General features: G+C 37.5%; 48 protein-coding genes and 1 pseudogene (1 of these 49 only partly in view). 31 read left to right on the top strand and 18 right to left on the bottom strand.

What is annotated here, in order from left to right:
* The 11 genes from proB to ACFIJZ_RS03860 all read left to right on the top strand — a co-directional run.
* Nucleotides 1-310, top strand: the end of a protein-coding gene (gene proB, locus ACFIJZ_RS03910) for a glutamate 5-kinase (protein WP_375631102.1). Its footprint begins 830 nt before the window's first position; 310 of the gene's 1140 nt are visible here — the last part of the coding sequence; the start codon falls outside the window, past its left edge; it ends in the stop codon at nucleotides 308-310.
* A 45-nt stretch (nucleotides 311-355) separates the two neighbouring features.
* Nucleotides 356-1612, top strand: a complete 1257-nt coding sequence (locus ACFIJZ_RS03905) for a glutamate-5-semialdehyde dehydrogenase (protein WP_375631101.1) — start codon at nucleotides 356-358, stop codon at nucleotides 1610-1612.
* A gap of 29 nt (nucleotides 1613-1641) precedes the next feature.
* Nucleotides 1642-2235, top strand: coding sequence for a nicotinate-nucleotide adenylyltransferase (locus ACFIJZ_RS03900; RefSeq protein WP_273790637.1), 594 nt, complete (start codon nucleotides 1642-1644; stop codon nucleotides 2233-2235).
* Nucleotides 2236-2346: 111 nt separating this feature from the next.
* Entirely contained in the window at nucleotides 2347-2733 is a 387-nt protein-coding gene (gene rsfS, locus ACFIJZ_RS03895) for a ribosome silencing factor (RefSeq protein WP_273790636.1), read from the top strand.
* A gap of 1 nt (nucleotide 2734) precedes the next feature.
* Entirely contained in the window at nucleotides 2735-3217 is a 483-nt protein-coding gene (rlmH, locus tag ACFIJZ_RS03890) for a 23S rRNA (pseudouridine(1915)-N(3))-methyltransferase RlmH (RefSeq protein ID WP_375631100.1), read from the top strand.
* Nucleotides 3218-3350: 133 nt separating this feature from the next.
* On the top strand, nucleotides 3351-4595 hold the full coding sequence (locus ACFIJZ_RS03885; RefSeq protein ID WP_273790650.1) for a murein hydrolase activator EnvC: 1245 nt from the start codon (nucleotides 3351-3353) through the stop codon (nucleotides 4593-4595).
* A complete protein-coding gene (locus ACFIJZ_RS03880; RefSeq protein WP_273790634.1) occupies nucleotides 4585-5895 on the top strand; it encodes a S41 family peptidase in 1311 nt (436 codons plus the stop codon). The genes ACFIJZ_RS03885 and ACFIJZ_RS03880 overlap by 11 nt, the downstream gene beginning before the upstream one ends.
* Nucleotides 5896-5934: 39 nt before the next feature.
* The gene (locus tag ACFIJZ_RS03875) at nucleotides 5935-6456 is read left to right on the top strand and encodes an RNA pyrophosphohydrolase (RefSeq protein WP_273790633.1); all 522 of its coding nucleotides are present in this window, start codon (nucleotides 5935-5937) and stop codon (nucleotides 6454-6456) included.
* Nucleotides 6457-6555: 99 nt separating this feature from the next.
* Nucleotides 6556-7116 carry an invasion associated locus B family protein gene (locus ACFIJZ_RS03870; protein WP_273790632.1) on the top strand — a complete coding sequence of 187 codons (561 nt, stop codon included), beginning with the start codon at nucleotides 6556-6558 and terminating at the stop codon, nucleotides 7114-7116.
* A 327-nt stretch (nucleotides 7117-7443) separates the two neighbouring features.
* Nucleotides 7444-7737 carry a YggT family protein gene (locus tag ACFIJZ_RS03865; protein ID WP_273790631.1) on the top strand — a complete coding sequence of 98 codons (294 nt, stop codon included), beginning with the start codon at nucleotides 7444-7446 and terminating at the stop codon, nucleotides 7735-7737.
* A 22-nt stretch (nucleotides 7738-7759) separates the two neighbouring features.
* Nucleotides 7760-8074 carry a DUF167 domain-containing protein gene (locus ACFIJZ_RS03860; RefSeq protein ID WP_273790630.1) on the top strand — a complete coding sequence of 105 codons (315 nt, stop codon included), beginning with the start codon at nucleotides 7760-7762 and terminating at the stop codon, nucleotides 8072-8074.
* Nucleotides 8075-8127: 53 nt separating this feature from the next.
* Here ACFIJZ_RS03860 and ppa read toward each other — a convergent pair whose 3' ends face one another.
* The 3 genes from ppa to mgtE all read right to left on the bottom strand — a co-directional run bounded on the left by ppa (nucleotide 8128) and on the right by mgtE (nucleotide 13192).
* The gene (ppa, locus tag ACFIJZ_RS03855; protein WP_273790629.1) at nucleotides 8128-8658 is read right to left on the bottom strand and encodes an inorganic diphosphatase; all 531 of its coding nucleotides are present in this window, start codon (nucleotides 8656-8658) and stop codon (nucleotides 8128-8130) included.
* Nucleotides 8659-8726: 68 nt separating this feature from the next.
* Nucleotides 8727-10553, bottom strand: a complete 1827-nt coding sequence (typA, locus tag ACFIJZ_RS03850; protein ID WP_273790628.1) for a translational GTPase TypA — start codon at nucleotides 10551-10553, stop codon at nucleotides 8727-8729.
* Nucleotides 10554-11815: 1262 nt separating this feature from the next.
* On the bottom strand, nucleotides 11816-13192 hold the full coding sequence (gene mgtE, locus ACFIJZ_RS03845) for a magnesium transporter (protein ID WP_375622953.1): 1377 nt from the start codon (nucleotides 13190-13192) through the stop codon (nucleotides 11816-11818).
* Nucleotides 13193-13744: 552 nt separating this feature from the next.
* On the opposite strand from mgtE, the gene ACFIJZ_RS03840 reads away from it, so the two are divergent.
* Nucleotides 13745-15769, top strand: a complete 2025-nt coding sequence (locus tag ACFIJZ_RS03840) for a M3 family metallopeptidase (RefSeq protein ID WP_375631099.1) — start codon at nucleotides 13745-13747, stop codon at nucleotides 15767-15769.
* 162 nt (nucleotides 15770-15931) lie between these two features.
* Here the strand turns inward: ACFIJZ_RS03840 and ACFIJZ_RS03835 are convergent, their stop codons facing one another.
* Nucleotides 15932-17008, bottom strand: a complete 1077-nt coding sequence (locus ACFIJZ_RS03835) for an SGNH family hydrolase (protein ID WP_375631098.1) — start codon at nucleotides 17006-17008, stop codon at nucleotides 15932-15934.
* A gap of 14 nt (nucleotides 17009-17022) precedes the next feature.
* Entirely contained in the window at nucleotides 17023-18276 is a 1254-nt protein-coding gene (locus tag ACFIJZ_RS03830) for a lytic murein transglycosylase (RefSeq protein ID WP_375631097.1), read from the bottom strand.
* A gap of 264 nt (nucleotides 18277-18540) precedes the next feature.
* Between ACFIJZ_RS03830 and ACFIJZ_RS03825 the strand changes: the two genes are divergently transcribed.
* Together ACFIJZ_RS03825 and ACFIJZ_RS03820 are read left to right on the top strand one after the other, a co-directional pair.
* Nucleotides 18541-19431 carry a UTP--glucose-1-phosphate uridylyltransferase gene (locus tag ACFIJZ_RS03825; protein WP_375631096.1) on the top strand — a complete coding sequence of 297 codons (891 nt, stop codon included), beginning with the start codon at nucleotides 18541-18543 and terminating at the stop codon, nucleotides 19429-19431.
* A 39-nt stretch (nucleotides 19432-19470) separates the two neighbouring features.
* Complete coding sequence (locus ACFIJZ_RS03820; RefSeq protein ID WP_273790622.1) at nucleotides 19471-20463, top strand: SIS domain-containing protein; 993 nt, start codon at nucleotides 19471-19473, stop codon at nucleotides 20461-20463.
* 274 nt (nucleotides 20464-20737) lie between these two features.
* Here ACFIJZ_RS03820 and ACFIJZ_RS03815 read toward each other — a convergent pair whose 3' ends face one another.
* On the bottom strand, nucleotides 20738-21097 hold the full coding sequence (locus tag ACFIJZ_RS03815) for a hypothetical protein (protein WP_375631095.1): 360 nt from the start codon (nucleotides 21095-21097) through the stop codon (nucleotides 20738-20740).
* A gap of 252 nt (nucleotides 21098-21349) precedes the next feature.
* Between ACFIJZ_RS03815 and ACFIJZ_RS03810 the strand changes: the two genes are divergently transcribed.
* The 3 genes from ACFIJZ_RS03810 (at nucleotide 21350) to guaB (ending at nucleotide 26360) form a co-directional block, all read left to right on the top strand.
* Entirely contained in the window at nucleotides 21350-22735 is a 1386-nt protein-coding gene (locus ACFIJZ_RS03810) for a sigma-54-dependent transcriptional regulator (RefSeq protein ID WP_375631094.1), read from the top strand.
* A 403-nt stretch (nucleotides 22736-23138) separates the two neighbouring features.
* Nucleotides 23139-24710: a phospholipase D family protein gene (locus tag ACFIJZ_RS03805; protein ID WP_375631093.1), complete on the top strand. Its 1572-nt coding sequence runs from the start codon at nucleotides 23139-23141 to the stop codon at nucleotides 24708-24710.
* 150 nt (nucleotides 24711-24860) lie between these two features.
* Complete coding sequence (gene guaB, locus ACFIJZ_RS03800) at nucleotides 24861-26360, top strand: IMP dehydrogenase (protein WP_273790618.1); 1500 nt, start codon at nucleotides 24861-24863, stop codon at nucleotides 26358-26360.
* Nucleotides 26361-26539: 179 nt separating this feature from the next.
* Here the strand turns inward: guaB and ACFIJZ_RS03795 are convergent, their stop codons facing one another.
* Entirely contained in the window at nucleotides 26540-26686 is a 147-nt protein-coding gene (locus ACFIJZ_RS03795; RefSeq protein ID WP_375631092.1) for a hypothetical protein, read from the bottom strand.
* A gap of 454 nt (nucleotides 26687-27140) precedes the next feature.
* Between ACFIJZ_RS03795 and ACFIJZ_RS03790 the strand changes: the two genes are divergently transcribed.
* The 7 genes from ACFIJZ_RS03790 (at nucleotide 27141) to ACFIJZ_RS03760 (ending at nucleotide 35898) form a co-directional block, all read left to right on the top strand.
* Entirely contained in the window at nucleotides 27141-28427 is a 1287-nt protein-coding gene (locus ACFIJZ_RS03790) for an RsmB/NOP family class I SAM-dependent RNA methyltransferase (RefSeq protein WP_273790617.1), read from the top strand.
* 132 nt (nucleotides 28428-28559) lie between these two features.
* On the top strand, nucleotides 28560-30116 hold the full coding sequence (gene guaA, locus ACFIJZ_RS03785; RefSeq protein WP_375631106.1) for a glutamine-hydrolyzing GMP synthase: 1557 nt from the start codon (nucleotides 28560-28562) through the stop codon (nucleotides 30114-30116).
* 76 nt (nucleotides 30117-30192) lie between these two features.
* Nucleotides 30193-30915, top strand: coding sequence for a glycerophosphodiester phosphodiesterase family protein (locus ACFIJZ_RS03780; protein ID WP_273790616.1), 723 nt, complete (start codon nucleotides 30193-30195; stop codon nucleotides 30913-30915).
* Nucleotides 30916-31672: 757 nt separating this feature from the next.
* The gene (gene ugpB / locus ACFIJZ_RS03775; protein ID WP_375631091.1) at nucleotides 31673-33007 is read left to right on the top strand and encodes a sn-glycerol-3-phosphate ABC transporter substrate-binding protein UgpB; all 1335 of its coding nucleotides are present in this window, start codon (nucleotides 31673-31675) and stop codon (nucleotides 33005-33007) included.
* A 95-nt stretch (nucleotides 33008-33102) separates the two neighbouring features.
* Nucleotides 33103-33987 (top strand): sn-glycerol-3-phosphate ABC transporter permease UgpA, encoded by an 885-nt coding sequence (ugpA, locus tag ACFIJZ_RS03770; RefSeq protein ID WP_375631090.1) that lies wholly within the window; start codon nucleotides 33103-33105, stop codon nucleotides 33985-33987.
* A gap of 10 nt (nucleotides 33988-33997) precedes the next feature.
* A complete protein-coding gene (gene ugpE, locus ACFIJZ_RS03765) occupies nucleotides 33998-34849 on the top strand; it encodes a sn-glycerol-3-phosphate ABC transporter permease UgpE (protein WP_375631089.1) in 852 nt (283 codons plus the stop codon).
* Between the two features lie 2 nt (nucleotides 34850-34851).
* Entirely contained in the window at nucleotides 34852-35898 is a 1047-nt protein-coding gene (locus ACFIJZ_RS03760; RefSeq protein WP_375631088.1) for a sn-glycerol-3-phosphate import ATP-binding protein UgpC, read from the top strand.
* Between the two features lie 28 nt (nucleotides 35899-35926).
* On the opposite strand, the pseudogene ACFIJZ_RS03755 reads toward ACFIJZ_RS03760, so the two are convergent.
* From ACFIJZ_RS03755 to ACFIJZ_RS03740, 4 genes and pseudogenes are all read right to left on the bottom strand, one after another.
* A pseudogene (locus ACFIJZ_RS03755) lies at nucleotides 35927-36127 on the bottom strand (DNA-binding protein).
* 1643 nt (nucleotides 36128-37770) lie between these two features.
* The gene (locus ACFIJZ_RS03750; RefSeq protein WP_375631087.1) at nucleotides 37771-38688 is read right to left on the bottom strand and encodes a metal ABC transporter solute-binding protein, Zn/Mn family; all 918 of its coding nucleotides are present in this window, start codon (nucleotides 38686-38688) and stop codon (nucleotides 37771-37773) included.
* A 10-nt stretch (nucleotides 38689-38698) separates the two neighbouring features.
* A complete protein-coding gene (locus ACFIJZ_RS03745; protein ID WP_375631086.1) occupies nucleotides 38699-39568 on the bottom strand; it encodes a metal ABC transporter permease in 870 nt (289 codons plus the stop codon).
* Nucleotides 39569-39571: 3 nt separating this feature from the next.
* Nucleotides 39572-40324: an ABC transporter ATP-binding protein gene (locus ACFIJZ_RS03740; protein ID WP_273790609.1), complete on the bottom strand. Its 753-nt coding sequence runs from the start codon at nucleotides 40322-40324 to the stop codon at nucleotides 39572-39574.
* 682 nt (nucleotides 40325-41006) lie between these two features.
* Between ACFIJZ_RS03740 and nrdH the strand changes: the two genes are divergently transcribed.
* From nrdH to nrdF, 4 genes are read left to right on the top strand one after another with little or no spacing between them, the layout of a single operon-like run.
* Nucleotides 41007-41231: a glutaredoxin-like protein NrdH gene (gene nrdH / locus ACFIJZ_RS03735; RefSeq protein ID WP_273790608.1), complete on the top strand. Its 225-nt coding sequence runs from the start codon at nucleotides 41007-41009 to the stop codon at nucleotides 41229-41231.
* A complete protein-coding gene (gene nrdI / locus ACFIJZ_RS03730; RefSeq protein ID WP_273790607.1) occupies nucleotides 41231-41629 on the top strand; it encodes a class Ib ribonucleoside-diphosphate reductase assembly flavoprotein NrdI in 399 nt (132 codons plus the stop codon). The genes nrdH and nrdI overlap by 1 nt, the downstream gene beginning before the upstream one ends.
* Nucleotides 41611-43761, top strand: coding sequence for a class 1b ribonucleoside-diphosphate reductase subunit alpha (gene nrdE, locus ACFIJZ_RS03725; protein ID WP_273790606.1), 2151 nt, complete (start codon nucleotides 41611-41613; stop codon nucleotides 43759-43761). Before nrdI ends, nrdE begins: the two co-directional genes overlap by 19 nt.
* 11 nt (nucleotides 43762-43772) lie before the next feature.
* Nucleotides 43773-44747: a class 1b ribonucleoside-diphosphate reductase subunit beta gene (gene nrdF, locus ACFIJZ_RS03720; protein WP_273722534.1), complete on the top strand. Its 975-nt coding sequence runs from the start codon at nucleotides 43773-43775 to the stop codon at nucleotides 44745-44747.
* On the opposite strand, the gene prmC is transcribed toward nrdF, so the two are convergent.
* The 4 genes from prmC to secA form a co-directional block, all read right to left on the bottom strand.
* Complete coding sequence (gene prmC / locus ACFIJZ_RS03715) at nucleotides 44744-45610, bottom strand: peptide chain release factor N(5)-glutamine methyltransferase (RefSeq protein ID WP_273790605.1); 867 nt, start codon at nucleotides 45608-45610, stop codon at nucleotides 44744-44746. The genes nrdF and prmC overlap by 4 nt on opposite strands.
* Nucleotides 45607-46683, bottom strand: a complete 1077-nt coding sequence (prfA, locus tag ACFIJZ_RS03710; RefSeq protein WP_375631085.1) for a peptide chain release factor 1 — start codon at nucleotides 46681-46683, stop codon at nucleotides 45607-45609. The genes prmC and prfA overlap by 4 nt, the downstream gene beginning before the upstream one ends.
* Nucleotides 46684-46906: 223 nt before the next feature.
* On the bottom strand, nucleotides 46907-47398 hold the full coding sequence (locus ACFIJZ_RS03705; RefSeq protein ID WP_273790603.1) for a Fur family transcriptional regulator: 492 nt from the start codon (nucleotides 47396-47398) through the stop codon (nucleotides 46907-46909).
* On the bottom strand, nucleotides 47337-50054 hold the full coding sequence (gene secA / locus ACFIJZ_RS03700; protein WP_375631084.1) for a preprotein translocase subunit SecA: 2718 nt from the start codon (nucleotides 50052-50054) through the stop codon (nucleotides 47337-47339). The genes ACFIJZ_RS03705 and secA overlap by 62 nt, the downstream gene beginning before the upstream one ends.
* 435 nt (nucleotides 50055-50489) lie before the next feature.
* On the opposite strand from secA, the gene ACFIJZ_RS03695 reads away from it, so the two are divergent.
* The 3 genes from ACFIJZ_RS03695 (at nucleotide 50490) to mutT (ending at nucleotide 53340) form a co-directional block, all read left to right on the top strand.
* Nucleotides 50490-51443, top strand: a complete 954-nt coding sequence (locus tag ACFIJZ_RS03695; RefSeq protein ID WP_273790601.1) for a peptidylprolyl isomerase — start codon at nucleotides 50490-50492, stop codon at nucleotides 51441-51443.
* Between the two features lie 125 nt (nucleotides 51444-51568).
* A complete protein-coding gene (gene argJ / locus ACFIJZ_RS03690; RefSeq protein ID WP_375631083.1) occupies nucleotides 51569-52801 on the top strand; it encodes a bifunctional glutamate N-acetyltransferase/amino-acid acetyltransferase ArgJ in 1233 nt (410 codons plus the stop codon).
* A 125-nt stretch (nucleotides 52802-52926) separates the two neighbouring features.
* Nucleotides 52927-53340 carry an 8-oxo-dGTP diphosphatase MutT gene (mutT, locus tag ACFIJZ_RS03685; protein WP_375631082.1) on the top strand — a complete coding sequence of 138 codons (414 nt, stop codon included), beginning with the start codon at nucleotides 52927-52929 and terminating at the stop codon, nucleotides 53338-53340.
* A gap of 877 nt (nucleotides 53341-54217) precedes the next feature.
* On the opposite strand, the gene ACFIJZ_RS03680 is transcribed toward mutT, so the two are convergent.
* The 3 genes from ACFIJZ_RS03680 to coaA form a co-directional block, all read right to left on the bottom strand.
* A complete protein-coding gene (locus ACFIJZ_RS03680; RefSeq protein ID WP_375631105.1) occupies nucleotides 54218-55105 on the bottom strand; it encodes an NlpC/P60 family protein in 888 nt (295 codons plus the stop codon).
* 153 nt (nucleotides 55106-55258) lie between these two features.
* Nucleotides 55259-56632, bottom strand: coding sequence for a M17 family metallopeptidase (locus tag ACFIJZ_RS03675; RefSeq protein ID WP_375631081.1), 1374 nt, complete (start codon nucleotides 56630-56632; stop codon nucleotides 55259-55261).
* A gap of 13 nt (nucleotides 56633-56645) precedes the next feature.
* Entirely contained in the window at nucleotides 56646-57644 is a 999-nt protein-coding gene (coaA, locus tag ACFIJZ_RS03670; protein WP_273790598.1) for a type I pantothenate kinase, read from the bottom strand.
* Nucleotides 57645-57671: the final 27 nt, after the last annotated feature.

Below are 57671 nucleotides of genomic sequence, written 5' to 3'. Positions count from 1 at the left end.
TCATTTAGATCCATCTGGTGTTTTGACGATTGATCAAGGAGCCATTAGGGCTCTTGAATCAGGAAAATCATTATTAGCTGCAGGGGTTATTGGCGTTGAGGGAAATTTCCAGCGTGGGGATACGGTTGCAATTGTTGGTACAGATGGAGTTGAGATTGCGCGTGGACTTGTAAGCTATGACAAAGATGAGGCTGTACGCATTATAGGACATAAAAGTGAAGAAATCGAAGCTATTCTTGGGTATGAGGCGCGCTCTGCTATGGTGCATCGTAATGATATGATTGTACGTTGCTTGACCAATACTGTTTAAAAAAGTTACTTTTGTTTTTATTGTTTTGGCAGAGTGGATGTTACGATGACTTTAGAAGAACAAATGAAAGATATGGGACAAAAAGCACGCTATGCCGCTGCAGCGTTAGCTGTTGCTTCTTCTGAGCAAAAGAACAATGCATTAGAAATGATCGCTTTAAGTCTAGAGGCTCAGTCAGATGAAATTTTACGGGCGAATTGTCAAGATTTAGAGAATGCTGCTCAGAATAATTTGAAAGCTGCAATGATTGATCGGCTAAAATTAGATGATTTGCGTTTACGTGCAATGATAGACAGTGTTCGCCAAGTTGCTCGTTTATCTGATCCTGTTGGACAAGTGATGGATGAATGGACGCGTCCAAATGGGCTTCATATAAGTCGTGTACGAACACCTCTTGGTGTGATTGGCATTATTTATGAAAGTCGTCCCAATGTTACAGTTGATGCGAGTTCTTTGTGCTTAAAAGCAGGTAATGCTGCGATTTTGCGCGGTGGTTCGGATAGCTTTCATTCTTCTCATGCTCTTCATTTAGCTTTGGTACAAGGTTTAGAGCGCTCTGGTTTACCCAAAGATGCTATCCAAATGGTTGGAACGACAGATCGTGCTGCCGTTGGGGAAATGCTCAAAGGATTGGATGGAGCGATTGATGTGATCGTACCACGTGGTGGAAAGAGCCTTGTTGCCCGCGTTCAGTCTGATGCACGTGTTCCAATTTTTGCTCATTTGGAGGGACTTTGTCATATTTATATTGATAAATCTGCAGATTTAGATATGGCACGCAATATTGTTTTAAATGCAAAGCTGCGGCGGACAGGGATATGCGGTGCTGTTGAGACAGTTCTCATTGACGGCCAAGCATTAAAAAAATTTCTTCCTGTTTTAACTGCTTTACAGGAAAAGGGGTGTGAAATTCGTGCCACAGAAGATATTGTTTTTCTTATGCCAGATGTCAAATTAGCTTCTGAAGAAGATTGGTCGCATGAATATCTTGATGCTATTCTTTCTGTTAAAACGGTTGAGGGTGTTGAGGGAGCCATTTCTCATATCAAGCGTTATTCATCAGGACATACGGAATCGATTATTGCTGAGGATTTGGAAGTGGTGAAGAATTTTTTTAATCATTTAGATTCAGCTATTTTATTACACAATGCATCTACACAATTTGCTGATGGAGGTGAATTTGGTTTTGGAATGGAAATTGGTATCGCAACAGGAAAAATGCATGCACGTGGTCCCATAGGTGTTGGACAGCTAACATCATTTCAATATCACGTTAAAGGAAATGGTCAGGTTAGAGCTTGAGAACACCATTTTTTCCATGGAAAAATTGTATGCCACATGTTGAAAGATCTAATGTTGTGGGTCTTTTTGGTGGTTCCTTTAATCCACCGCATGCGGGGCATCTTCTTGTTGCAAAAATTGCCATTCGGCGTTTGCATCTTGATCAGTTATGGTGGATGATCACTCCAGGAAATCCTTTAAAGGATTGTACACAGTTGCCCTCTTTAGAGGAGAGAATGCAATTAAGTTTTAAACTTATTGACCATCCAAAAATTCGCTTAACAGGTTTTGAACAGGCTATAGGGAGCAAAGTATCAGTAGATACGATTTTTCATATTCTTACCCATTACAGTGGCGTAAATTTTGTATGGATTATGGGGGCAGATAGTTTTGCGACGATACATCAATGGTATCGATGGCATGATATCGTCTCTATGCTTCCTATTGCGATTATTGATCGTCCTTTAGGCAATCGGTCAGCACTTTCTTCTCCTATGGCACATATTTATCGCCGTTTTCGTTTGGATGAGAGAGAAAGTAAGCGATTACCTTTTATCAAGCCACCAGTTTGGACTTATTTGCATGGACCTTTATCTTTTCAATCTTCAACAAACCTTCGTTTGAAGAAGAATGATTTTTCTTGAACATTTCATAAGATTCTGCTTCTCTTTAGAGAAGTCTCTTTTTTAGATTCCACAACGATAAGAAAGGATATTGATCTGAAAAACGTTGCACACAAACACTCTTACGATATTATGCCTTCAAAAGAAAAAAAAGTTTTTTCTGTTAGTGAGAGTCTTGAAGTTATTCTCAAGAGTTTAGAAGATACAAAAGCAGAAGATATTGTTGCTATTGATATTCGAGGGAAGTCATCTTTGGCTGATTATATGGTCATAGCTTCAGCAAATTCGCAGCGTCATGTATCGTCTGTTGCTGATCATTTATTACATACTTGGAAAGATAGTGGGCAGGGGCTTGCGCGTGTAGAAGGGCTTGCTGGAGGTGACTGGGTATTGATTGATACAGGTGATATTATCACTCATCTTTTTCGTCCAGAAATTCGTCTTTTTTATAATTTAGAAAAAATATGGATGACGCCGGATTTAAACGATACAGCTTTGCTTCTCTTCGGAGATCATTAAAATGCAAATTTCTATTTTTGCGGTTGGTCGTATGAAAAGTGGGGCGGAGCAAAAATTAGTTCAGCATTATTTGGATCGTTTTTCTAAAATTTCTGGAGATGTAGGCTTTCATTTAAAAAAGTTACAAGAGATACCAGAAAGTCGTGCTCACACAGTTTGTCAACGTATGGAGGAAGAGGGGAGAAAACTTATTGAATTTTTACCTGAAAAATGTCGATTAATTGTGTTAGATGAGCGTGGAGAATCGATTTCGTCAATTTCTTTTTCTGAAAAATTGAGGTGTTATCGTGATGAGGGCATTCGAGATGTCGTCATTGCTTTGGGAGGACCTGATGGGCATAATGAACAAATAAAGAAGCGTGCTGATTTTCTTTTATCTTTTGGTTTGATGACGTGGCCACATCAAATTGCACGTATTCTTCTTACAGAACAACTTTACCGCGCTGTAACAATTGAAAATAACCATCCGTATCATCGTTTTTAATATTTTTGTGCAATTTTTAGCACTTATTTATATGTTTATTAATATTGTTTTAGCTGACACCATTTAAAGCATCTCTAATGTATACGATGAGGTGTCATGGTTTTTGCAAATGAAAAAGCTTCTTCATAGAAAGATGCTATATTTATATGAGGAGTGCGTCATATTTGTCATTCTGCTCTTGAGTATGTTTTTTTGCTTTTCTGTATCGCGTGCGGAAGATACAATGAGGAGTACGGAAGTACATAAAGAATTAGGAGAAATTCGCCAAAATATTTCACTTTCGCGTGAGCGTGTTGCTTTTCTTATGCATCAAGTTGAGCATTTAAAAAAAGATCAACGTGTTTTGAGTGATGCACTCATAAAAGCGGCTAAAGAAGAACGTATAGTAGCAGATGATATTGCTAAAAGGGAAGAAAAGCTTAAAAAAATGATAGAAAAGCGGGTACAAGTCTATCAAAGTTTAAAAAATCGTCGTGCTGAATTTGCGGAAGTTCTTGCAATTTTGGAGCGTATGGGATTGAATCCGCCTCCTGCTCTTATGATACAGCCAGAGGACGCGTTGGCTTCTATACGTAGTTCTGTTTTATTAGGTACTGTTATTCCTCAGATGCAGGAGAAAACACGAGATTTAACAGAAAAACTCAAGGAGTTGACCAATTTGAGTAATTCCATTACTACGGAATATAAGGCATTAAAGACAAAACTGCAAAATCAAGCAGAGCAGCGAAAACGTCTAGAGCTTTTATTAGACCAAAAAAACAAACTACAAAAAAAATCAGAAAAAGAACTTACAGAACAGCAACAAAAAAATATTGCTCTTGCTAAAAAAGCGCAGTCTTTGGAAGAATTGATTTTAGAGCTCGATCGTCAGTCAAAACTTAACTCTGATGCATCAGTACAGGTACGGAAAAGTTTGCAATTGTTAGAACAGTCCAATTTTGAAAGCCGAAAAGGTTCTTTACTTTTTCCTGTTTCAGGAAAAAGAATACATCACTCTAACAAAAGTTCGCAGATTACGCGCTTTGGTGAAACGATAGAAACAGAGGCAGGAGCTGTTGTTATATCACCTGTGGATGCTTTTGTTGCTTTTGCAGGGCCATTTCGTTCTTATGGACAGTTAATCATTCTCAATGTTGGAAATGGTTATCATATCATTCTTACTGGAATGTCGAGAATTAATGTAAAACAGGGGCAATTTGTTCTTTCAGGTGAGCCTCTGGGTATAATGGAGATGCAATTTATTTCAAACAGTGTTGCATTGGATATAGGAAAAACTTCTCCAATGCTTTACATTGAGTTTAGAAAGCAGGGAAAACCTGTAAATCCAACTCCTTGGTGGCAGACTGAAAAAATAAGAAGGAGCCAAAATGATTCGTAAAGTTATTCTTTTGGTCGCTGGGGTATTGCTCGGCGCCTGTTCAATGATTATGGTGCAGTCTGTTGCTGCGAATAATGAAGATAATGCATATAAAAAGCTAGCTATATTTGGCGATGTTTTTGAGCGTGTGCGTATGCAATACGTTACAGTTCCAGATGATAAAAAGCTTATTGAAAATGCTATCAATGGCATGCTCACATCACTGGACCCTCATTCATCTTATTTGAATGCTGAAGAAGCCAAGGATATGCGGGATTCTACGAAAGGAGAGTTCGGAGGTCTTGGTATTGAGGTCACTATGGAAAAAAACTTAATTAAAGTTGTTTCACCAATGGATGATACTCCCGCTTCAAAAGCAGGTATTCTAGCAGGAGACCTTATTTCAAAAATTGATGATGTACAAACGAATGGTCAAACATTGAATGAAGCTGTTAATAAGATGCGAGGTGCTCCTGGAACACCAATTACCTTAACAATTATTCGTTCTGGTGTTGATAAGCCATTTGAAGTGAAGATTGTTCGTGATATTATCAAAGTAAAAGCGGTGAAATATCGGGTTGAGGGTGATATTGGATATTTAAGAGTTATCCAGTTTTCTGAGCAGACATTGAATAATCTTCTGGCGGCAATTAAAGATATCCAATCTAAAATTCCTGAAGATAAGCTAAAAGGTTACGTCCTTGATTTGCGGCTTAATCCGGGTGGGCTTTTAGATCAAGCTGTTAATGTTTCGAGTGCTTTTCTCAATAAAGGTGAAATTGTGTCGACTCGTGGGCGCAAAAAGAGTGATGTGACAAGATTTGATGCGAAGCCAGGTGATGTCATCAATGGAAAACCGCTCATTGTCCTTATTAATGGTGGTTCGGCAAGTGCTTCTGAAATTGTTGCGGGTGCATTACAAGATCATCGTCGTGCAACAATTTTAGGGACGCAGTCTTTTGGTAAAGGATCTGTTCAAACAATTATTCCTTTGGGTGAAAATGGGGCTTTACGCTTAACAACAGCACTTTATTACACGCCATCTGGCACTTCTATTCAAGGAACAGGGATCACGCCTGATATTATTGTAGAGCAACCACTCCCTGAAAAATATAAGGGTTATGATGTAAAAGTTGGTGAGTCTGCATTAAAAGGACATATCAAAGGAAAACGAGAGAGTAATAAAGGATCTGGTTCAGCTGCTTTTGTTCCCAAAGACCCTAAAGATGATATCCAGTTGAATGAGGCTTATAAATTGTTACGAGGTGAAATGGCAAATGCAGCATTTCCGCCAGATCCCAATAAGGATGTGTTAAAGTGAGAATTGATATCTATAGCTTGCGATTTTGAGGAATATTAAATGGATGCAGGTATTAATTTGAAGGTTCTTCCATATCGCAAATGTGTTGGGATTGTTATCTTTAATCATGACGGTAAAGTGTGGGTTGGGCGTCGTTTAATGATGCCCATTCATGCAGATATTGAAATATCTCATCGTTGGCAGCTTCCTCAAGGAGGGATTGATGAAGATGAAAAACCATTAGATGCAGCATATCGTGAACTTTATGAAGAAACGGGTATTCGATCTGTGAAGTTGATTAAAGAAGCACAAAATTGGTTCCATTATGATTTTCCACAAGAACTTATTGGGTGCACATTAACAAATAAATATCGTGGGCAAATACAAAAATGGTTTGCTTTCCAGTTTACAGGAAAGCTTTCTGAAATTGCGATTAATCCGCCACCAGATGGCAATAAAGCGGAATTCGATCAATGGAAATGGATTGATCTAGAAACCCTTCCGTTGATTGCTGTTTCTTTTAAAAAGCACGTTTATACGAAAGTTGTCAGCGAATTTCGAGGTAGCCTTAGACCATTATAAAAGCTATATGATTACGAGAAAGCTTTTTTTATTAAGATGCTTTATATTATAATAAATAATAAACATGTTTCTCTTTTATGTAAAGAACAGGAATATAAAATGAAAAAGTTATTTAATTTACTTATAGTTTTTACTCTCTTGAGTATTTCATCTGTTGCATTTGCAACAAGTTCAAAACCTCCTGCATCAAAAGATGCGGCAGCGACATTGCCAAATGGAGCTTCTTCTTTGACTGAAACCTACGGTTTGTGGACTATTAACTGTGGTATACAAGAAGGGAAAAGAATTTGTTTTATGCACCGTCAAGAAGTGAATGAGCAGGGGCGTGTTGTTGTGGCTATGGGCCTTACTCTCGATGCTGAGGGTGTTGTATCTGGTAATTTAACAGTTCCTTTTGGCATTTTGGTTTCTAAGCCTGTTCGTTTACAAGTTGATGAGGGAAAAGCTGTTATCGAAACCGGTATCCGGACTTGTGTACCAGCAGGTTGTGTGGTTCCTGTCGTTTTTGACAAAAATCACGTAGCAGCTTTACGTTCTGGAAAACAGTTAAAGTTGGCGATGACAATTGCTGCTGCAGGTGAACCAGCTTTGAATGATTTATTTGTTCAGCTAGATGGTTTTAGCAGTGCTCTTAATCGTTTGACTGCTTTGCAGAAATAATTTTAAAACTAAAAGCGGCCTTTAAAAGGCCGTTTTTAGTTTGTTTGTTTTTTATATATTAATAATTAAGACGATGAGATTTAAGATTAATCCTATAAGGGATATTCAGATTTTTTGCCGTTTCTTCTATTGTATGTTCTATTTTTAATTTTGATATTTGTTTTCTAACTGCATCGTCATTAAATAGAGAGATGAAGAATTTAGATATCTGGTTTTTATTCAAGAAAAAAGAGTATTGAAATATAAAACCATTTTTTGATACACAGACCTGCTTTAATGAAGGTTTTCTATACGCTCTTCTGTTTCCTTGATTGAAAGGGATGACGCATGATTTATGCATTGCTTCGAACGATTGATTTGATTTTTGAGATTTATATTGATATTTTAATCGCTAGTGTCATTTTTTCTTGGCTTTATGTCTTTAATATCATAAATTCACGCAATCGCTTTGTTGTTTTGATAGGAAGCTTTCTAGATCGTCTTACAAATCCCGTTCTAAGCCGTATCCGGAAAATTTTACCAAATTTGGGAACGATTGATATTTCACCTATTGTAGTGTTCATTATTATATATTTTATTCGTACTTTTATGTGGCGCGTTTACGCAAACATGTATGTATAGAAATATTACTTGAGGCGAATACATGTTTTATCAAGTTGATAAAAATAACTTGATTTTGTTTGTATATCTCATTCCAAAATCGTCTGTTGACAAAATAATAGGGATTGAATGTAGGGATGGTGAGAAACAATATCTGGTTATACGCCTTCGTGCTGTTCCTGAAGATGGAAAAGCGAATAAAGCTCTCATTAAATTTCTTGCCAAGCAATGGAGAATACCATCTTCTTCTATTTCTCTGAAAAACGGTGCAATATCTCGCTACAAACAACTTTACTTTTCAACACATTTAGAAGAGCTAAAGCAGATATGGCAATCCTTTAGAGATTGCATCTCGTAGAAAAAATAAAGAATAAAGCCTATTTTTAAATAGGCTTTATTTTATTAAAATCGTTATATTTTTTTATTGCGCTCAACAGCTTGCTTAATTAATTCATGCGCAAAGTTTTTATCACGCCATCCTTCAATTTTAGCCCATTTTCCAGGTTCCAGATCTTTGTAATGCTTGAAGAAATGTTCAATTTGTTTGAGTGTAATCTCGGGTAGATCTGTATAGTCATGAATATTGATATAGCGTTTTGTTAATTTTGTAGTGGGAATGGCAATAATTTTTTCATCTTTACCACCATCATCTTCCATCATTAGAGCTCCGATGGGGCGAACATTGATAACACAACCAGGCATAAGTGGACGGGTATTACAGATAAGGACATCAATAGGATCACCATCATCTGAAAGCGTATGAGGGACAAAACCGTAATTTCCAGGATAAACCATTGATGTATGAAGAAAACGGTCAACAAATAATGCACCAGACTTTTTATCCATCTCATATTTTATTGGTTGCCCACCAAGGGAGACTTCCACAATAACGTTAATATCTTCTGGTGGATTTTTGCCTACGGGTATTTCCTTAATATTCATAGAGACATCCTTTCTGGAATATAGTGAGGCTCAATACAATTAAATATTTTACCAAAGAGATTATGAAATTAACTTGAAATTGATGCACGTGTTTTTTCAAAACGTTTACGTTCATTAGGATCAAGATAGAGTTTGCGGAGACGAATATTTTTAGGGGTTACCTCCACAAGTTCATCATCTTGTATCCACGATAAGGCACGTTCTAATGTCATTTTAATGGGAGGCGTTAACTTTACGGCCTCATCTTTTCCAGAAGCGCGCATATTGGTGAGTTTTTTCCCTTTTAAGACATTGACTTCTAAGTCATTATCTCGTGAGTGGATGCCAATAATCATACCTTGATAGACTTTCACACCCGCATCGATGATCATAGGACCACGATCTTCAAGATTAAAAAGAGCATAAGCGACAGATTCACCGTTGTCATTTGAAATCATAACACCATTAACACGACCAGCAATGTCTCCTTTATAAGGTTCATAAGCATGGAAAAGGCGATTCATAATTGCTGTACCACGTGTGTCCGTTAAAAGTTCAGATTGATAACCAATGAGTCCTCGGGTTGGTGCATAAAAGACAAGGCGGACACGATTACCTCCAGAAGGACGTAATTCCACCATTTCGCCTTTACGTTCAGACATTTTTTGTACAACAGTACCGGAATATTCTTCATCAACATCGATAACAACTTCTTCGATTGGCTCAAGAGTTATTCCATTTTCATCTTTTTGCATAACAACACGTGGGCGTGAAACACTAAGTTCAAATCCTTCACGGCGCATATTTTCAATGAGAACTGCAAGCTGTAATTCTCCTCGTCCTGAAACGTAGAAAGAATCTTTATCGGCTGATTCTTCAATTTTAAGAGCGACATTGCCTTCTGCTTCTTTTAACAATCGGTCACGAATGACACGGCTTGTTACTTTATCGCCTTCAGTTCCAGCAAGGGGACTATCGTTGACGAGAAAACTCATAGTAACAGTAGGAGGATCAATTGGTTGGGCAGTAAGGGGTTCATTGACAGTAGGATCACAGAAAGTATCAGCTACGGTACCTTTTTGTAGACCTGCAATCGCAACAATATCACCAGCACTTCCTTCTTCAATAGGTTGCCGTTCTAAGCCACGAAACGCTAAAATTTTTGAAATACGCCCAGTTTCTAAAAGTTTTCCATCTTGTCCAAGAACTTTGACATTTTGATTGGGTTTTAGACAGCCAGAATGAATCCGCCCTGTAATAATTCGTCCCAAAAACGGATCCGCTTCAAGAATAGTTCCAATCATGCGAAACGGTCCTTCTGCTACACTAGGAGAAGGGACATGCTGCGTCACAAGATCAAATAAAGGACCTAATCCATGATCTTTTGGTCCTTCAGGGGCTTCAGCCATCCATCCATCGCGTCCAGATCCATAAAGAATAGGAAAATCAAGCTGTTCATCGGTTGCATCAAGAGCAGCGAAAAGGTCAAAAACCTCATTAATGACTTCATCAACGCGTGCATCCGGTCGGTCAATTTTATTAATAGCAACAATAGGGCGCAATCCTACTTTCAATGCTTTGCCAACGACAAATTTTGTTTGTGGCATTGGTCCTTCAGCAGCATCAACAAGTACAATGGCTCCATCAACCATATTGAGAATGCGTTCAACTTCTCCACCAAAGTCGGCGTGTCCTGGTGTATCAACAATATTAATTCGAGTATCTTTCCAAACAACAGATGTCACTTTCGCTAGGATTGTAATTCCGCGTTCTTTCTCAATATCGTTTGAATCCATCATACGTTCGCTTGTACGCTGATTATCACGGAAGTTTCCTGATTGCTTGAGAAGTCCGTCTACAAGCGTTGTTTTCCCATGGTCAACGTGGGCAATGATGGCAATGTTACGCAATTGCATAAATTTTCTTCTTTTCGTTTAATGAAATTTCATTTGAGGCAAAGTCTTTACATTCTTTGCCTGACTATTAAAAAACCTTTTACATGTTTTTTTATAGTTTTGGAAGATGGAGGCAATATTTTTATGACAAAACTATTTATCCAAGTCTTTAAGGCTCTATTAAGCTTCAATTGCTGGAGCTTCGTAAAAGGATTTTTATAGTGCGTATGTTCTATTCTCGAGCTAAGAATTATCCAAAAAATCACCGTCAACTTGATTTCTATCAATATGACACAAGGAGTTTATATGAGCTCTTGTAAGAGTAAGTAAGTATAAAGGTAGCCATATTATTGTTGTTGTTTTGCAAAGAGATTAATAAAAATCCGGAATATCTCTCAATCCATAGCCAATTTATTGACAACTGTACAACATTCTTATTCTAAATAAAGCTTTTTCTTATTCTATAACTTGTCAATCAAAATCCAGATCTAATGCAACCGTGTATTTGAGGTAAATATTGAGATGATTAAGAATTTTATAAGAAGTTCTAGCTTTTGTATGCCAGATTGGGGCAAGAGTTATATCTGTTTGATTTATTTATGAACCCGGAATACAGTCTTATTTAGAAAGAATATGAAGGCATCCAAAGAAAATTTCCATCTTTGCCGTTAATCCAATTTATGCTTTCAAAGGCATCTAAAGTAATATCTTTTAAACCATGGAGATAGTGCTTTGCCCCTCACACTTTTGTTAATCGTATTCTCTAATAGGAGCATGCTTTTCATGCCAAACAGAACACTTTAAACAGAATATACTTGTTGTTGTATATTCATGTACTTAAGAGAGATTGCTTAACGTATACTACATCCATTCCATGATAGGCTCATAAATGATATAATATACGCGAATAGTATACTATTAACGCCTTTGTGAAAAAATATAAAACTGTTGAGCATTATCATTCTTTCTCAGCTGTCAATATTGCGCCGGTTTTTGCTACGAGAAAGAAGATATAAGAAGTATTTTATTTTTTTCTTGAATAGTTTTTAGCCATACACCGATCTCGTTTGTGACTGGCAAGAAGATGACTTTAATCGATTTAATATGAGAAGCTTTATGATGAGGTAAATTTACGTTATTCGGAGCTGTTATTCAAAAAAAATAATAAATTATCTATGGAGCGGTGCGCTAGAAAATAAATAATAAAGCTTATTTTCTTATGGAAAGAATCTTAGGTTACATGACAAGATCTTTCCATAAGTAAGAGTTTTTACTTTACATGTTTAAAGAAGAGTTCCTGACAAAATGAGGGAAGCTACAGAAAAATAGATTATAATGCCCATGACATCTACTAAAGTTGCCACAAAAGGAGCAGAAGCACTTGCTGGATCAAATTTTAAACCTTTAAGAATAAAAGGCAACATAGATCCAGAAAGAGAACCAAAGGTAACGATTCCAACTAAAGCTGTACCCACTGTTGTCGAAATAGCAATCCAATGTTGTCCATAGTCGTAGATACCCAGTTTTTGCCAAAGAGCAATGCGCGTAACACCAATAATTCCTAGTAAGAGACCAAGGGATAGTCCTGTTGGAATTTCACGAATGATCACTTTCCACCAGTCTTTCAACGTGAGTTCACGTAAAGCCAATGCACGGATAATAAGGGATGTAGCTTGTGAGCCGGAATTTCCTCCTGAGCTCATAATGAGAGGTATGAACAGTGTAAGAATAATCGCTTTTTCGAGTTCTGTTTCGAAATGTTGCATAGCGCTTGCTGTCAGCATTTCACCGATAAAGAGTAAAGCGAGCCATCCGCCACGTTTTTTCATCATTTCAGGAAACTTAATTTGCATATAGGGCTTATTAAGCGCTTCCATACCCCCAAATTTATAGGCATCTTCATTCATCTCATCGACCATAGTATCAAGCACGTCATCAACGGTTACAATGCCAATGACATGGTTACTTTCATCAACTACAGGCACAGAGAGAAGATCATGGCGCTGGAAAAGGCGTGCGATATCTTCATGATGTGTGAAGGGCGATATTGTAATGGGCGAGTCATGGGTAGGGACATTAAGAATTAGTTCATCAGGTGAGGCAAGAATAAGGTTACGCAGGGAAACAGCTTTGAGAAGAGTACCTGTTTTAGGGTCAATTACATAGCTGGTATAAACTGTTTCACGTGTTCGCTCGACCTCACGGATGTGATCCAAAGTTTTTTGTATGGTCCAGTTTGAAGGAACGGCTATAAATTCTGTTGTCATCAGTGCCCCTGCTGTATGGTCAGGATAACTGGTGAGTTTTTTAAGTTCAGCGCGCGTTAAGGGGTTAAGCAAGGCATAAAGTCGTGTGCGGGTTTCTTTATCCATTTCTTGAAAGACGTCTGCAGCAGCATCGGCAGACATGCCATCAAGAATTTCAACAGCACGATTTATAGGGAGAAGTTCTAGGATGGCAGCAGGTTGCTCAAGCTCTGGTTTATCAAAAAGTTCGATAACATAATCAAGAGGCAGAAGACTAAGAATAGTTACACGTTCCATGATATCGAGGTCATTTATGATATCAATAGAGTCTGCAAAATGCTGGTTCTTTAACTTTTCAGCAAGAGCTTCAGGAGAAAAATTTTTGAAGTCGAAGGCCGTTTTGATTTCAGTCATGATAAAGTACCTCCTGAAGAGTTGGAGAGTTATAAATCTAGATAATAGATGAGATAAAAACAAAAGTTTATGGAAGATTTAAAAAAAACTCCCCAGCTATATTCCCAATTGTTAATATTTGAAGTAAAGTCAAGGGTGAATTATAAGTTATAAACAAGTTTCTGAATCACTAAAACGAGAATACAGCTTAATTTGAGGATAATATAAAAGCGTAAATGTAAAAATCAGTTCTGATTTTTACCATCATTTCTTTAATGCAGTTTTGTGATTTTCAAAAGAATCTACAGCAATATTTTGTAAAGAGTGGAGATTATGCCTTTCTCCAAGTGTTTTTGTTAATATGCAATTCTATTGTGATGTGTGAGCGAATAATCTTTATTGCTTCAATATAATATGGTTTAAAATGAAAGAACTTTGCGATTTTCAGGTTTTTTATTCAATAGCGTTTTGAAAGGTAGTTTTGAAACTCACGAGATAGTTTTAGTATGTTATCAATTTGTGTCGTAAAGATAATTGTTACAGTTTAAATTTATAATGGAGACATAAAGTATTATGGCAAAAGAAGCAGTGCTGGAGTGGAAGGGATTTTCATGTCTTCCTGATTTTTCTTCTATAAGTGATGAAGATTTTAAACCCGCTTTTGAACAGGCTCTTCAAGAAGCCGAAGAAGAACTAGAGGCGATTGCGATGGTGCAAGAACCACCAACGCTTGAGAATTTTTTACAGCCTTTTGAGCTTTGCGGCAAAGCGCTTGATCGTGTCTGTTCAATATTTTTCTTACGCACCAGTGCTCATACGAATGTATTAATTCAACAGCTAGAGCAAGAGTTCGTTGTAAAACTTTCTCGTTATTCTTCAAAAATGATGATGGATGCGCGGATATTTGCGAAAATAGATATGCTTTATAAACAGTCGCAGCTGGGCACATTTGAGAGTGAAACAACACGTGTTCTTGAATTATGGTGGAAAAAGTTTGTTTGTCATGGGGCAAAACTCGATGAAAAAGCTAAGAAACGGCTTTTGGAAATTAATGAAAGACTTGCTTTTTTAAATGCTACTTTTGGACAAAATGTCTTAAATGATGAAGCTGAATGGATTCTATTTTTAAAACAAACAGACTTATCTGGTTTACCGCAAGATCTCATTGCTTCAATGAAGGAAATTGCGTGTGAAAGAGGCAATGAAGAAGCGTATGCATTAACACTAGCACGTTCGATTGTTGAACCTTTTTTAAAATTCTCTGATCGTCGTGATTTGCGTGAGGTTGCATTCCAAGCTTGGGCTAAACGTGGTGAAAATAATAACAAGAATGATAATAAAACAATTATTGTAGAGATTGTTGCGCTTCGAGATGAGCAGGCTAAATTATTGGGATATAAATCTTTCGCAGATTTGAAGCTCGATAATACTATGGCTAAAAGTGTTGATTCCGTTATGGATTTGCTTATGCCTGTATGGGAGCGCGCAAGAGCGAAAGCTTCTACTGAGCAAATTGACTTACAAAATTTTGCCAACAATCAGGGCTGCAATGAATCTTTAGCTGCTTGGGATTGGCGTTATTATGCTGAAAAACTTCGTACTGAAAAACTTTCTTTCGATAGCGCGGAGATTAAATATTATTTTCAGCTTGATCGTATGATTAAAGCGGCTTTTAGGGTAGCAGAAAAACTCTTTGGCATTACATTTGAAGAAAAAAACGCTGTTACACTTTGGCATCCTGATGCACGTTTGTGGGAAGTAAAAAAGTCTGATGGAAGTCTACTTGGGCATTTTATTGGTGATTATTTTGCGCGTTCTTCAAAACGCTCCGGTGCGTGGATGAGTAGTTTGCAATCACAACATAAATTGGATGGCGGACAAAAGCCTATTATCTACAATGTTTGTAATTTTGCTAAACCGCCCAAAGGAGAAGTTGCTCTTTTATCACTTGATGATGCACGTACGCTTTTCCACGAATTTGGACATGCATTGCATGGTTTGCTTTCTGATGTCACATGGCCATCTGTGTCGGGAACATCTGTTGCACGTGATTTTGTTGAGCTACCTTCTCAACTTTACGAACATTGGTTAACCGTGCCAGAGATATTAAAATCTTATGCTATACATACAAAAACAGGCCATCCTATGCCACAAGAGTTGATAGATAAAGTTTTAGTAGCACAGACATTTAATGCAGGATTTTCTGCCGTTGAATTTATCTCATCAGCTTTAGTGGATATGGCTTTTCATCAAGGCGAAACAGTCACTGATCCAACAGTGTTTGAACGCCAAGAATTAGAAAAGCTGCAAATGCCTGACACAATTATTATGCGTCATCGTCCCCCACATTTTATGCATGTGTTTGCAGGGGATGGTTATGCATCTGGTTACTATTCTTATATGTGGTCGGAAGTTCTTGATGCAGATGCTTTTCAGGCTTTTGAAGAAACGGGAAATGTTTTTAATTCAGAGCTCGCTGATCTTTTAAAGCGTTGTATTTACTCCGCTGGAGGAAGTCGTGATCCAGAGGAGCTTTATAAAGCTTTTCGGGGACGGATGCCTTTACCAGAGGCAATGATTAACAAACGTGGACTATAAGATATAACGGTATGGTTAACACCATGCCGTTTTCATATTATTCGAAAGGTGCAGTTGCGAGTTATGCAAATTTCCTCTTCATTATAGCTCTGTAAACAGAGTTTTTTATCTTATTCGCTTTTTGTTTATAGAGGAAAACAGATTTTGTATTTTAAATAGACATTATGGGAAAGAAAAATCATCAGCTCGATCTTTTTGATGCCCATTTGGTGGAAACCATGATTTTTTTATAAAACTTGACTTTCTTTTGCCTAAAAGGTGAGTGTTTTGTTGTGCCATATCATCGAGGCTCATTGGAAGCTGACGCATAATTTTACTCCGCTCTTGATTCTCTGATTCTTGTATAAGTTTTTGAATAGCTTGATCGGTTGAGTAAGGATTTCCATGAGAAAAGGCATAAAAATTTAAAATATTTTTCAATGGCTTTTCTAAATAAGAGGCAAGTTTTTTCTTTCCTTCAGGGGTGAAATGCATGCCATTATTGGTGCGTAATTTGGTTATTTTCCCATTAATATCATAGCCTGAAAAAGAAAAATTTCCTTCTTCATCACTAAAGCCGCTCCAGATATCGAGAAAATACCCTCCTGCTGTTTCTGTTTCTTGTTTATAGAGCGCATTAAAAATTTTTATTTTTTGTGTCAAAAGATCATTTTCAAAAGAAGGTTGACCTATCCATATCCATGGTTTTCCAGAGGCATGAAGACTTTCAGCAATTTCGATAATTCTTTGTTTGTAGATGCGCATCCATTCTGACTGATCTGTGTTAATCATGTTATGAGAGTCTGTGATGGGTTGATTATCATTTGCACCGATCATCATGATAATAACATCGGGATTATTTTGATCAATGAGTTTAGAAATATTGCCTTGCCAAGAATAATAATCCGTTCGAACTAAGCCGGAAGCTGGTATTGTGTTGTTCATGATAACGATATCGCTATTATTTATAAAAGACTTCTTAAGTGCATCGGCAACAGCAGAAGCTGCAAAATCCCCTATGACAAGAATGCGCTTTGCATTCTCATTTTTTAGCTTTTGTATGTTTTTTTGTGTTACGATCTTTTTTTGCGGCTTGTCTATTTTTTGTTCTATAATTTGCGGTGGCTGCTGTGTCTGTTTGTTTTGTTGTGACAACCATTTGAAGAAGTTCGTTGCTTTACTTGGGGATGGCTGTAAGATCCCCACAATAGAAAGTGAAAACAGCAATAATGTCAAGTATATCAGGCGAAAAGAAGACAAAAATTTAGTCTCCCTTATTGTTTGCGAAGGAGAAAAAGCACTTGAGATGATGGATATCCATTTGCTTTTAGACCGTGACGCAGTTGAAAAGCTTTAATTGCTTTGCGAGAAGCTGTTCCGATTTTTCCATCAACATTCCCTTTATAATAGCCCAGTGCACTTAAGCGAGATTGTAGTTCTTTACATTCCTGGAAAGTAAGAGGTTGAAAAGGTCTTTGCCAATCATTTACCAATCCAGGATGTCCAGCAATGCGATCAGCAAGAAGGCCAACAGCAAACGCATAACGATCTGCATTATTATAATGTTTCAGAACAAAGAAATTTTTTGTGACTAAAAATATAGGTCCTTTTGCTCCATCTGGATATTTTAATATTGCTTGTTCAGCTGATGTAGGAAGAGGGTGCCCATTTGCGTGTTTTACACCTAATTTTTTCCATTGTTCAAAGGAATACCAGCCTTCAGGAAGGTTTTTCCCCTGCGGCACTTTTACCTCTACTCCCCAAATAAGATTAGGTTGCCAGCCATTTTTGTGGAGAAGGTTAGCAGCAGTAGCCAGAGCATCTGGAACAGAGTTCCAGATATCACGCCGTCCATCTTGGTCCATATCAACTGCATAGGCGAGATAACTGCTTGGAATAAATTGTGTATGCCCCAATGCACCGGCCCAAGATCCAGTGAGTTGAGAGCGTTTAATTTCGCCACTTTGTAGAATTTTCATAGCAGCAATCAGCTGTGTATATGCATATTTTGCACGTTTTTTATCAGCATAGGCTAAAGTTGCAAGAGAGCGAATGGTATCACGCATTACACTTTTATTGGCTAAAACCTTCCCATAGTTGCTTTCCATTGACCAAATAGCAAGCAGAATATTGCGATCAACACCAAAACGTTTTTCAATTTGAAGAAGCCATTTGTTCCATTTTTGAGTTTGGCGCCGTCCTTCCTCAATTGCAATATCATGGACACGATTATCGAAATAGTTCCATGAAGGAGCAACAAATTCCGGTTGGTATGCGGCGCTTTTTAGAACTTCTGGATCAATGGCATTAACACCTTTAAACGCCATATGAAACGTAGAGGGGCTAATATTGTGAGCAATAGCTATTTTTTTAAATTCTTTAATCCAGTGTTTAAATCCGCTATCAGCATATGAAAGGGATATAAAAAACATAAAAAAAGCAGAAAAAATAACGGCAGAGACAGTGAAAAGAGTTCTCCAAGTTATTGACTTCTCTAAAAAGAGAGTCTTCAATTCTGTTTTTTGCATTTTGAAATCCCCATTAATATTCAATTCATTAGATGTGCAATAACTTTATTTTGTATTTAGTTTAATCGATAATATGATCAAGAAGAGGAAAAAACTGAATAAATAATACGTTTTAATCCTTTCAATAAATTCTCAGACTCTTTTTACATTTTTATTATCCATTATAATGATAATCAAAACAATAAGATATCTTTTTTACCATTTCGTAAAAACATATGATAAATAAAACAAAAAAGTTATATGAATTCATTGAGGAGGGTGAGTGTGCGTAAAATCCGGAAAGCAGTATTCCCAGTAGCAGGTCTTGGGACGCGTTTCCTTCCTGCGACAAAAACGATTCCTAAAGAAATGCTAACAGTTGTTGATAAACCTGTTATTCAATATGTTGTGGATGAGGCGAGGGAAGCTGGTATTGAGCATTTTATTTTTGTGACTGGACGTAACAAAGCAGTCATTGAGGATTATTTTGATGCGCAAGTTGAATTATACACGACACTTGCTGAATGTGGAAAGAAAGAAGATCTCGCACACTTATACCGTTTACAGCCATTACCAGGGTCAACTTCTTTCACTCGGCAACAGCAACCTTTGGGATTAGGGCATGCTCTTTGGTGTGCGCGTGAATTAGTTGCAGGGGAACCTTTTGCTTTATTATTACCCGATATGTTGATACAGGCGAAAAAGGGCTGTCTTTCTGAAATGATGAGCCTTTATGAAAAGGTGGGTGGGGGAAATATTATAGCAGTTCAGGAATGCGATCCTAGAGAAACACATAAATATGGTATTGTTGGGAAAGGCAAACAGATTGCAAATGGTTTTGAAATCACAAAAATGGTAGAGAAACCAGTACAAGGAACGGCACCATCAAATTTGTACATCAATGGACGTTATATTTTGCAGCCAGAAATTTTTAATATTCTTTCTACTCAAGAACGGGGAACAGGAAATGAAATTCAATTAACAGATGCTATGATACGGCTTTCAAATGAGCAAGATTTTTGGGGTTTGCAAGTAAAAGGGCGCACTTTTGATTGCGGTTCTAAAGCTGGTTTTATTGAAGCCAACGTTGCATTTTCTTTGGCACGCGCTGATATGCACAGCCACGTTTCTGCCTCATTGAAAAATTTACTGGAAACCATTAATGTTGAAAAATAATATAGATCTCTCACTTAATTTTATTGATCGAATTTGATTATGATAATACCGTCTCCTCATATGGCTTTGCAGGGTGCTGTTGTATCAGCGCTTAAAACACTTGCCAGTGAAAAGCAGGGGCTTGAAGCCCTTGAAAAAGCTCTTCTGGAAAGTCTTTCTTCTTCTTTTGAAGCGGCTGTTCAAACTATTAGAAATGCTCGTGGACATGTGGTCATTACTGGTCTTGGAAAAAGTGGTCATATAGGGACAAAAATTGCAGCAACCTTAGCCTCAACTGGAACACCTGCCTTTTTTGTTCACGCTGCAGAAGCCAATCATGGTGATCTTGGTATGATTGGATCTGATGATGTTATTCTTGCTTTATCATGGTCTGGTGAAACTCAAGAGTTAAGTGGTATTATGAGTTATGCGGCGCGTTTTCGTATTCCCCTTATTGCGATGACATCAAGTAAGCACTCTGTGTTAGGACGACAAGCTGATATTGTGCTATTATTACCAAAGATAGAAGAGGCTTGCCCCCATGGTTTAGCCCCTACAACTTCAACAATTATGCAATTGGCAATGGGAGATGCATTAGCGGTTTCTCTTTTAGAAATGCGTGGTTTTACCGCAACGGATTTCAAAATATATCATCCTGGTGGTTCTCTTGGTGCAAGCCTTAAATACGTGTGTGATATTATGCATGAGGGTGATAATATTCCTTTGGTAATGCAGGGAACATCTATGACTGAAGCGATGAATGTTTTGGTGGAAAAACATTTTGGTTGTGTTGGTGTTGTGAATCAAGAAGGTGAACTAATCGGAATTGTAACTGATGGCGACCTTGCACGTAACATTCATTTTAATTTATCAAAATTTAATGTTGACGAGGTGATGACCAAAGCTCCTAAAGTTGTAAAGCCAAATACACTTGTTGGTGCAGCAACAGCTTTTATTAATGATCATCAGATTGGTGCATTTTTCGTGGTTGAAGATAAAAAACCGATAGGAATTGTCCATTTTCATGATCTTTTGCGCATTGGCGCTGCTTAGATTAAGCTTCCTTATCAAATAAAATGTTATTTTAGGTTGAAATAGATTGCAGGATACAAAGTTACAATTTTATTGTAGGTGGCTTTACTGATATTTTGTGGAAGAAAATGATTATTTTACGCATTTCATAATGTTTAGAAAATTCTCAGGGTAAAGATTATACCAGCCTCTTTGCGTATTTTAGAGAGGATTTTCTATCAGGAGGAGAACGGATCGCCTCCTGCTTAATGTGTGTGCTCCCTCTGTTCTTAAGAGAGGTTTCCCTTGTACTTTGTTAAGATTTCCGCTTAAGGAAAAACTGTGCTCCTGTATGTGAGGTGCAGAGAAGTTGTGTGGCGTCATATGACATTGTACAATTGACTCTAGAAATTGTTCCACGGAGAATAGAGCGTATTTCAATTTCTATATTTTGGGCATTGAGATAATTATATGCCCCTTCTGATAGTTTTTCTTCTGTATCTGCTGCACGCGTTTCAAAAACACCATTGTGGAAAGAAGAAATAATACCATTCTCATCAACCCATTTTCCATCAATTCCAGTTGGCATATTTGAATTATAATATTGCGAAAATTTACAGGCACTTAACAGCAAGGCGGTGATTGTAAGACATAAAATATGAAAGGTATGTTTCATTTATTGCACTCTATTTAGATTATTTTCTCTCGAGTTTCTATAACATTATTAAATTACCCCATGAGTCAATATGAAAAATTTAATGAAAATCAATGAAAAAGCAAAAAAATGGAAAAAAATGCCTTAATGTTGTATTTAATTGATAGCTTGATGAAGTTTGTAAGTGAAACACAAGAGGTGAAATATTTCTTATGGTTTACAACAATTTTGATATTAAGCTGCTGAGTAGTCTCAAAGGAGATTATTGACATTATGGTTGGTCCCATTCTTGTTGCGAGTGAAGATTATGGAAGACGTATAGAACTTTCTGCTATGCTGAGAGGTTTTGGTTATCGTGTCATTGAAGCAGAAAATGGTCTCCGTACGATTGATCTTTTACACAGGCGTAAAAACATTGTGCTTGCACTCCTTGATGTCGTTATGAGTGATTTGAGTGTGAGCGATTTGATTAAAATGATTAGAGTTGCTGGTGTTTCTGTTCCTATTGTCGTTATAGCACAACAAGAGAATCAGCATTTACTCCAGAAAGCTTTAACAGCTGGAGCTATTGATTATTGGATCCATCCAGTAACATTATTACGCGTAAGAGTTACTTTGGATATTCTTGCTCTTATTTCTGCCTTGGAGCATGAGGTTCGAGATATTCGGCGAAAAAAAGAGAATCATTTACGGTTTTCTGATCTTTGCGTAAAAAGTAGAGCTATGCAGATAGTGTTAGAACAATCGAGACAAGCAGCAACTTCTTTACAGAATCTTTTGATAGAGGGGGAAGCTGGAACAGGACGTGAGACATTAGCTCGGATTATTCATCATGAGGGATTATTTTCGGAGGGTGTTTTTGTTCGCTTTCAATGTTCAGCCATCGTTGATCCAGAAGAAGAAAATCAGCAGTGGTTTAAAGAATTCCTACCATTGGTTTCTTCTCTTGAAAAAGGGACACTTTGCCTTTGTGATATTGATCGACTTGAGCCCATACAGCAAAAACGGTTTGCTCATTACCTTAAAGAGAGGGAAAGGGATACAAAAGGAGGATTTTTCCCTTTTCGGATCATTGCTATTTCAACATCGCGTTTAAAGGACTTGGTTAATGAGAACTTTTTTTTGCATAGTTTGTTTGAACAATTTTCTCACTTGTCTATTAGCGTCCCTGCTTTACGAGAATTAAGGGATGATTTTCCAGAGATTACACAACGTTTGATTGATCGCATTATCACAGAAACAGGGCGATCACATGTCCATGGTTTAGCAGGCTCTGCTCTTTCCTTGCTTATGCAGTATGATTGGCCTGGCAATAGAAATGAGCTTGAAACCTTTTTATTTCGTGCGATTTTACTCAGTGAAGGACCGTTATTAACTGTTCGAGATTTTCCGCAATTAATGGGAAATTCATTAATGAATGTTCCCAATATCATTGAGGGTAATATACAAGAAGATAATGAACAAGAATCGATAAAATTTTTGAATACTGATGGGCATGTGCGTACTTTTGCAGAGATGGAACATGATATTATAGAGAAAGCGATTAAACATTATAAAGGACATATGAGTGAGATTGCGCGCCGCCTTCATATTGGTCGCTCTACACTTTATAGAAAAATGGAAGAATTGAGAGCAATAAGAAATCAAGAACGAAAGTAAAATTCATAACAAATTTCTCTTCATGACAAGCATGAGTTTCAAAAAAATAGAGTGGATTTTGATAAAGTTCGTGGGGGAAGCTTAAGAAAACAATTATTTATTGTAAAATTTATCTATAGAGGATGATTTTGTAGATTTAAATCAAATATAAATTTTATGTGATTATTTTAATCGTTTGTTTCAATTTATACAATTTTAGTTAAGTTTACATTTATTAAAACAGAGAAGCATTTTTAAAAACTTTTAAATACTACCGCTAAAATTTTTGTATCATCAATATTAAATTTATACTCTCTTAAGCAAGAAGTGGCATTTTATCTGCTATACGATTAAGATAAAGTGATTAGTGTTATCGTTTGCATTACGGATGATGTGATAGTTTAAAATAGAAAGTTTATCCTCTTTGACTCTTTTACAGATTGTTATTGGTTTTGTCCTCTTTTTTTTTATTGCATCTATGTTGGCAATCTACACCTATGGGCGTTTTGTGAAAAATGCTAGGGGGCAGTGTTCTTATGCGTTACCTATTCAGAAAGATGAAACTAAGCTTGATCGTATCGTCAGTCAATTAGCTGAGGAAGAAAATGGATTGGGGATTGATAAAGATGCCCTTTCCCTCATTATCAGCAATTTGGATGCGTTTTGTGTTCGTGCAATAGGAGCTGCAGAGGCTGGGCGTAGCCTTGATCTGATGTATTATATTTGGGACGATGATTTAACGGGGCGCCTATTATTAAGTGAAATAGTTGAGGCAGCAGATCGGGGTGTTCGGGTACGGCTTCTTTTGGATGATATTAATGCTCAGGCACGTGATCCAGCTTATATTGCGCTAGATAAACATCCTCATATTGAGGTGAGAATGTTTAATCCAGGGCGATCTCGTAAAGGTGGTTTACGCCGTGGTTTAGAAATTATATTACGGGCAATTACCGTAACACGTAGAATGCATAATAAAGCTTTTATTGTTGATGGCAGGGTCGCTTTTGTAGGAGGACGTAATCTTGCAGATTCTTATTTTGATGCTGGTAAAGAATCCCATTTTCGAGATTTAGATTTGATGTTAATCGGTCCCTCTGTTAAAAAGGTAGAAAGTATCTTTGATGATTTTTGGAATAGTGCTGTTGTTTTGCCAATTCATACTTTGGTTGTTCCTAAAAGCGCAAGTGATCTTAGCTATTGGAAAGATAAATTACGAAAGTTTCGTGATTCCAAGGTTGCAAAAGTTTATTTAGATTATGTCAAAGAGCACATTAACTTTAATTGTTTTATCCAAACAGGAAAGCGGTTATTTTTAGCAGACAAAGTTGTTGTTCTTTCTGACCCTCCAGAAAAAGCATTGCGTAAAAAAGCAAGCAATTGGCTTATGAAGGCACTTTCAAAGGTTATTGGAAATGCCCAAAAAACGGTTCAGATTACGTCACCTTATTTTGTTCCTGGTAAGGTTGGCACGCAGAATTTTAGTAATTTGGTTTCAAAGGGTGTTGATGTCAAAATTCTGACAAATTCTTTAGCAGCTACTGATGTAGCATTAGTGCATGGTGGTTATGTACCGTATCGTAAGGCATTGTTGAAAAGTGGTGTTAATCTTTATGAATTAAAAGCGGAAGGCAATACTCATGGGTTACGATTGTTTCGATCGAGTAAGGCAAGTTTACATGCCAAAGCTTTTTTAATTGATCGTAAAACAGCTTTTATTGGATCTTTAAATTTTGATCCAAGATCAGCATCATTAAATACAGAAATGGGCATTCTTTTTGAATGTGCTCCCATTACAGCAAGATTAGATTTGTTGTTTTCTGAAGAAACCACAGGGGAAATGAGCTATCATCTGCGTCTTGGTGATAATAATCGTATTTATTGGGATTTTATTGAAAATGAAAAAAAATATAGCATTGACTATGATCCAGAAAGCAATTTTTGGCGTCGCGCATTTGCAAAAATAATAAGTTGGTTACCTATTGAATCACAATTGTAAATTTTTATAAACCACACTTAAAAAAATATTTTATTTTTCTTTTCATTTTGTTTGTAGCATGGCATAATTTTTTGCCAATCTACCATGTATGAGAACCGCAGTTGTATTTTAAAGCTCCTTGCGGTGTTTTATTATAAAAGGAATTTTGCTATGGCAAAGATTGTTGAAACGGGGACAGGTGCATTGGCACTGACTTTTGATGATGTACTTTTACAACCCGGTCATTCTCTTGTTATGCCTAGTCAAGTGGATCTCAGTACGCGCATTGCAGCGGATATTAAGCTCAATTTGCCATTGCTTTCTGCGGCAATGGATACGGTAACAGAATCGCGTTTGGCTATTGCGATGGCTCAAGCTGGTGGTCTTGGGGTTATTCATCGTAATATGTCTCCTGCAGAGCAGGCAGAAGAGGTCCGCCAAGTAAAAAAGTTTGAATCTGGTATGGTTGTTAATCCAGTCACCATTGGACCAGATGCAACACTTGAAGAAGCAAAATCTTTGATGCGCTCTCATGGTATTTCCGGTATTCCGGTTGTTGAAAATGGTGCTAAAGGTGAAACTGCTGGACGGCTTGTTGGCATTTTGACAAATAGGGATGTGCGTTTTGCATCGGATCCCAAACAAAAAATTTATGAATTAATGACGCATGAAAATTTAATCACAGTGCGTGAAAATGTTCAACTCAATGAAGCAAAGTATCTTTTACACCATCATCGTATTGAAAAATTATTAGTTGTGGATGAACAGAATCGTTGTGTCGGACTGATAACAGTTAAGGATATTGAAAAAGCAAAATTAAATCCAAACGCTGCCAAAGATTCGCAAGGTCGCTTGCGTGTTGCAGCTGCAAGTAGTGTAGGGGACGATGGGTTTGAGCGGGCTGAACGATTAATTGATGCAGGTGTTGATATTCTAGTGATTGATACTGCACATGGACATTCTCAGCGTGTATTAGACACAGTTGAGCGTATTAAAAAAATGACGTTTTCTCCAGCCATTATTGCTGGTAATGTCGCAACTCCGCAAGCAACACAGGCTTTGATTGACAGTGGTGCGGATGCTATAAAAGTTGGTATTGGTCCTGGTTCTATTTGCACAACGCGAATTGTTGCAGGTGTTGGTGTTCCTCAGCTTGCAGCCATTATGAGTGCGGCAGAAATTGCTGATAAGGTCGGTATTCCCGTTATTGCTGATGGGGGGATAAAAGCTTCGGGTGATTTTGCTAAAGCCTTAGCAGGTGGGGCTTGTGCTGCTATGATTGGCTCTCTTTTAGCGGGTACAGAAGAAAGCCCTGGTGAAGTTTATCTATATCAAGGACGATCCTTTAAAGCTTATCGCGGCATGGGATCTGTTGGTGCTATGGCACGAGGATCGGCAGATCGCTATTTTCAAGATGATGTTCGTGATGAACTTAAGTTGGTTCCTGAGGGTGTAGAGGGGCAGGTGGCTTATAAAGGTCCTATAGCATCAGTTCTACATCAGCTTGCTGGTGGACTTCGTGCTTCGATGGGGTATGTTGGAGCAAAAGATCTTGTAGAGTTTCGTGAAAAAGCAACGTTTGTACGTATTACGAATGCGGGACTCCATGAAAGTCATACGCATGATGTTTCTATCACACGAGAGAGTCCAAATTATCGTGGGCCAGTTTAAAGATACAAGATCCTAATGTCATATTGCATAAATATAAAATCTTCCGAGAATAAGAAAGAGAGACTGCGCTTTTTTCTGTTTGTAATTTGGTGTAATAATCCCAAAAAGGAAAGAATTAGAGGTCAAAACTCTAATTCTTTCTGTTAAGACTATATGAAATAAGTTATATAAAATTAGAATTAACTTTTTGTTGTCTTCCGTCCAGTCTTTGACGCACGTTGGCGAGTGTTTGTCTGATCACTTTGGATGGATTTCTTTCCGTTGTTTGAGGGCATTGTATTATGACGGCTTTTAGACGAAGTTGTTTTTCCATTATTATAAGTCATTATTTTCTCCTTTTAAATTGTCTGGCAGTTGCCATTAGAGTAAAAACGGTCATGCCAAATAGTGGTTCCAAGCATTTTCTAAAAAGTTAATTTTTTGTTGAACGTAAGATGAAATTGTTTAATTTTATGAGAAGACTTTTTCTATTTTTTCAGCAGGATAGCCGTACAAAGATGGGAGATATTTGATTTTTTCGTAATGCATGGCGGAAATAAGTTCTTTATGGATGGCTACGTATCTTTTAGGATAAGAGGTAGAAGGATAAAAAGCGAATGGGCAGAAGATGAAAGGAAAAATCTAGATACTCTAAATTGGATTTTATAAAAAAGTATGATCAGATCATTTTAATATTGAATGTAAATTTTTTATGGCTTTGAGAAGGTTCCATTGGCAAGAAGACGATAATATTATTTTTTTAGATGATTTAAAATTTTATTATTTTAATGGGAGAAATGAATGCGATTAGGTGGGCGTTTGCAAGCAGCAATAGATGTTCTCAAAGAGATAGAAATGAAGCATCGCCCAGTAGGAGCAGCTTTAAAGGATTGGGGGCTTTCTCATCGCTTTGCTGGAGCAGGTGATCGCGCAGCTATTGGTACAATCGTTTATGATGTTTTAAGACGACGTTATTCTTTACAATGGCGTATGGAGAGTGATGATATCCGAGATATCGTTTTTGGTGCCTTATTAGATTATGGAAAAATGACGCTGGAGCAAATTGACGGTGAGTTGGCAGAAGATCGGTTTGCACCACAGTTATTAGGGGCTAAGCAGCGTAAATCGTGGCAAGGTCAGCAATTAGTGGATGCTCCAGACTATATTCGTGGTGATATTCCACAATGGTGTCAAGCGCATCTGCGTCCTTTATTTGGTGATAATTGGATCACTGAAGCGGCTGCGTTAGCAACGCGTCCTTCTTTAGATCTACGGGTAAATAACCTAAAGGCAACACCAGAAAAGGTGCTGAAAGAATTAGCAAAAACCAAACTTAAATCTTTTCCATGGTTTGGGCAAGCTTTAAGAATTGCACCGATTGAAAAGTTTAATCGTCATCCCAATGTTCAAGTGGAACAAGCTTTTCAAAAAGGACACTTTGAAATACAGGATTTAGGATCTCAAATTGTTGCTCACCTTGTGGACGCGCAAGAGAGCATGCAGGTATTAGATTATTGTGCAGGTGCTGGGGGCAAAACATTAGCTTTAGCTTCCGATATGAACAATCGTGGGCAAATTTATGCTTATGATTCCGATAAAGCGCGCTTAGCTCCTATTTTTGATCGTCTTCGACGCGCTGGTGTTCGTAATGTACAAACACGAGCACAAAAAGAAGAATTGAAGCCATTAATAGGCCAGATGGATAGAGTTCTACTAGATGCACCATGTAGTGGGACAGGAATATGGCGTCGTCGTCCAGATGCGAAATGGCGTTTAACATTAGAACAGGTGAAACAACGCCAAACAGAACAGAGGGCTATTTTGAATGAAGCGATAGCTTATCTTAAGCCAAATGGGCGCCTAATCTATATTACCTGTTCTCTTTTTACAGATGAAAATGAGGAACAAATTTCCCATTTCCTTCAACAACATTCTCATTTTTCTCCAATAGATATGCCAGCGCTTTGGCAGAAACATTTTAGTTTTTCTCCTGTGCAACCAGTTTTTTCAAATTATGGACTTACTTTGTCGCCAGCCACAACACAAACAGATGGGTTCTTTTTATCTGTGTTGCAAAAAAAACATTGATCCATATTTTTGCACTTTTTATCATAAACTTTACGAGAATAATCTTTTTCTTAAGAAAACAGGCTTGTGAAAAGAGAAAGATTAAATCATAACTCTCATGAGTTTTCTTTTACAATTGTTGATTGGTTTTCTATGAGCATATCACATCCAGACACTGTTCTTATTATTGACTTTGGTTCACAAGTTACACAACTTATTGCACGACGGGTACGAGCAATGGGGGTATATTGTGAAATTGCTCCTTTTCAATTGGCTTTAGAAGCTGTGCGCCGCATAAATCCTAAAGCTATTATTTTATCAGGGAGTCCTTATTCCGTTATTGATGAGGGCTCTCCGCGTGCTCCAATGGAAATTTTTGAGGCGGGTATTCCGATTCTGGGTATTTGCTATGGTGAACAAGTCATGTGTGTTCAGCTTGGAGGAAAGGTTGAAGTTGGGCATGAGCGTGAATTTGGGCGTGCTTTTTTGGAAGTGCAAGAAGAGAGTGCCCTTTTTGATGGAGTGTGGAAAAAAGGTTCTCGTTATCAAGTATGGATGAGCCATGGTGACCGTGTGGCAGCTTTACCAGAAGGTTTTCGTGTCATAGGAACCTCAAAAGGAGCTCCCTATGCGGCTATTGCGGATGAAAAAAGACATTTTTATGCGGTACAGTTTCATCCTGAAGTTATCCATACACCGGATGGTACAAAACTTTTGCAAAATTTTGTTCATAAGATCTCTGCTATTACAGGCAATTGGTCAATGGCTTCTTATCGTGAGCAGGCAATTGCTACGATACGACAAAAAGTTGGGAAAAGTCGTGTGATTTGTGGTCTTTCAGGGGGAGTGGATTCATCTGTTGTAGCGGTACTCCTTCATGAAGCTATAGGAGATCAACTGACATGTATTTTGGTAGACCATGGGCTGATGCGCAAGAATGAAGCTGAAGAAGTTCTCACGCTCTTTCGTGATCACTATAATATAGAGCTTATTCACGTTAATGCTGCTGATGTGTTTCTTAATGCTTTAAAAGGTGAGATAGATCCAGAAAAAAAACGCAAAACAATTGGTCGCCTTTTTATTGAAGTTTTTGAAGAAGAAACGAAAAAAATAGGAGGTGCAGAGTTTTTAGCACAAGGAACACTTTATCCAGATGTTATTGAGAGTGTGTCTGCTATTGGTGAAACGGTAACCATTAAAAGCCATCATAATGTGGGTGGGCTACCAGAACAGATGAAGATGAAACTTGTAGAACCGTTACGTGAGCTCTTTAAGGATGAGGTTCGCTCGCTAGGACGAGAGTTAGGGCTACCGGAGCAGTTTATTGGTCGCCATCCTTTTCCAGGTCCCGGCCTTGCAATTCGGTGTCCAGGTGCTGTAACACGTGAAAAATTAGAAATTTTACGCGAAGCAGATGCTATTTATCTTGAGGAAATCCGTAAGGCCGGTCTTTATGATGAAATTTGGCAAGCTTTTGCTGTTCTTCTTCCAGTCCAAACTGTTGGTGTTATGGGGGATGATCGCACTTATGAATTTGTTTGTGCTCTTCGCGCTGTCACATCTGTAGATGGAATGACCGCTGATTTTTATCCCTATGATATGGCATTTTTAAGTAAGACAGCAGCACGTATTATTAACGAAGTTAGAGGGATTAATCGTGTTGTATATGATGTAACCTCAAAGCCTCCTGGTACTATTGAATGGGAATAATTGAAATGAAGAATAAGCCTTTATCTGACAATCTGTACGTCAATATCGTTTAAAATTGAGAAGTGTGGGATTTTGCATGTCTGAGAAAAAAATTGTTGCACACCGTGGAGGAGCTCATCTTTATCCTGAAAATACCCTTTCAGCATTTAATAATGCTATAGCGTTAGGTGTTGATGAAGTTGAATGCGACGTTCATTTGCTGAAAAGCGGTGAAGTGGTTGTCTTTCACGATTTCCGTTTAGACCAATTGGTTGGGAAAAAGGGGTATATTCACGACATTGATAATGAAACACGCAAACAACTCTGCGTGAAAGGAAGCCAAGAAGCACCTCCCTTATTAGAAGAAGTGCTTGATCTTTTAGCACCAACGAATGTTGCATTGCATCTTGAAATCAAAACATGTGGTGAAGTGGAGCGTGAAACAATATTATCCCAAAAAGCGCTTGCACTAATAAAAAGCCGAAATTTATTAGAACGGGTTTCTGCAATTAGTTTTGATCCTTTTATCCTTCGTCCTTTTATTGAAGCAGGAATACCATCTGGTCCATGTGTTGATAATTTTGAAGGTGATATGTACCGTCATTTTTCTGAATGGAAGCAATTAGGTTATTCTGATCTAAGTTTAGATGGCTCCATTGTTTCACAGAACTTTATTGAATCAGCTCTTGAGGCTGGTTTTACTGTAGGGGTATGGACAATTAATGGAAAAGCTCGGTTATCACATTGGCTTGATATGCCTGTACATTACATTACGACAGATCAACCTGATCTCGCATTACAATTGCGTGCACAAAGGTAAAAAACACATCAACACAAAAGGAACTATATATTTTCATAAAGCTAGCGTAATAAAAGAATAAAAATTATCTAATATATAACAATAATACATTGATTTATAATGATAATTAATGGTTTATTCATGTGAATAATAGACCTTAATACATAAGATTTTCTTATTTCAAATCTTTTTACAATGAATCAATTCAAATCATTCGTTTGCACATTACAAGCAGGGTTGGTGTGTGGATAAAAAATGATTGAGAAAAGAATAAAAATATTCATTTAACGTATTTTAAATGCAAGATTTGTTGAAGCATTAGGGTCTCACATGATGATGTCGTTTTGCACTTTTATGAAGTGTAAAAGTGATGGTATACAAAAAGTCTTATATACTTTAGTGGAGAGGCTTTATGGCTTATATTATAGGAGCTATCACGAAATGTAGATGTATTGAAAGATTTTTTAACAGCATGGAAATTGGTCATACATTGTCATTTTGTTTTGCGTGAGGGGCGTGATCTTGTTACAGGGAAAGAGACTATTAAGCGCTCAAAATGATTTTTAATTTTAAGAAAAGTTTTATTTGTCTCTTCGTTAATACATAAGAATGCTTATAAAAGAAAATGAATAAATTTAAACAAATTCATTTGACCTTTTGGTGGTTCCTGTTTAAATGAGAGAATATGTTTCTGAAATAAAACTGTCATAGCATGTTCATGTGTAATACTATAAATTTAGGGGTAGTTTGTATTCCATCACTTCAGAAAGGGTGAACCATGAGTCGTTTTTATCTTTCCATAGCGGCCACGGTTGCTATCATAATGTCCACAGCGGGAATAACAGCAAGTTTTGCGCAGACAAAAATCAGCTTTTGGCATTCTATGAGTGGTGAATTAGGAAAGCAAACTGAAAGTCTCATTAACGATTTTAATGCAAGTCAATCTGAGTATAAAGTTGTTTCTTCATATCGCGGTGAATATGAAGAGGGGTTGATTTCACTTATTGCAGCATTTCGTGGAAAGAAACAGCCAGTACTTGCCCAAATTTATGACGTTGGTACTGGAACTATGATGGCTGCAAAAGGCGCAATCTACCCATTTTATCAACTTATGGCTGATACAAAACAAGAATTTGATCCTACAGATTATTTCCCTGCTATTAGTGGTTATTACTCCGATGAACAGGGGCGTATGGTTTCTATGCCATTCAATATTTCAACACCCATCCTTTATTATAACAAAGATATCTTTAAAAAAGCAGGGCTTGATCCAGAACAGCCTCCTAAAACGTGGCAAGATATAGAAAACTTTTCCAAAAAAATTCTTGAGACTAAAGCAGCAACTTGTGGTTTTACAATGGCTTATGCCGCTCAATGGATTGGTATAGAAAATTTTTCAGCGTTGCATAATGTTCCGTTTGGAACAAAGGAAAATGGCTTTAAAGGACTTGATTCAGAACTTACATTTAATGGACCTTTACAAGTGCGTATGTGGACTGACCTGAAAAAGTGGTCTGATCAAGGTATTTTCCGCTATGGTGGTCCAGCAGGTGCATTAGATTCAACACCAATGTTTATGGCACAAAATTGTGCAATTTTTATGCAATCTTCAGGATCACATGCTGGAATTGTTTCTGAAGCTCAGTTTAATGTGGGGGTTGGTATGCTACCGTACTATAAGGATACAGAAGGAGCACCACAAAATTCAGTTATTGGGGGAGCTTCTATTTGGGCGTTTAAGGGCCATACCCCAAAGGAATATGCAGGGGCAGCCGCTTTTCTTAAATTTCTTTCGAAAACAGAAAATCAAGCAAAATGGCATCAGGAGACAGGTTATCTTCCAACCACAAAAACGACTTATGAATTGAGTAAAAAACAACATTTCTATGAAAAAACGCCAGGTGCGGATATAGCTATCAAACAGATTAATCTTAATCCACCAACAGTTAACTCAAAAGGGATAAGATTTGGTAATTTACCACAAATCCGTGCCATTCTTGATCAAGAGTTGGAAGCTGTTCTTAGTGGTTCAAAAACGCCGAAAGATGGTTTAGATGAGACCGTTGAACGTGGAAATAAACTCTTGCGTGAATTTGAAAGATCTAATCATTAATTTCGTTTTATTGTTAAACATTAAAGACTCAACAAAAACAGTTGAGTCCTTTTTGTTTACCTTTTTAAAGTCTCTACATTTAAAGAGCCCTACGAATGCAAGAAAAACATGCATATTTTAAAAATAATCTACTTTCTTACGGACTGCTTTTTCCTCAGCTTCTTGTGACTTTTTTGTTTTTCTTTTGGCCTGCTGCTCAAGCAATAAAATCATCTTTTGAGCGTGAAGACCCTTTTGGCTTTACAACAACCTTTATTGGTTTTGAGAATTATCTAACCGTTCTTTCTGATCCTACTTATCGGCAATCGCTTCTTACAACCGCAGTATTTTCCATCTCAGTTACTGTCGCTTCAATGACAATATCACTTCTCTTAGCTGTCTGTGTTGATCGTGTCATCCGTGCAAAAAAGGCTTATACAATGCTTTTGCTTTGGCCCTATGCTGTTGCTCCAGTATTGGCAGGTATATTATGGCTGTTTATCTTTCATCCCACTATCGGAATTATGCCTTTTCTTCTCGAGAAAATAGGAGTGCTATGGAATTATCGTATTAATGGCACTCAAGCAATGATTCTTATTGTCATTGCGGCTAGTTGGAAACAAATTTCTTATAATTTTCTCTTTTTTCTTACAGGTCTTCAGTCTGTTCCGCGTTCTCAAATAGAAGCAGCCGCCATTGATGGTGCTGGTCCCTTTAAACGATTTTGGACAGTGGTCTTCCCGCAAATTTCACCAACGACGTTTTTCCTTCTTATTGTCAATGTCAATTATGTTATGTTTGATACTTTTGGTATTATTGATAATACAACTTCTGGAGGTCCTGCGCGTGCAACGAGCATACTCGTCTATAAAGTATATGACGATGGCTTTAGAAATCAAATAATCGGTGCATCAGCAGCACAATCAACAATATTGATGTTGATGGTTATTGTCTTAACGTTTATCCAGTTTCGCTGGATTGAGCGCCGTGTACAATATTAGGAAACAAATTATGGTTGAAAATCGCCCTGTTTTGAAATTTCTAACCCATATTACTCTCATTGTTGGTATTATCATTATTTGCTTTCCAGTTTATGTTGCTATCATTGCATCAACTCATAGTTCAGCAGCATTTAACTCAGGAACACTTCCTCTTTTGCCTGGGAAATACGCTCTGGAAAATTATAAAACAATCTTTGGTGATGGCCTTGCACGGCTAGGTTTGCCCAACCTCTGGCCACTCATAATGAATTCATTCATTATGGCTCTTGGGATTAGTATTGGAAAAATTATTATTTCACTTTTGTCTGCTTATGCAATTATTTACATGCGCTTTCCCTTCCGAAAAACTGCTTTTGTTCTTATTTTTGTTACATTGATGCTCCCTGTCGAAGTTCGTATTCTTCCAACCTATGAGATTGTTGCAAAATTGGGGATGATTAACACCTATAGTGGAATGATTATTCCACTTATTGCATCTGCAACCGCTACATTTTTATTTCGCCAGTTTTTTTTGACTGTTCCAGATGAACTCTTAGAGGCGGCACGTGTTGATGGTGCAGGTCCAGTTAAATTTTTTAAGGATATCCTTCTTCCTCTTAGTAAAAGCAATATCGCTGCCTTATTTATCATTATGTTCATTTATGGATGGATACAATATCTCTGGCCTCTTATAATCACAACGGATCAAAATCATCAAACGATCCTTATTATTTTAAAACAGCTTATTGTCGAATCACTTCAACATGATCCTCAATGGAATATACTCATGGCAGTATCGGTTGTTGCCATGGTTCCCCCTGTTCTTGTTGTTATCTTCATGCAGCGGCTTTTTATCAAAGGCCTTATTGAAACGGAGAAGTAATTGTGGCCATAATCCAGTTATCAAATATAAAAAAACAGTATGACAACGGCATTCTGGTCATTGATGATTTAAACTTAACTGTTGCCGATAAAGAACTTCTTGTTCTTGTCGGTCCTTCAGGGTGCGGAAAATCGACTTTATTACGTATTATAGCAGGACTTGAACAAGTTACCTCAGGTGAATTATGCATTGATAACGAATGTATCAATGATCGTGAACCAGCTGATCGTGATATCGCTATGGTTTTTCAAAATTATGCCCTTTATCCCCATATGACAGTTCGTGGAAATTTAGAATATGGTCTTAAAAATCGTAAAACCCCTAAAGAAGAAATTAAAAAACGTATCGCACATGCTGCAAAGCTTTTGGAGATAGAACCATTTCTTGATCGTAAACCACGACAATTATCAGGAGGACAACGTCAGCGTGTTGCAATGGGGCGTGTGATTGTACGTCAACCCCGTGTTTTTCTCTTTGATGAACCTCTTTCAAATCTTGATGCAAAATTACGGGCGCAAATGTGTATTGAAATAAAAACACTACAGCGTTCATTAGGGACAACGAGCCTCTATGTTACCCATGATCAACTAGAAGCTATGACATTAGCTGATAGAATAGTCGTTTTGAATAAAGGAGCTATCGAGCAAATTGGAACACCAATGGAAATTTACGATACTCCAGCAACAACATTTGTTGCTGATTTTATTGGTTCTCCTCCTATGAATTTTCTTGATCGCCATGTCTTAGAACAACATTTAGGGCATTCATTTACTTATGGCGAAGAAACTGATCTTTTAGCATTCAGACCTGAAATAATCTTATTGGGCGAACATCCAGATAAAGGACCAGTCTTTCACACAAAAATTGAGCTTATCAAGCCTATTGGAACGGGTTGCCATGTTTTAACGCGTTGGAATGATATCATCTTTACGATTGAAATAAAAGAACGCTTGACATACGAATATGGTCAAAAACTAAGTTTCACAGTTGCTCATCAGAATTTTCATACTTTTAATAAAAACACAGGAAAGCGCACAAATAATAAGTAAGCATTAATTGATGTGACACGACTCTCTTTTATGCTGCGTCATGATAATGTTGCTTTTTGACTTTCTCGATTACATTTACAAAATCAGGTTGTAACCGGCGGGATTAAAAACAAAATTTTAATAGTTTTGGTAATGATCCATTGTCCCATGGCGCTGAGAATGTCAAAACATTTATATGAAAAAATTTTGCGGTTTCACGGTCTGTAAGAAGAATATTATTTTCAAACATCATTTTCATTATAAAAAACAACATATTATCATATGTTTCTTGATGTAATAATTTATGTATCTTATAAAAAGTAAATGAGAGAAATAGAGAGAAAAAATGCGTCACAGATAAGGGAGGATGCACCCCATATCTTAGCTTTGATCCCTAACATAAGAAGTCTATTTGATCCACAAAATACGACGCTGTTCTAAATAGTCTGTACGAGAATAGGCGCATTCTATTTTACCGCTGACCATATGATCTAAAATGGTTTCAGAGCTCCTATAAGAAGCATTTGTTTTTTCTACCAATCACATAAATTAGAGAGAAACCTATGCGCGCATGCTACAAGTTTATTTTTTCTCATGTAAATCACTATGCAATTCTCAGCGAGGGTATCTGATAAGTTGCAAAAAAATCACTGAGATATAGAAGGCGTGCTTGTTTTAGAATTTTCATTACTGTTAACGATAAAAGCAGATGAAACACATCTGTAACATCTCATCGATCTTTCTATATTCTTGAGTTAAAAATTGCCTATAGATCATCCTCAAACAGATCTTTATGAATATAACATAAGGGATCGATGCGAACGCCTATAAGAATCAGCAGAGACAAAGACAGTTATATTATTGTTTTGCAAAGCATTTTATAAAAGCTGGTATATTTTTTCAATATATTGCCAGTCTATTAATGGTTTTATGATATTACTTTCTTATAAAGCGCGTGCTTTTTTGTTGCTTATAAATCAACCTAAACTTTATACAGCAGTATGTTTGAGACAAATATGAAGACGGTTCGGTGCTGTATTCAGTTTTTGTATGTCAGAGTGGAATAAGCTTGTCTTCTTATGTAATTTCTAAAATGAGGAGACAGCTTAATTTAGGGAGAATATGAAAGCATCAAGATAAAAAATAGTTTCTATCTTTAGCCTCATCTTTTAATTTAGTATTGCGATTTTCAAAAAAAAATCTGAGCCAATGTCTCTTACATAATGGAGATTACGCATTGCTGAACACATTTTTTTATTACGTTCTTTGAATAGAATTGCACCTCTCATACAAAACAGAATACCTAAACAGAAGGCTATTGGGTTGCCAATTCACGCACTTGTTTTAAAAAATATCTTGCAAGGTTGTTCCAACTATTTTTTCACGCAGTCTTTTATGAGTGGTATAACATAAAATCCATAGTGTATCGCCATCTTTATGCTTATAAAAGTGCAAGCTGGGGACATCATCATACTCTCTTTCAGTCTCCAACATTGCAAAAATTATTGTGTTGAGACTCTTTAGAAGAGGCATTTTTTCTTCAAGTGGTTTTTATTCATACGCTAATCCCATTTGCATGTTATAAATGGAGTTGGATAGATAAAAATATTTTAAGAAAGAGACACCAAATGCTTCTTATGAATCGTTTCAAGTGTCGAGAGTTATTGTAAAAGAATCATTGAAAAGTAGAGTGCTACTGCTAATGATTTGGGCACCATGAGGTAATAAATCCACTTACTTTATCTATCTTAGAATCTATTGAATATAAATTTCTCTGTAAAAGTCACTTTATTTCATATCAATGTTATCAATTATAGATGTTGGGCATCATTAGTAATAAAATCATAGACTTATGATTTTATGAACTCTTTTTTATCTCTTTTGTAGAAGATCTTAATGTTTTGTGATGGCATCAATGATGGTATTCACATTATGTTCCATCATATCGAGATAAGTTGCTGCTGGACCATTTTTGTTTGACAATGCATCAGAATAAAGTGTTCCACCAATTGTTAAACCTGTTTCTTTTGCAATCTGTTTTATGAGACGGGGATTAGAGATATTTTCAACGAATAGTGCAGCTGCTTTATTCGCTTTAATTTGTTTGATAAGTTTAGCAACATCGGCTGCGGATGCTTCAGCTTCTGTTGAAGCACTTTGAGGGGCAAGGATAGTAAAACCATATTCCTTGGCAAAATAGCCAAAGGCGTCATGAGATGTGATAATGATACGTTTATCTTTAGGAATGGTAGCAATTTTTGTTTTCAGGGTATCTTGTGCTATTTTAAGTTTTTGAATGTAGGTTTCGGCATTTTTTTTGTAGCTGGTGCAGGATTGTGGATCGATTTTACAAAAAGCAGCAGCGATATTCTTCACATAGATTTTGACATTGGGAATGGTTTGCCAAGCGTGTGGATCAATAACGCTGTGGTGGTGATGGGCATTATGTTCTTGATTTTTCATTTTGAGGGAAGGAATGTTAGCGCTAACTTCGACAAGAAGTGCTTTTGTACCACTTGCTGTAATGAGGCGATCAATAAATCCTTCTAAATGAAGCCCGTTGATGAAAATAATTTGAGCATTTCTAAGAGCTTGAGCATCATGGGGGGTAGGTTCATAAGTGTGGGTATTCGCATTGGGACCTACAAAAGTGGTCATAGAGATATGGTTGTCTCCTACATTTTTGACGAGATCTGCGAGAATAGAAAAGCTCGCAACAACTTTGATTTTATTGTGTGCAGAAGCAGAAAATGGAGAAAGGGCAAGCAATAAAGCTCCAAGAAGAGCAAATTTTTGAGCAAACTTAGGCACATTTTTTTCCTTAAAGTGAGGAGGTATAAAAGAGGTGGGGAAACCATGTTACAATAAAGCCACGTGGACTTATCAAACAGGAAACAAGATAAATAAATCCTGCGGCAATGATGATAGCAGGGCCGGAGGGAAGTGAAAGATGAAAAGAAAGCAGAAGACCACATACGCTAGAAATGATTCCAAAAAGAGTGGAAAGCGCGCAAATAGGGCCTAGCCGTGAAAACCAAAAACGGGCTGTAATGGCTGGAATCATCATAATGCCAACGGAGAGTAATGTTCCTAGTGATTGAAAGCCTCCAACCAGATTCAACACCACAAGTCCAAGCAATGAAATATGAATATATTTACTCAATGGAGAGAGTGATTTAAAAAAGAGGGGGTCAAAGCTTTCTAAAACGAGTGCACGCCAAAAAATACAAAGGCTGCATAGTGTAATCAGCATTATAGTAGCGATTAACCAAAGGGCTTGTGCATCAAGTGCAAGAACCGATCCGAATAAGAGATGAAGCAGCTCAATTGTTGAGTCTTTCAGTGAGATAATAATGACACCTGCCGCGAGTGCAATAAGATAAAAGACGGTCATGGATGCATCTTCTTTCTGAAAGCTGTTTCGTGAAATCAAAATGGTTGCTAAAGCAACAATAAGACCAGCGAAGATGCCACCAAGTGTCATAGATATGAGGGAAAAACCACAAATCAGAAAAGCAGTTGCAACACCAGGAAGAATGGCATGAGAGATAGCATCTCCTGTCAAGCTCATTCCACGGAGCATCAAAAACACACCAACAGGACAAGCGCTAATAGACAGGAAAATAGAACCGATAAGGGCGTTTTGCATAAATTGGAAATCAACAAAGGGGGCAAGAAAAAATGCATACACGTCTTATAACCTAAGAAAGAGAGGATCATTGATGGGAAGATTTTGTTTTTGTGCGCTAACAGGGAAAGAATTGGATGAGAGAGGTGGCATAACGTGATGAATGGTGTTGTTTAAAAACTGTGTTGTTTCTCCATAAAAGGCGTTTTGTTGATCAATTTGAATCATTTGGGGGAAAAATTCTTGCACGATGAGAGGGTTATGGAGTGCGGTGAGAATTGTGCGTCCTTGCTGTTGCCAGTATGTGATCAGTGCAAGAAGGTCTTTTTGGGTACTATGATCTACACCATTGAAAGGTTCATCAAGCAAAATAATATTGGCATCTTGCACAATGATACGTGCAAAAAGAGCGCGTTGTAATTGCCCGCCTGATAATGTTTCAAGTGAACGGGGTGCGAGTTCTGTAAGCCCAACCATTTTAAGCGCATTTTGAATCTTAGAATCATAAGGGCGTTGATTTTTCCATAATCCACAAAAAGACCACAGTCCTGTTTTTACAAGCGTTTTCACATCAATTGGAAATGTTTGATCTATATCACATTGCTGAGCAAGATAAGCAATGCGACTTTTTTTTTGTTTTATAATTTTTCCCTTAAGAGGTTTAATCAATCCGGCGATGGCTTTTAGCAGTGTCGATTTTCCAGCGCCATTATCACCTGTTATTGCGACCAATGAACCAGCTTTTAACTTTGCTGAAAAGTTCTTTATTGCTATTCTATTCCTATAGCCTAATGTTGTCTTATTGAAGAGCAGATCCATATTTTTTACCATCGTTGCTTATTATTTTGGAAACTATGTAATAATATAACGTTTGTCAACAAAATGTTATATTATTACATAGTTTTGAGTACTGAAAATTTTAGTGGGAAGATCGTGGAAAATTAAAAATAATAATTGAATTCACCTTGACGAAAGAGAGAGAGTATATACTATATATAGTATCAAAATGATTGGTGATTCTAAATAAGCACAAGAGAGGGTGTTAGTGTGTTTCGTTTGGTATCTAAGTTATTTCCATTATTGTAAAGAGTTTATTGACCAAGGGTATAGCAGTATTTTTGCTGAAGGATCTCTTTTGGAAGGATTCCCTTTCATTTTTGTAATTGATTTTTGCCGTAAAAGAGTAAAACAGAGCTCTTGGAAAACGGTAGTTTAGAACGTTAGTTTTTTAGACAGCAGGAGGGAATTGTAATGCAAGCAAAAGATTGTTTTATAACTAGGGGACTTTGCCATTTAAGTTGTAGAATAATCTCTTATTCTCATCATAGTCTTTGAAGTTATTTGATGAGGAATTCTGTTATATTCAGGAAGCTGTGTACTATTTGAAAAATAACCACATGCTTTGCGTACAATTTCTATTTTTTGTTATTCTTGAGTACCTATAAAATTATTAGATTGACCTTTGAGGGTTGATTGTTTGGAATTGTGAAAGTTGAAGAAAATGTCGATCACTATTTATAGTAAACCATCTTGTGTCCAATGTGATGCTACACGCCGCGCTTTTGATGCAAAAGGCATTCGTTATCGTGTTGTTGATATTTCCTGTGATGAACAAGCATACAGTTTTGTTCAATCTCTGGGGTATCGTCAGGTTCCTGTCGTTGTTTGTGGTGAAAATCATTGGTCTGGTTTTAGACCAGATATGATTAGTGGTCTTTGTGCTTAATGGGGCTTATTGTTTATTATTCGAGTGCAACGGGTAATACACAGCATTTTGTCTCGCAGCTTGGTCAACGACTCTTCAAAATTGATAAAAGAAAGCCTTCTGCATTGGTTGGTGAACCTTATGTACTGGTTGTTCCTACATATGCAGATGGTGAAGGAAGAGGGGCAGTGCCGAAAGCCGTTGTCCAGTTTCTTAATGAAGCTGAGAACCGAAAATTAATTTGTGGTGTTATTGGCGGTGGGAATCGTAATTTTGGTCGCTATTATAATTTAGCAAGTAAAATTATTGCTGAAAAATGTTGTGTACCTTGCCTTTATCGTTTTGAGCTGCGTGGAACTGATGAAGACGTTATTTATGTAAAAAAGGGATTGGAAATATTTTGGAAACAATTGGTATAGGACAATCGCAGAAATCGGATCAGATTACTGATTATCATGCGCTGAATGCAATGCTTAATCTTTATGATGAAAATGGTCATATTCAATTTGATATGGATCGGCTTGCCGCACGGCAATATTTTCTTCAGCATGTTAATCAAAATACAGTTTTTTTTCATAACCTGAAGGAAAAAATAGATTACTTAATAGAAGAAGGTTATTATGAAAAAGCTTTATTTGAGCTTTATGATTTTTCTTTTATTAAAAAACTTTTTAAACGTGCTTATGCATTTAAGTTTCGTTTTCCTACCTTTTTAGGCGCATTTAAGTATTATACCAGCTATACACTGAAGACTTTTGACGGGAAACGTTATCTTGAACGTTATGAAGATCGCGTCTGTCTTGTAGCTTTATATTTGGCACAAGGGAATAAAGCTCTTGCTGAAAATTTTGTGGATGAAATTATTACAGGACGTTTTCAACCGGCAACACCGACATTTTTAAATGCTGGAAAAAAACAACGAGGTGAATTGGTTTCGTGTTTTTTGCTACGTGTTGAAGATAATATGGAATCGATAGGTCGTGCGGTTAATTCGGCTTTGCAGCTTTCAAAACGTGGTGGAGGTGTGGCGCTTTGTTTAACGAATTTGCGGGAAGCAGGGGCACCAATTAAGCAAATAGAAAATCAGTCCTCAGGTGTTTTACCGGTGATGAAACTCTTGGAAGATTCTTTTTCTTATGCCAATCAGCTTGGGGCACGACAGGGGGCTGGAGCTGTTTATTTGCATGCTCATCATTTAGATATTATGAAATTTTTGGATACAAAGCGTGAAAATGCTGATGAAAAAGTTAGAATTAAAACGCTTTCGCTTGGTGTCGTTATTCCTGATATTACTTTTGAGCTTGCACGGAATAATGAGGATATGTATCTCTTCTCATCGTATGATATCGAGCGTGTGACAGGTAAGCCTTTTAGCGATATTTCTTTAACGGAGCATTATCGTTCTTTTGTTGATAATGCAAAGATTCGTAAAAAGAAAATAAGTGCACGCGTTTTTTTCCAGACATTAGCGGAAATTCAATTTGAGTCCGGTTATCCCTATATTTTATTTGAGGATACTGCTAATCGATCGAATCCGATAGCTGGGCGCATAAGTATGAGCAATTTATGTTCAGAAATTTTGCAAGTGAGTGAGGCGAGTGAACTGGAGACAGATTTAACTTATCGCACGATTGGAAGTGATATATCCTGTAATCTTGGATCCATGAATATTGCCAAAGCAATGGAAAGTCCTGATTTTGGACAGACCGTGGAATCTGCTGTTCGTGCTCTTACTGCTGTTTCGGATATGAGCAATATTGCCTGTGTGCCTTCCATTGCGAAAGGCAATGCTGAAAGTCATGCGATTGGTTTGGGACAAATGAATTTGCATGGGTTTCTAGCGCGTGAGCAGATCTATTATGGGTCTCCAGAAGCGATTGATTTTACCAATATCTATTTTTATATTGTGACATATCATGCCATACGGGCTTCCAATTTAATTGCGCACGAACGTCAAGAAATGTTTGCAGGGTTTGAAAAATCAGCTTATGCAGATGGAAGTTTTTTCGAAAAATATATTGAAAAAGAATGGAAACCGCAATTTGCGCTTGTGCAAGAGCTTTTTGCACGGAATAATATTGTTATCCCAGATCAAAAGGATTGGCAGGAACTCAAAAAATTAGTTATTGAGTATGGGCTTTATAACCGCAATTTGCAGGCAGTTCCACCTACGGGATCTATTTCCTATATTAATCATGCCACTTCTTCTATTCATCCAATTGCTTCAAAAATTGAAATTCGCAAAGAGGGAAAAATTGGACGCGTTTATTATCCCGCTCCTTATATGGATAATACGAATTTGAATTTTTACCAAGATGCTTATGAGATTGGCCCTGAAAAAATTATAGATACCTATGCTGCTGCAACACAGCATGTTGATCAAGGTCTTTCATTAACATTATTTTTTCCTGATACAGCGACCACACGTGATATTAACCGCGCACAAATTTATGCTTGGAAAAAGGGTATCAAGAGTATTTACTATGTACGGTTACGGCAAGTAGCATTAAGTGGAACGGAAGTTGATGGCTGTGTTTCTTGCAGTTTATAGGAGATCATCATATGACAAAGATTACAACCAAAAATCCTGTTGTGTGCGCTGTTAATTGGAATAGATTACATGATGAGAAGGATCTTGAAGTATGGAATCGCTTAACTGGGAATTTTTGGTTACCTGAGAAGGTTCCACTTTCCAATGACATTCCCTCATGGTCAAGCTTAACGGATGAAGAACGTAAATTGACAATTCGTGTTTTTACAGGACTAACGCTTTTAGATACAATTCAAAACACTGTAGGGGCCATTTCGCTTCTGGCTGATGCGATAACAGAGCATGAGGAGGCAGTTTTGACGAATATTGCCTTCATGGAAGCGGTTCATGCACGTTCTTATTCCTCTATTTTTTCAACCCTTTGTTCGACGGTAGAAGTTGATGACGCGTTTAGATGGTCAGAAGAAAATATTCATTTGCAGAAAAAGGCTAGATTAGTACTTGAGCGTTATGAAGCAAATGATCCACTTAAGAAAAAAATTGCTTCGACTTTGCTGGAAAGCTTTTTATTTTATTCTGGTTTTTATTTGCCCATGTATTGGGCCAGTCGCGCTAAGTTGACCAATACAGCAGACCTCATTCGACTAATCATTCGTGATGAAGCAGTCCATGGTTATTATATAGGTTATAAATTCCAATTGGGCTTTGCAAAGCTTGATGAAGCCAAAAGACAAGAAATTAAAGATTTTGCTTTTAACCTGCTCTTTGATCTTTATAACATTGAGTGCAAATATACTGAAGATCTTTATGATGCGCTTGGATTGACAGAAGATGTTAAAATTTTTCTTCATTATAATGCAAACAAGGCTTTAATGAATTTAGGTTTTGAAGCTCTTTTCCCCCCTGAGGTTTGTCGTGTTAATCCCGCTATTTTGGCAGCTTTATCACCAAACTCTGACGAAAATCACGACTTTTTTTCAGGGGCAGGTTCTTCTTATGTCATCGGCAAGGCGGTTGCTACCACGGATGATGATTGGGAATTTTAATGTTTGCATGCAAATAGAAGTGCGCGGGGTATTCCACTTAGATCTTTGCGCACTTCTAAACATTGAAAACCATTTTTTTCGAACAAATTGCAGACTTCATTTTCTTGAGAGAAACCAATTTCAACAGCGATATAGCCGTTTTCTTTTAAGTAGTTGGCTGCTTCATGGGCGAGTTTTCGATAAAAATCAAGTCCATCTTCTCCTCCTATCAGAGCGCGCAATGGGTCATGTAAGCGCACTTCTTTTGCAAGTTTTTTGATATCTTTTGCGGGAATATAAGGTGGATTGGAAACAATAAAATCAAAGCGATCTGCGACAGAATCAAACCAGTCGCTAAGAAGAGGTGTGAAGCGGTGTGCTACTTCAGCATTTTTTGCATTTTTTTTTGCTGTTCTAAGGGCATCTTCAGAAATATCGACTGCCACCGCATAGGATTGGGGAATTTGTTTAAGGAGTGCAATAGCAATGGCGCCACTTCCTGTTCCCATATCAAGGAATGTTGTTTTTCTCGAATTTTCGACCTGTTTTTGGAGAAAAGGGAGAACAAGATCTATCAGCGTTTCTGTATCAGGGCGAGGTTCTAACGTCTCTTGAGACAATGTAAAAGATATACCATAAAATTCTCGTGCTCCTATAATACGGTAAACGGGTTCGCCTGCAATACGCCGTTGTAAAGCTTGTTCTATTTGTATAATATGCTCAGAAGATAGATGCATATCTGGTTTAGAAATTCTTTCAGCAGCATTTATTCCTGTTATCCATTCAACGAGTATTTTCGCATCGAGATCGGCTTCAGCAATTCCTTTCGTGCGCAATTTTTCTTGCATTTGTTGGATGACATTCTTGAAAGAATATTTGCTCAATTATTATCCATTTCCATCAGCAGTGTTGTTTGATGATCTGAGATGAGTGCATGAAGAAGCTCATCAAGATCTCCCTCTAGAATGCGATCAAGCTTATACAAGGTTAGATTAATACGGTGATCCGTGACACGTCCTTGTGGAAAATTATAGGTACGAATACGTTCTGAGCGATCACCAGAACCAACTTGGCTTTTACGAGAAGCTGAACGTTCACTTTCCGCTTTTTGTCGTTCGATATCGAATAAGCGTGCCCGTAAAATTTGAAGGGCTCTTGCTCGGTTTTGATGTTGTGATTTTTCTGCTTGTACGACCATAATTCCTGTTGGAATATGCGTGATACGAACAGCTGAATCCGTTGTATTAACATGCTGTCCTCCTGCTCCGGATGCACGCATTGTGTCGATACGAATATCTTCAGGACGAATATCAATATCAATATCTTCAGCTTCTGGAAGCACAGCAACGGTAGCAGCAGATGTATGGATACGTCCACCTGTTTCTGTTTCAGGGATGCGTTGCACACGATGAACCCCTGATTCATATTTCAATTTAGAAAAGACACCTTTTCCTGAAATGGTAGCAATAATCTCTTTATATCCGCCAACTTCCCCCTCACTAAGTGAAATAACTTCTACTTTCCAATGGTGAGCATGGGCATAACGTTCATACATGCGGAAAAGATCACCGGAAAAAAGTGCTGCTTCTGATCCACCCGTTCCTGCACGAATTTCAACAATAGCGTTTTTTTCATCAGCAACATCTTTAGGCAAAAGCAGAATCTGGAGTTCTTTTTCAAATTGCTCTACTTTTTTATATAACGATGGTAGCTCTTCTTGGGCAAGATTACGCATCTCTATATCTGTTTGTTTATCGTTGATAATCGTTTCTAATTCTGTAATCTCTTCGTAAAGAGCATTTAATGCGCGTATAGAGGCAATAACGGGTTGTAGTTCTGCATATTCAGAAGCTAATTTGACATATGTTTCAGCATTTGGATTCGTCGTCATTTGGCTTTCAATTATTTCAAAGCGCTTTTCAAGCTGTCTCATACGATCTTGTGGCAAGGAAACCATGATAATATTGGCCTAATTTTTTATAATACAATTTTTTATAATATTTTGTTGCAATGATTTTTTGTTATAATATTGGCAATGAATTACCGTATAGCATCATACAAAGAGGGGTAATAAAGCAATTCTTTTTTTTTGCCAATGAAAACTATTATATTTTAAAGGTAAATTTTTATAAAATTTGATTTGCCTGAGGTCTTTTATCTAATGATATATGATCACTTTTTTAAGAGTTTTTTTTTCCGTAAAGTTCAAGGCGGTGATGAATAATATCATAGCCAAGAGATTTTGCAATTTCCTCTTGTAGCTTTTCAATAACATCAGAATGAAACTCGATGACTTGTCCTGTTTCTATATCAATGAGATGATCATGATGTTGCCCATCTGCTTGCTCAAAACGAGATGGACCACCACTAAAGCTATGGCGATGAATTGTTCCATTTCCTTCTAATATTTTCATGGTTCGATAAACAGTTGAGAGTGAAATATTCGAATCTATTTTGTTTGCACGCTGAAAAATTTCAAATGCATTGGGATGATCATTTGTATCAGTCAAAATATCAAGAATAACTCGTCGTTGACGTGTTACTCTTAAACCAGCGGTGCGCAATTCTTGCTCATAATTTCGCTTTTTATTCATTTGCATAATTTGCTTTTCAAATAAAGGCTCCATGACAGTGTTTGTATTTTTTCTCTGAACCGCAAGGACAACGCTCATTACGTCCAACTTTTCCCCATGTGGTTATATCGTTAGGGTCACGATCTTGTGGATTAACAAATCTATTTTCTTGTGATCGTGCCGATAAGGTGGGAGCATTTTCTTGACTTTGATCATTAAAGACAGAAGAAGCAGCATCAGTTTGCTCAGGTATGGTCGGTTCTGTGGGGTGTTGAATGATTTCAAAGCGCATAAGCTTAGAAGTGACAATTCGGCGCAAATTTCTCAACATACTTTGAAAGAGTTCAAATGATTCTGTCTTATATTCATTGAGCGGATCCCGCTGCGCATAACCACGAAAACCAACAACAGAACGCAAATGGTCTAAACTCACCAGATGTTCACGCCATAACGTGTCAATAGTTTCGAGCAATACTGCTTTGTGAAAATAAGCCATAACTTCTGGAGAATATCGTTCAGTACGCTCATTTTCAAGTTTTGTAACAGCATCTGATACACGCTCTAGAATTTGCTCCTCGGCAATTCCATCTTCTTTTGCCCATTCTTCCACTGGAAGCTCAAGATTAAAGAGTTGTTGAAGCTCTTCTTCAAGAGTTTTTGCATCCCATTTTTCAGAATATGTCCCTGATGGAATATAAGCCTCTACGAGATCCTCTACGACTTCATTGCGCATTTCAAGGATCATTTCTGATAAATCATCTGCGTTCATGACCTCCATACGCTGTTCAAAAATAACCTTGCGTTGATCATTCATGACATCATCATATTTTAGCAGATTTTTACGAATTTCAAAGTTTCGTGCTTCGACCTTTTTTTGTGCTTTTTCAAGGGCTTTATTAATCCATGGATGGATAATAGCTTCATTTTCTTTCAATCCAAGTTTTTGCAGCATACCATCCATACGGTTAGAGCCAAAGATACGCATAAGATCATCTTGAAGAGAGAGAAAGAATTTTGAGCGACCAGGATCGCCTTGGCGACCAGAACGTCCACGAAGCTGGTTATCAATACGACGGCTTTCATGACGTTCAGTAGCGATAACGTAAAGCCCTCCAGCCGCTAAAGCTTTTTCTTTAAGCTTCTGAACATCTTTTTTTATTTCTTCAATTTTAGCTGTTCGCTCTGGACCTTCGGGGATATCCTGTAACTCTTGTCGGATGCGCATTTCAACATTACCACCAAGCTGTATATCCGTACCGCGTCCTGCCATGTTGGTTGCAATGGTGAGAGCTCTAGGAACGCCTGCTTGCGCAATGATATATGCTTCTTGTTCGTGATAGCGAGCATTTAAGACTCTAAAATCGGTAATGCCTTCTTTTCGCAAACGCTCTGCCAATTGTTCTGACTTTTCAATAGAGGTTGTTCCAACAAGAATAGGCTGTTCTTTTTCGTGCGCTTGACGGATATCACGCACAATTGCCCGATATTTCTCTTCTGCTGTTCGATAAATCTCATCATCTTCATCAATACGTTGTATTGGCAAATTTGTAGGGATTTCGACAACGTCAAGACCATAAATATTTCTGAATTCTTCGGCTTCTGTTGTTGCAGTTCCAGTCATGCCAGATAATTTCCTATACATACGGAAGTAATTTTGGAAAGTGATGGAAGCAAGTGTCTGGTTTTCTGGTTGAATAGCAACATGCTCTTTAGCTTCTAACGCTTGATGAAGTCCTTCAGAATAACGCCGCCCAGGCATCATTCGCCCTGTAAATTCGTCAATAATAACGATTTCATCATTGCGAACAATGTAATCTTTATCGCGAGCAAACAGTTTATGAGCTTTTAGAGCATTATTGACATGATGAACGATAGCGACATTTTCTATGTCATAAAGACTCTCACCTTTAAGATGCCCAGCTTGTTCGAGCATTTTTTCAATTTTTTCAGTACCAACTTCGGTAAAGGTCGTTGTTTTTTGTTTTTCGTCTATTTCATAGTCTTCTGGAGTTAAGGCAGGAATAAATGTATCAATAAGGTTATAGAAGTCAGTACGATCTTCTAGAGGACCAGAAATAATAAGGGGGGTACGGGCTTCATCAATAAGAATCGAATCAACTTCATCGACAATTGCGTAATGATGTCCACGTTGGACCATTTGACTACGATCGAAGGCCATATTATCACGCAAATAATCAAAACCTAGTTCATTATTTGTGGCATAGGTGATGTCGCATGCATAGGCCTCTCGGCGGGCATCACTATCAAGATCATGAAGAATCACGCCTGTTGTAAGCCCTAGAAAACTAAAAATTTTTCCCATTGTTTCAGCATCACGACTGGCGAGATAATCGTTTACTGTCACAACATGAACGCCTTTACCTTCCAATGCATTGAGATAAATTGGTAGAGTTGCCATTAAGGTTTTACCTTCACCAGTACGCATTTCAGCTATGCCGCAATCGTGAAGGACCATTCCACCAATAAGTTGTACGTCAAAAGGACGCATGTCATAAACACGTTTTGCGGCTTCACGAACAGTCGCGAAAGCTTCTGGTAAGAGCAAATCAACACTTTCACCTTCACTAAGACGTTTACGAAAGGCATCTGTTTTTTGGCAAAGCTGCTCATCACTTAATTTTACGAATTGTTCTTCCAAAGCATTAATTTGTGCAACTTTTTGGCGGAGTGCTTTGAGATGTCGCTCATGAGCTGAGCCAAAAAACTTACGGGCAAAAACACCTAAACTGACCATCTCTGGCCCTTTCTTTTAATTGTTGTCACTCTTGTTGGGAAATTCATATGCTCTCCCCATACTCTACATTTCCTTCAAGTTGTCTGATATCATTGGAGACATCATGAAATGCAGATGGTACCATTATACTTGCTGGTGTGCAATTTTTCACTCTAATTGTAAAGTAGAGATAAGAGGCTAAGCGCTTTATGTCAACTTTAAGTATGCTATTTAACTGATACAATACAAAGTAATTTAAGATACAATATGTCATTTTTCTCTATTATCATGTTTTTCATCTGCATTAGATAGGATTGGAGAAACTGAGATAAAAGGATGATTTTATACTTTTTTAAAATAAAATTACTAATTTATTTCTCTATGTTTAAAGATTAAAGTGTTATGGTAAAGAAAATTGGAATCTTGAACCTGCCTTCATTTTTAAGGAGTATATTTATGAAATTTAACTTTATCACGCTTTTTTTAGCATCAACTTTATTGGCAAGTACAAGTTTAGGGGTGAGTGCTCAAGAAGGTTTGAATTCATCGTCGAGTGATTTAAAGACTTTAGAGAAAGCTTCTGAAAAAGCCGTTTCTCCTTCTCATGTTATGGCGGTTATTGATGGGAAAAATATTACAGCAGGCCAATTGGATGATTTAGCGCTTGAAATAAATCCTAATTTAGCACGTTTTCCTGATGAACAACGCCGTATGATGGTTTTAAAAGCTTATTTAGATATGCAGGCACTCGCAAAAGCAGCAAGAAGCAAGGGTCTTGATAAGACAGAAGCTTACGATAAACGTATGGCAGTCATGCGTGACAATGTTCTTCAACAGCTTTATTTTAAACAGGAGATTGTTGATAAAATATCGGATACTGATTTGGAAGCTCTTTATAAGCAAGAAGTTGCTGCTTTACCTAAAGAGGATGAGGTTAAAGCGCGTCATATTTTGGTCAAAACGAGAAAAGAAGCAGAAGCTATCATTAAGCATTTAAATAAAGGCGAAAATTTTGAAGAGATTGCAAAGAAAAGTTCAACAGATGGTTCTGCTGCCGTTGGGGGTGATCTTGGTTATTTTAGCCATGGTCAAATGGTCAAGCCTTTTGAAGATGCCGCATTTGGTTTGAAAGTTGGCGAATACACAAAACAACCCGTTGAAAGTCCTTTTGGTTGGCATATTATTAAATTAGAAGATCGTCGTGTAAAACAACCGCCTGCATTTGATGATGTTAAAGAGATGTTGCGGACACAGCTAATAAAAAAGCGCTATCAAGAACTGATTGTTGATTTGCGTAGCAAGATAGATGTGAAATACCCTGATCCTAATGTTACCAAAATCATGGAATCGCTTCATCAAAATGGGACGCTACTTCCCGATGAGACATCAGATGAAGAAGATACGGAATAGCTAGGAAAAATAGATAGCCTCTTTAATAGATAATTTGCTAGGTTAGTTTTGTTCAAAAAGCCTAGCAGTTTTCTATGAGAGGTTATTGATCTGCAATCATTTCATTTTTTTATAGAAAGCATATTGTGGTTTTGAAAATCTCCCCTTTGTCGCCTCAAAAGATCCAAGAGCTTTCTCCATTATCTGGTGTACGGATAGCAACAGCTGAAGCTGGGATTAAATATAAAGATCGTACAGATCTTCTTTTCATCATGTTCGATAAGCCAGTGAGTGTGGCCGGTGTTTTTACTCGTTCAAAATGTCCATCTGCTCCTGTAGAGCATTGTCGTGCATCGCTTCCTCATGGGGTTGCGAGGGGTGTTGTTGTGAATTCTGGAAATGCAAATGCTTTTACAGGAAGCAAAGGAAAGCGCACAACCAATGCAATCATCTGTGCAGCAGCGAACGCTTTAAAGGTTAGAGAAGATGAAATTTTTATAGCTTCTACGGGTGTTATTGGTGAGCCAATGGATGCATCGGGTATTGTCAATCTTTTACCAAGTATGACAGAGACAGCAGAAGAGGGCAATTGGTTGGAAGCTGCAAAAGCCATAATGACAACGGACACATTTCCAAAACTTGCGACGCGCACTTTTGACTGTGGGGGAGAGCGTGTTACCATTAATGGAATTGCAAAAGGTGCTGGTATGATTGCACCAGATATGGCGACAATGCTGTCATTTGTGGTTAGTGATGCGACTATTTCTTCGGATGCACTCCAATCCATGTTATCAGAGGCAGTTGAGGGTTCTTTCAATTCAATTACTGTTGATAGCGATACCTCAACTTCAGATACGCTTATGTTGTTTGCGACAGGAAAAGAACATTTTCCATGTCTTACAAGTAAATCTGATCCGCGTTATGGGGTTTTTGTGAAACAATTGAGTGCACTTCTGCATGAACTTGCACTACAAGTTGTTTGTGATGGTGAAGGTGCTCGTCATTTAATTGAGGTTAATGTGATGGGCGCTACAACAAACAATGCAGCTAAAACTATTGCTTTATCAATTGCAAATTCACCGCTCGTAAAAACGGCTATTGCCGGTGAAGATGCGAATTGGGGGCGGGTCGTTATGGCAGTTGGGAAGGCCGGTGTTGAAGTCGATCGTGATCTATTGACGATTTGGTTTGGTGAGCATCGTGTGGCCGTGAATGGCGTACGAGATCCTGAGTATTGTGAAGAGACAATAGGTGCTTATATGCAAGGTAAACACATCACAATTCGTGTTGATATCGGTTTGGGTAAGAGCACGGCGACGGTTTGGTCTTGCGATTTAACAAAAGAGTACGTTATGATCAATAGCGATTACAGAAGTTAATGGATGCACTTTATATTTAACAGCTTATTATTTTTCAGAGCAAATGGGGTATGTGAGCTCTTTTAGGAGCAGAGGGGATATGATAGGAAAGTCAGTTATTTTTATGTTCCCTATTGGGGAGTGATATGTGTATGAAAAGTTCTATTCTTCTTGTTGTTGCATGCGCATTGTTCGATCAGAATAATCGTGTTTTGCTTACACAGCGTCCTGAAGGAAAATCACTGGCTGGTTTATGGGAGTTTCCTGGTGGCAAGGTTGAGCAAGGTGAAACTCCGGAAGCATCATTGATTCGTGAATTAGAGGAAGAGCTTGGTATTTATGTTCAACCAAATAATTTACACCCTTTAACATTTGCAAGTCATAACTATAAAACATTTCATCTCTTAATGCCATTGTATCTTTGTGACCATTATGAGGGTGTTGCGCAAGGACGAGAGGGGCAAAATTTAGAATGGGTTTTTATTAATGATCTTGATAAATACTCTATGCCTGATGCTGATAAACCATTGGTTCAGGTATTGAAAAATCATCTTCTTTAATGTGTTATAAGAAGAAAATATAATTCAATATATTGATTTAAAATGATAATTTATAATTTTTTATGTTGAATGGGGAAGTCCAGAGTCGTAAAAAACTTTCTCATTTCAAATCTGTTTTATGTTAAATTAATCAAAACCATTCTTTTGCACGTTCCAAGCGGGGAGGGTTATGTGGATAAAATTATTTAAGAAAGAAATAAAATACGTGCTGAAAGAACACTCTCCAATAGCCAAGGGTTATCGCAACATTGAGAATTGGCAAAGTGTATAATGATGTCTTTACACGATTCATAAGTATAAAGATAGTGGTAGACAATGTATGTTATACTTTTCACGTGTATCATTGTGAGATGGGTTTGGATGCACTGAGAGGTATAAGGGGTATTTATTTCATGAGATATCGATAATAGGAAAAATTTCAAAAGATGTTGCTTTTGATTAAGAGGGGTACGTTCTTTACGTAATGTAGAATGGCATTGTGTTGCATATTCACGAGCTTTTTTAAAAGAGGCACCTCGCAATGCTCCAAAGCCCATTTCGCGACGGTGCCCGGAATGATATAACGTTAAAGCCCCTATGGAAATAATGTAAAATCTATTGAGCGCCACTATCTTTACGCTTATGAAGAAGTAAGCTGGTCCCAATATTACGATAGCTCTTGGCATTTGAGGGCATTCAGAAGGAATATTTTTCTTTTCATAATCATTTTTACTTATACATCAATTACGCTTGTGATGAACAGACAAGCGGCTTTGATTGATCCAACATAAAAACAGATTTGAAATAAAAAATTTTACGATATTTAGAATGCTTGACGCAGAGTGAATGATGGATAATTATCCTTATAAATCAATATATTGTATAATAAAACATTCAATTAATTTTTTATAGGAGGCATGTATGAAGTTTCTTGAATTGGACGGCGTTTTGCGATGGGATATTGATTTTTTTTAGCGATACGCGTAATTGCGTTTTCCAATGGCTCAATCATAACGTCCATAGAAAAACCATTTGCGTGAATAATATTTGCGTGATCGACCATAATAGCAACATGATCTTTCCAAAAAATTAAATCGCCTCGTTGAAGTTTATCAGTATCTGTAAGAGGACTGCCTATAGTTTCTTGCTGCATATCGGTATCACGTAAAACTATTTGATTGGTCATCATCATAGAGAGCTGAATGAGTCCTGAACAATCAATTCCAAAACCGCTGACACCACCCCAAAGATAAGGTGTACGGATAAAGGTTTCTGCAACTGTGACATAATCTTCATATACGCGTCCAATGGGGCTGAGATGGCTCGTAATGATTGCTGTTCCATTTTCAAGAATAGAATACATTGTGTCACGGACTTCAATTTCATCAACAACACTGACTTTGCTTCCCATAGATAAAGGGGACACTATTGGTCCACGTAAGTCAGCGTGTAAATATTTAAATGTACGTGGTACTGAAACCACATGCGTTTGTTTTATGGTTGATGTACAAAGAACTTTTGTATCAATATAACCAACATAACCATCTTTGAGTGATTGTCCCCACGACATTGTTTCCCCTTGTTCAAAAATGAGAAGTTCTTCTCCCAATAAGCATTCTGTTTGTCTTTCACTTTTTTTACTATTTTCTTTAAAAAGTCCAGCGACCGCTGTATTAACACGTCTTTTTTCACCTTGAACAAAGCGCTGAGCTGTAATTTCTGTTTCAAGACGTTGATCTGCTAGATCATCTCTGAATGCATGAAGTCTTGGGTCTTTAGAGATCATCTTTTTGCTTTCCATTTTGTTACTTCTTACCTTTAAACAAACTCATGAAAGCTGTATTGGTAAGATTTTTATCCTCAAACAAAACTAAGAATACTGTGTAAGACCAATTATTCTTTAAGCTGCAAAATTGTCTATTTTTTTGAATATTGTGTGTCAAACTTCATTTTTAAAAATATTATAAAGGGCACGAATAGTTTGTGCTGATCCACCAATAGGGTATCCTGGTTTTTCTTTTGGAATCCATCCATAAAGGTCAAAATGCGCAAAATGTTCAGCTTTTTCAACAAAAGAATTAAGAAATAAAGCAGCTGTTATAGAACCAGCAAAGCTATTTCCAGTTACATTGTTAAGATCAGCAATTGGTGATGATAACATTTCTTGGTAAGGTTTCCAAAGGGGCATTTGCCAAAGAGGATCAAAGACAGCGTGAGCAGATTCAGAAATTTGTTGTGCCCATATTGAATCATTACAATAAAATGCGGGAAGATCTGGTCCTAATGCTATACGCGCTGCCCCTGTTAAAGTAGCCATACAAAGCATGAATTGTGGACTTTCTTCATCACCATAGGCGAGTGCATCGGCAAGGACAAGGCGCCCTTCAGCATCTGTATTACCTACTTCAACACTTAAACCTTTACGACTTCTGAGGATATCACTTGGTCGGTAAGCATTCGCAGAAATTGCATTTTCTACAGCTGGAATCAAAACACGTAGACGGAAAGGCAATTTTGCATCCATGATAAGTTTAGCCAATCCCAAAACGTTTGCTCCACCCCCCATGTCTTTTTTCATAAGCAACATGTTATTGGCTGATTTAATATCGAGTCCTCCAGTATCAAAAGTTACGCCTTTGCCCACCAACGTTATTTTAGGATGATGTTCTTTCCCCCAGAGTAACTCAATCAGTCGTGGTGCAGTGCTGCCTGCTCGTCCTACAGCATGAATCATCGGAAAGTTATGGGTTAAGAGATCATCTCCACAAATACTTTTGATGTGAGCACCGTAGGTTTTTCCTAGTTTTCGAGCTTCTTTTTCGAGAGCATCAGGGGTCATATCATTGGCTGGAATATTAATGAGATCACGGACGAAAAAGACAGCTTCATAAATTCGTTGGAGTTCATTAAGATCAACGGCCTCATTGACATGGATGGATAATGATTTGAAAGAAGAATTTTGACGATAGCGATTAAATTGATAGCTACCGAATGCTAATCCAAGATAGGTATTTATTTCATCAGAGGTTGTACCTTCTAAATGCCATTGGCCAGCAGGAAGTTTTTGAGCAAGAACTCCTGTGATAAAAGGATCGCTATTATTGCCAATTCCAAATAAAACTTTTTTTAAATGCCCCGTTTCGTGAGGAACAAAGAGTATTTGTCCCGCTTTTCCAGTAAAGTCATTAACTTTTATCCATGCTGTTGTTGACGCATCAAGTGATAAGTTAGCAAGATTTCTTTGGTTTACCAAGATGATAGGGCAACTGTTATCGATACGCGTTGAGGTAAAATGAATGTGGTGGTGCTGCATAGTTATGAGATCCTTATAGTCGTCTAAGTGCGACATATTCGACCAAATGATTTTTTCCCTTTCGTAGAATGAGATTGGACCGTGGTCGTGTTGGCAATATATTTTCCTGTAAATTTTTTAAATTAATCGTTTGCCAAAGATCCTCAGCGATTTTTGAGGCTTCTTTTTCATTGAGGTGGGCATAACGATGAAAATAGGATTCAGGATTTTGAAAAGTTGTTTTACGCAAACGTTTAAAGCGCTCCAAATACCAGTGACGAATGACTTCTGTTTCGGCATCGACATAGATTGAAAAATCAAAAAAATCTGATACGAAAGGAATAGCTTTTCCATCTTTAGGAAGATCACTGACCTGTAATACATTAATACCTTCAACAATTAAAATATCAGGACGATCGATGGTAATTGTCTGATTTTCTAGAACATCATAGGTCATATGTGAGTAAAGTGGGGCACGGACATTTCCGATACCTGCTTTTATAGCCGAAAGAAAGCACAGCAGCTTTTTAATGTCATAGGAATCAGGAAATCCTTTACGATTCATACGATTTTTTTGCTGTAAGATTGCGTTAGGATAGAGAAAACCATCCGTTGTGATTAGATCAACTTTAAGACTAGATGTCCAACGTTTCAACAGTTCTTGAAGAATGCGAGCCGTGGTTGATTTTCCTACAGCTACAGAACCAGCAATTCCAATAATAAAGGGCGTTTTTCTACTCTCTTCTTGATGGAGAAACTGCTGACGTTTGTGGAAAAGTTCCTGTACTGCTTCAACATGGCATGATAACAGACGCGATAAAGAAAGATAAATGCGTTGGACTTCTTTAAGATCGATAGGATCATCAATAGAGCGTAAACGCTTAATTTCATCAAAAGTCAAAGTAAGAGGTGTGTCTTCACGAAACTCTGACCATTCTTGTGCAGTAAAAACACGATAGGGTGAATATCGGTCAGAAACAGATTTGACCAGATTATCTTTCTGATTAATTTTTTGTATAGTTGTATCAATCATTTGTATTTGTCGAGATTTTTTTGCAGC

It is taken from the genome of Bartonella sp. CL70QHWL, from assembly GCF_042194855.1.
In the GTDB taxonomy this organism is placed as follows: Bacteria; Pseudomonadota; Alphaproteobacteria; order Rhizobiales; family Rhizobiaceae; genus Bartonella.
The sequence above is the reverse complement of the archived record's forward strand: the minus strand, read 5'-3'. Positions and strand labels throughout refer to the sequence as shown.

Coding starts and splice junctions, on each gene's coding strand:
- ACFIJZ_RS03905 (WP_375631101.1), top strand. CDS start 356: ATGACTTTAGAAGAACAAATGAAAGATATGGGACAAAAAGCACGCTAT.
- ACFIJZ_RS03900 (WP_273790637.1), top strand. CDS start 1,642: ATGCCACATGTTGAAAGATCTAATGTTGTGGGTCTTTTTGGTGGTTCC.
- rsfS (WP_273790636.1), top strand. CDS start 2,347: ATGCCTTCAAAAGAAAAAAAAGTTTTTTCTGTTAGTGAGAGTCTTGAA.
- rlmH (WP_375631100.1), top strand. CDS start 2,735: ATGCAAATTTCTATTTTTGCGGTTGGTCGTATGAAAAGTGGGGCGGAG.
- ACFIJZ_RS03885 (WP_273790650.1), top strand. CDS start 3,351: ATGCTATATTTATATGAGGAGTGCGTCATATTTGTCATTCTGCTCTTG.
- ACFIJZ_RS03880 (WP_273790634.1), top strand. CDS start 4,585: ATGATTCGTAAAGTTATTCTTTTGGTCGCTGGGGTATTGCTCGGCGCC.
- ACFIJZ_RS03875 (WP_273790633.1), top strand. CDS start 5,935: ATGGATGCAGGTATTAATTTGAAGGTTCTTCCATATCGCAAATGTGTT.
- ACFIJZ_RS03870 (WP_273790632.1), top strand. CDS start 6,556: ATGAAAAAGTTATTTAATTTACTTATAGTTTTTACTCTCTTGAGTATT.
- ACFIJZ_RS03865 (WP_273790631.1), top strand. CDS start 7,444: ATGATTTATGCATTGCTTCGAACGATTGATTTGATTTTTGAGATTTAT.
- ACFIJZ_RS03860 (WP_273790630.1), top strand. CDS start 7,760: ATGTTTTATCAAGTTGATAAAAATAACTTGATTTTGTTTGTATATCTC.
- ppa (WP_273790629.1), bottom strand. CDS start 8,658: ATGAATATTAAGGAAATACCCGTAGGCAAAAATCCACCAGAAGATATT.
- typA (WP_273790628.1), bottom strand. CDS start 10,553: ATGCAATTGCGTAACATTGCCATCATTGCCCACGTTGACCATGGGAAA.
- mgtE (WP_375622953.1), bottom strand. CDS start 13,192: ATGACTGAAATCAAAACGGCCTTCGACTTCAAAAATTTTTCTCCTGAA.
- ACFIJZ_RS03840 (WP_375631099.1), top strand. CDS start 13,745: ATGGCAAAAGAAGCAGTGCTGGAGTGGAAGGGATTTTCATGTCTTCCT.
- ACFIJZ_RS03830 (WP_375631097.1), bottom strand. CDS start 18,276: ATGCAAAAAACAGAATTGAAGACTCTCTTTTTAGAGAAGTCAATAACT.
- ACFIJZ_RS03820 (WP_273790622.1), top strand. CDS start 19,471: ATGATAATACCGTCTCCTCATATGGCTTTGCAGGGTGCTGTTGTATCA.
- ACFIJZ_RS03815 (WP_375631095.1), bottom strand. CDS start 21,097: ATGAAACATACCTTTCATATTTTATGTCTTACAATCACCGCCTTGCTG.
- ACFIJZ_RS03810 (WP_375631094.1), top strand. CDS start 21,350: ATGGTTGGTCCCATTCTTGTTGCGAGTGAAGATTATGGAAGACGTATA.
- guaB (WP_273790618.1), top strand. CDS start 24,861: ATGGCAAAGATTGTTGAAACGGGGACAGGTGCATTGGCACTGACTTTT.
- ACFIJZ_RS03795 (WP_375631092.1), bottom strand. CDS start 26,686: ATGACTTATAATAATGGAAAAACAACTTCGTCTAAAAGCCGTCATAAT.
- ACFIJZ_RS03790 (WP_273790617.1), top strand. CDS start 27,141: ATGCGATTAGGTGGGCGTTTGCAAGCAGCAATAGATGTTCTCAAAGAG.
- guaA (WP_375631106.1), top strand. CDS start 28,560: ATGAGCATATCACATCCAGACACTGTTCTTATTATTGACTTTGGTTCA.
- ACFIJZ_RS03780 (WP_273790616.1), top strand. CDS start 30,193: ATGTCTGAGAAAAAAATTGTTGCACACCGTGGAGGAGCTCATCTTTAT.
- ugpB (WP_375631091.1), top strand. CDS start 31,673: ATGAGTCGTTTTTATCTTTCCATAGCGGCCACGGTTGCTATCATAATG.
- ugpA (WP_375631090.1), top strand. CDS start 33,103: ATGCAAGAAAAACATGCATATTTTAAAAATAATCTACTTTCTTACGGA.
- ugpE (WP_375631089.1), top strand. CDS start 33,998: ATGGTTGAAAATCGCCCTGTTTTGAAATTTCTAACCCATATTACTCTC.
- ACFIJZ_RS03740 (WP_273790609.1), bottom strand. CDS start 40,324: ATGGATCTGCTCTTCAATAAGACAACATTAGGCTATAGGAATAGAATA.
- nrdH (WP_273790608.1), top strand. CDS start 41,007: ATGTCGATCACTATTTATAGTAAACCATCTTGTGTCCAATGTGATGCT.
- nrdI (WP_273790607.1), top strand. CDS start 41,231: ATGGGGCTTATTGTTTATTATTCGAGTGCAACGGGTAATACACAGCAT.
- nrdF (WP_273722534.1), top strand. CDS start 43,773: ATGACAAAGATTACAACCAAAAATCCTGTTGTGTGCGCTGTTAATTGG.
- prfA (WP_375631085.1), bottom strand. CDS start 46,683: ATGGTTTCCTTGCCACAAGATCGTATGAGACAGCTTGAAAAGCGCTTT.
- ACFIJZ_RS03705 (WP_273790603.1), bottom strand. CDS start 47,398: ATGAGCGTTGTCCTTGCGGTTCAGAGAAAAAATACAAACACTGTCATG.
- secA (WP_375631084.1), bottom strand. CDS start 50,054: ATGGTCAGTTTAGGTGTTTTTGCCCGTAAGTTTTTTGGCTCAGCTCAT.
- ACFIJZ_RS03695 (WP_273790601.1), top strand. CDS start 50,490: ATGAAATTTAACTTTATCACGCTTTTTTTAGCATCAACTTTATTGGCA.
- mutT (WP_375631082.1), top strand. CDS start 52,927: ATGTGTATGAAAAGTTCTATTCTTCTTGTTGTTGCATGCGCATTGTTC.
- ACFIJZ_RS03680 (WP_375631105.1), bottom strand. CDS start 55,105: ATGATCTCTAAAGACCCAAGACTTCATGCATTCAGAGATGATCTAGCA.
- ACFIJZ_RS03675 (WP_375631081.1), bottom strand. CDS start 56,632: ATGCAGCACCACCACATTCATTTTACCTCAACGCGTATCGATAACAGT.
- coaA (WP_273790598.1), bottom strand. CDS start 57,644: ATGATTGATACAACTATACAAAAAATTAATCAGAAAGATAATCTGGTC.